Genomic DNA, 57,671 nt, shown 5'->3' with positions numbered 1-57,671 from the left:
ACACAGGTTTTGGTCTTTTAGCGAATACGCGTATTGCCCCAGAAGATCTCGAAGTGCTGCAAAAGAGTATTGTACTATCTCATGCTGCAGGTATCGGAACACTGATGCACGATGAAACCGTTCGCCTAATGATGGTTTTGAAAATCAACAGCCTGGCTCGTGGCTACTCTGGCATCCGACTGCAAGTCATTAATGCGCTGATCACGCTTGTTAATTCGCAAGTTTACCCGTGCGTTCCTCAAAAAGGGTCGGTTGGTGCGTCTGGCGACTTGGCACCACTGGCGCACATGAGCACCGTATTACTCGGTGAAGGTGAAGCGCGCCACAATGGCAAGATCATCTCCGGAATCGAAGCACTGAAAATTGCAGGTTTAGAGCCTATCACCCTTGCACCAAAAGAAGGGTTAGCGCTACTGAACGGTACACAAGCTTCAACCGCTTTTGCGTTGGAAGGCCTGTTTGCTGCTGAAGATTTATTTGCCTCAGCAACCGTGTGTGGTGCGATGTCGGTAGAAGCTGCGTTAGGTAGCCGTCGCCCATTCGACCCTCGTGTTCATCGAGTTCGTGGCCACCGCAGCCAAATGGATGCCGCGGCAGCGTACCGATATCTACTGGATAACAGCAGTGAGATCGGCGAATCCCATACCGACTGTGAAAAAGTTCAAGACCCATATTCGCTGCGCTGTCAGCCGCAAGTTATGGGAGCATGCTTACAGCAAATTCGTAATTCCGCAGAAACCTTGCAAGTTGAAGCTAACGCGGTTTCTGATAACCCATTAGTTTTTGCAGATGACGGCGACATCATTTCGGGAGGCAACTTCCACGCAGAACCTGTAGCGATGGCAGCCGATAACTTGGCACTAGCGATTGCAGAAATAGGCAGCCTATCTGAGCGTCGTATGGCGTTGCTGATCGACAGTGCACTAAGTAAGCTACCGCCCTTCCTTGTCGATAATGGCGGCGTAAACTCTGGCTTTATGATTGCTCAGGTAACGTCGGCGGCATTGGCGAGTGAAAACAAAACCCTAGCCCACCCAGCTTCAATTGATAGCCTTCCAACATCGGCAAACCAAGAAGATCACGTATCTATGGCGACGTTTGCAGGCAGACGCTTACGCGATATGGCAGAAAATACTCGTGGGATCCTTGCGGTTGAATACCTATCAGCAGCGCAAGGTTTGGACTTCCGAGCGCCACTGAAGTCTTCTCCACGTGTCGAAGAGGCTAAAAACATCTTAAGAGAGAAAGTGTCCTTCTATGATAAGGATCGCTACTTTGCTCCAGATATTGAACAAGCTAATGCGCTGTTAAAGCTTGCCGTTCACAACCATTTAATGCCAGAAAAGACGTTAGCTTCGATATAGAAACTGTCTAATCAGTTTTTGAACAAACTGTCTTTTTGCGCACATAACCATAAATTAACCTCCCTTTGGGGAGGTTAATTTTCACTGGATAGACCATTTACCCATAAATGTCGGATATAATCGCCGCAGTTTTTGTAATTGACCGTGAATTATGTTTCTAACACCTTATTTCTCAAGCCAAGACAACCAATTCCAGTTTACTCGCCAGCAAGCAAGTCATTTTGCTAAGAAAGTGGCGGGCGACTACAACCCAATCCATGATGAAGATAACAAGCGCTTCTGTGTTCCTGGAGATTTGCTGTTTGCCGTTCTCCTTAATCAGGAAGGCGTAAGCCAGAAAATGCGATTTGATTTCTCAGGAATGGTTTCGGAAGGCATTGCGTTGTCTGTTGAAGAAAAAGGAGAAACAGAAAGCGCGCTCGTCGATGCAAATGGCAAAGAATATTTGCACATGCACCACGAAGGTGATGTATCGACAGACGCTAAGTTCATTGAATGCCTAACGAAATCTTACGTTCAGTTTTCCGGCATGAACTTCCCTCATATCATGGTGCCTCTCATGGAGGACAAACAAATGATGATCAACTGTAAGCGCCCTCTCGTAATGTATGAAAGCATGGAAGTTGAGTTCAATCGTATCGATTTGACTGAACCTTCTGTCGAGTTTGCAGGTGCGACGTTTGATATTGAAGGAAAGCGCGGACAAGTAACGCTTAACTTTCGCTTTACGGAAAATGGTGAAGTGGTAGGAAAAGGCGTCAAACGCATGGTTGCGTCTGGTCTTAAACCTTACGAAAAAGAAGCCGTCGATGATTTAGTCGAACGTTTTAATGCTCGTAAAGACGCCTTCATCGCCGCACAAGTCGAAGCCGCTTAAGGTCAAATTCACACTCCATATCTTTAATCCCGAGTTTTGCTCGGGATTCTTATTTTTGCCTTCTATTACAAGTTTGTCGCCTAATTCACAATCCACTCAGTTTCTGTGCAATCCTTTGACTCCATTTACGATAGAGTTTGTTATACTTTTGTAAAGTAATATTGCTTTCCGGTACTTCAAACATAAGATTCAATGTTAGAAGTGCTGCCTCGACATGAGGTTTACGTATGCTGAGAAAAAGAACGCCAGAGTGGATGGCGTCAAATTACGGGCTACTGGAGCTAAACGAGCATCATAAAGTGCTCCGTTTTATTACCATTGTTTCATTGCTCACCTTTCTGCCATTTTCAATAAAGAATGTTGTTCTGGGAGAGTATGTCTATGCTGCACTACTGATCACTTTTGAGCTTTCGCTGTTACTCGAAGTGTATTGGTTTTACACCCGACAGCGTCCCATGATCAGTTATCTACTTCCTGTAACCTTATTAGTTGCATGTGGGATTTTTGCTATCCCAATACTAGGCATCAATGGGTCCTATTGGGCGTTTCCTATTGCGGTATGCGTTGTCTTTGTTATGCCCACCAGAATATCGCTGGTCTTTAACATTATTATGATCATCGGTGTTGCCATTACGGGTTATTACTACATTGACCACTACGCACTACTTCGCCTTGTTGGGGCACTCTCCATCACTGCATTCTCTTCTCTTTTTGTCACCACTTCGTTTCTTAATCTGCAAGACAGATTCAAAGAGCTTTCGATTACTGATTCAATGACGGGCGCTTACAACCGCGCTCAACTCGACGCATTTTTGGGAACGGCACTAGAGCTTCATCAGAAGACGGGGCTTTCTTCCACCATTGCGCTTATCGATATCGACAACTTCAAACAAGTGAATGATAGGTTTGGTCATGATGTTGGCGATCAAATGATTCAGTCGGTGGTGAGAGTTTTCAAAGAAACAGCTCGTCCCAATGATTTCATTTTCCGTTTGGGGGGCGATGAGTTTTTGATTTTATATAGAAAGTCTGGCTTGAAAGACAGTTATATCCGATTGGAAAAGTTGAGGCAGAAAGTGTCCGAGCTACGTGTACACAATAATCTTTCCGCGTCGATCAGTGCGGGGATAACCTCTTCTAACGCAGACATCAACATCAGCCAATGGATGAAGCATGCGGATCTCTCGCTGTACAGCGCGAAACACAACGGTCGAAACCGAATAGTACGCCACAAGGAAAAATGTGTCGGATAAAACGAACTACAGTACGTTAAGGTTTAGTCGGTATTCATAGCAGTCGATCATACAGCCGTTGATGCAGGTGAAATCGTTAACTGTGCCTGTATGTCGGAACTGATTATTAAGAAGCACTCTTTGCGAGGCGACATTTTGTGTTGCTGCGTACGCCCTAAGCGTTTTCAAACCTCTGTAGGTTTTTGCATAATGAATCAATTGCTGAGTCGCCAATGTCGCTAGACCTTGCCCACTTGAGCGTTCGGCAATTCGATACCCCACCCACGCTTCACCTTTTTTCAAATCAATACCATGCAGATTTGCACGTCCAAGGATCTCACCCCGACCATTCTTTATCAAAGTCGGCAGCATCGTCATGCTTTGATAATCCTTCAAGCATTCTCGAATGTGTAGGTTTACGCCTTTCATGCAATAAAAGCCTTCCGGTCTTTCATCGATAAACGTTTCAAACCATTGCCGATTAGCACGTTCAAAACGCAGCAAATCTTCGCAATCTAAATAGCTGAGTACCGGAAACGTGAACAAATTATCTTGCACCGCAACGACCTTTATTCAGATGAGCCAAATGAAAACAAATAGTGAACTCTATGCAGTAAAACCACAAATATTGAAGTGATAAATTTTTTAGATTGTTGAGATTGATAGCAAAACGGCTATGCATCGTTTTGCGCTCTTTCCTAGCAAAGTGACAAGGAGTGATGTTCATCACCCCACCAAAATGATACGTTATAACAAAACATAATCAGGAATGGATTTATGACTACGTCTGTTATACCAAGTAACTTTGCCGAATGGCGTCATTGTATTACCGTTGAATGCGGTATTTCATTAACACCGAGCTATATTGAAAAGCGAATTCAAGCTTTGCAATCCGAGAAAGACGAACACACAAGGCAGTTTGTAAGGCTTTATGGAGAGCAGTACAAGCAGCAGGTTGTTGCTTGGTTTGAGCGTGCAAAAGCGGAAGCAGCCTAAAAACGATTCGCTCACTACGAACAGAGCCAGAAAAAATGAAAAAGCGAAGCCTTAGCTTCGCTTTTTCTATTATCTTACAGATAAGTTTGGGCTTTAGACCAAGGTAAGTAGAGCCTGCAGTGGATGCTGTAATTTCTCGTTAGCAAATCGCTTCACTTGGCTTCGACAAGAGTAGCCCGTTACAAGGCAGCGGCTCTTATCAAGAGAATCCAACTTGGGTTCCCAGCTCAGACCATAGATATCTTTAGACATAGTAAGTTTATCGACTTCATGCCCAAAAGTACCAGCCATACCACAACACCCAACAGGAACAGTATTTAATCGAGCGCCAAAATGGGAGAAAATGGCACCCCACTCTTTTTCTGCGTTTGGCATTTTTGTTTTCTCGGTGCAGTGCGCAAACAAATACCAAGGCTTATCTTCATTGTCTTTAGAGAGATTCAGCTCGTTCAATCGAGGCAATAGCCATTCGTGAACGGTAAGTACATCAAAGTCCCCTCTCTTTGCACCCAATACTTCTTGGTACTCATCGCGGTAACAAAGCACTAACGCAGGATCTACTCCCACCATTGGAATACCTGTATCTGCAACCAGTGAAAGAAAATCTGCCGTGTTCTTAGCCGACGAGGCAAACTGAGAAAGAAAACCTTTTATATGCTGGGCCTTGCCGTTGGGTTTGAATGGCAATAACACAGGTTTTTTCCCTAGCTTTCTAGCCAGTAGAACAAAGTCTTCAACCACTTCCGCATCATAAAAGCTGGTGAATGGGTCCTGAACAATGAGTACATAGTCTTTCTTGTCACTCTCTGATAACCCATTCAGCAATTTCAAATCAAACTTCGTGCTGTCGTAAGGCTTTAAGCGCTGAACGAGCGTTGGCACACTCATTAGTGGTGCATCAACGTACCCTACGGTTTTCACCGTTAAGGACTGAATCCACTTTTGATTCAACGCTAAATTCACGGTTTTGGGGATTTTGGCCATCAATGGCAACATGGTTTCAATGTTGGCGACCAAATAATCTTTAGCCGGACGCTGGTATCGAGAGTAGTAAATATTGAGAAAGCGAGAGCGAAAGCTCGGCACATCCACTTTTATCGGACATTGACTTGCACAAGCCTTACAGGCTAAACACCCATTCATCGCTTCGTATACTTCATGAGAAAAGTCATACTCATGACGTTTGTTAATCGTATTTCTTACTCGGTTCAGAAGCGTCTTAATCGTAGCACTGCCTTTCAAAGTTTGCTGCTCTAAATCCAGAATATCAATCCCGTGCTCAGTCAGCTGCCTAAGCCATTCTCGCACCATCCCTGCCCGACCTTTAGGTGAATGGCGACGGTCGGCTGTTACCTTCATCGATGGGCACATTGGGGAGCTGGTATCGTAGTTAAAGCACAATCCGTTACCATTACACTCCATGGCCTGCTTAAAGCTATCACGCACTTCTACGGGGATTTGCCTGTCATACATTCCACGTTTGGCGTCGGTCACTCGAACCAATTCAGCATCACTGCCTAGCGGAGTACATATCTTGCCCGGGTTCATTTTATTGAGAGGATCAAACGCGGCTTTTACTCGGCGAAGTTCTAAAAATAGTGACTCTCCAAAAAACTCAGGACCGTACTCAGAACGATACCCTTTACCATGCTCACCCCACATCAATCCGCCATATTTGGCGACAAGCTTAACCACGTCATCAGAAATCTGATGCATCAACGCTTCTTGTTCTGGGTCGCATAAATCTAAGGCAGGGCGAACGTGGAGTACGCCAGCATCAACATGACCAAACATTCCGTAGTTTAAATTTTTAGCGTCTAACAACTCACGAAACTCCTGAATGAAGTCCGCTAAGTTTTCAGGTGGCACACAGGTATCTTCTGCAAATGCGACGGGTTTTGCTTTCCCTTTTGCTGCACCAAGTAAACCAACCGCTTTTTTACGCATGCCATAAATACGACCAATGCTCGCGAGATCGTTACATACCTGATACCCAATAATGCCGCCTTCTTCACTCTCCAACATTTGGTCAAGCTTGCTCGTCAGGCTTGAGACTTGATGCTCGACCAGTTCGCCATCTTGACCAGCAAATTCAACGATGTTGATACCTAGCATTTCTTTGCCAGGAACGTCCGTAAGCAACTCGCTCACGGTATGCCAAACAATATCCTGCTTCGCTAAATTCAATACACGAGAATCGATGGTTTCAACAGACAGAGCGTTTGCTTCAACCATAAAAGGGGCGTTTCTAAGCGCAGAATCAAACGTGTTGTATTTCACGTTTACAAGCGTTCTGGCTTTCGGAATCAAAGTGAGATTAAGTTTGGCTTCAGTAATAAAGGCAAGAGACCCTTCCGCTCCACACAATACACGAGTGAAATCAAATGAATCCTCTTCCTCATTTAAGGCGTTTTTTAAATCATAACCCGTTAAGAAGCGGTTGAGTGGAGGGAATTTGTCTACAATTTCTGCACGTTTTTGGCGACAGACTTGCTCAGTAACGGATAACGCTTGATGAGCAAAGGTCCCTTCTTCAGGGTCTGCATCGCTGAGATCACTTTCAATGAGTGAGCCATCAGTAAAAACAGCCTGAAGTGACAATACGTGATCCGAGGTTTTGCCGTACACGAGCGAACCTTGCCCAGAGGCATCGGTATTGATCATACCGCCTAGCGTCGCACGGTTACTGGTAGAAAGTTCCGGGGAAAAGAAATAACCGTACGGGCGAACGACATCGTTCAGCTTATCTTTTACGATCCCAGTTTGTACTCGAACCCAACCCTCTTTCTCGTTAATTTCCAACACCTTGTTCATATGACGAGAAAGGTCGACAACAATACCTTTTGTTAAAGATTGCCCGTTTGTCCCTGTTCCGGCACCTCTCGGTGAAAACGTCACTTTTTGATATTCCGGCTGATGTCCGATACGTCCAATCAGCTGTACATCTTCTGTCGTTTTGGGGTGAACAACGGCTTGAGGCAACTGCTGGTATACGCTGTTATCAGTAGCTACAGCCAAACGACTAGAGTACATAGACTCAATATCGCCTGTAAAACCAGCACTTTGAAGTTCTTCGAGGTATTGTTTAACTAAAGGATCAACATCCGATTGGTGTTGTAGTCTTGGTAACATTATGCTTCCTGCTCCCTATTGGCTGATCCGTTCAGCCGGGATAAAAATGGTTTAGACATTGCGATTTATTTTTTGATTTTCGTCACTTTACAACATTTCAGAGCTTGATAAAAACAGAAAGTACGCATGAAATTAAAACGTTTGCTTACTTTTTTGAATTTTTCGTCCACACTTCAATACAAGCAAACATTTTCTCCTATCGTTGTTAAGCGAATTCCATATGAAAAAAAATAAAATAGTTACAACAGAAGATATCCTTTTAAAGCTGTGTCAATCGGTTTCTGGTGTGCTTCAATCTGCTACGAATTCTAAAATCTCATACTCAGCTATGGTACAAAAGATCAATAAAACAAGTTTAAAACCTGATTTTGGATGTTTTGTACTGTTTGATGGTGGGTTTTCGGGGTTGGTAGTCATCAACTTTACGGCTCAGTCTGCGCTAGAGCTCTATCAAAACTACATGCGTAACATGGGTATGCCAGAAGAAGAGCTCGCCATCTTGCACACTTCTGATGAAGTCGGTGATGTTCTAGGTGAACTGATGAACCAACTTGTTGGTGACTTTACGAATAAAATCCGTAAAGAACTGCAAACCAACATTACGCAAAACCAACCTAAAATGCTGGCCATTAACAAGCAGGTTATGCTTTCGGTTGATACGAACTTAGATAGACCGCAAGCGCGACGTGTGTCTTTCTCTACAGAGAAAAACAACATCTTCTATTTAGAACTCGCAATGGACAAGACGGAATTTATCCAGCTTGAAGAGTTTGAAGCAGAAGATGAAGCTAGCGTTGATGATATTCTCGAGCAAGAGCAAGCAAAGTCAACGACAAAAGTGGAAGACATTCCACCTTCAGACGATATTGCGAGCGATTTGCTTGATGAGCTGGGCATCTAAACAGCACACGCACTCAAGTTAGTACAACAGGCTAATTTCAATGTGTTAAGTTGCTTGAACATTTAAACTTTCAAATGCCACGGTAAACCTACTGTGGCGTTTTCATCATCTATGGCGCATACCTCTTCCCCTCTCCTTTCTAACACGGTAAAATGGTCGACTTTTCAAATTGACTTGCTGTGGACATGGACAAAAAAAAAGCCCTAAAGAAAATTGCCAAATGTTTGGAGCTAGGTAACTCTGCTAACGTAAACGAAGCCGCTAACGCTATTAAAATGGCGCATAGCTTAATGCTCAAATACGGGCTTGATAAAGACGATATCGAATTTATCAAGATGGGAAAAACACAGTCCAGCCACCTGCTACCCGCTAGTGTTTCTTCTACTCTGCTTAGGATCATTAGAGGGATTAACACTAAGTTTGGTGTTGAAGCTGTTTTGCTTAACCACAAAGGTCTCAAGAAGTTAGAGTTTATAGGTGAAGCCGACAGAGCTATTTTTGCTGCGTTCGCCTTCGATATCATTTATCGCGAAATGAATGAACAAACCGGTCAATTTAGAAATGGCTTTGCTGGCTCTGGTACAAGCAGCGCCGAAGTTCAACGACGTGTTTCTTCTTTTCTTTCTGGTTGGATCGAAGGTGCTTTAGAGAAGCTGCCCGAAATTGCACCAGATGATGACTCTAACAATAAAATCAATAATTACATCGACAAAGAATTCCAAAACATTGATCGTGAAACCTTCAAACAACAATTAAAAGAAGCGATGAAGAACATTACTGCTGATTACGAAGTTGGTTTGAAAAAAGGTCGCCGCGTATCCGTTAACCGCCCCGTCGAAGGTGGACAGGCGCCCAAACTCCTCAAGTAACTTATTCGACAAATATCCAATTCAACACACAGAATTCCATAAACGCCCAGTCGGGCGTTTTTTGTATATAAACACAAACAGAACGACATATTGTATTATTAAAAATATAACGTATGAAGCACGATATACATAAGTGAGGCATCTATGAAATTTCTATCCTATCTTCTGATCGGCACTTTTGCTTTAACTGGTTGCCAAGCAACTCAGCGTCACAATGTGACAACTGGCCAGACTGAAACTAATTCCGCGACGAAAGGTGTCATCCTCGGAGCATTAGCTGGCGCAGCTGCTGGTGCCGTCACGGGTAACGACAGCAAAGACAGACAAAGGCGAGCGTTGTATGGCGCGCTGGGCGGTGCTGCTGTTGGCGGTGGGGTCGGCTATTATTTCGATAAACAAGAAGCTGAGCTCCGCAACACATTGGTCAATTCAGGCGTACAAGTCCAACGACTCGACGAAAACCAACTATTACTCATCATGGAAAACGGGATCGGTTTCCAATCTGGATCTTTTGCACTAGACAGTTCAATTCACCAAACACTAAACGGGGTTGCCGCTGTAATCGCACGCTACCCTGAGACTAAACTTGTCGTTAATGGTCATACTGACAGCTCCGGTAATGACACGACCAATCAAGTATTATCCGAGCAGCGTGCCATGCAGGTCGAATCCTATCTTGTTGGGCAATCAATCAAATCAGGAAGAATCGACGCAAAAGGATATGGCGAGCGCCATCCTATTTGCGACAATGCGACAATTCAAGGACGCGCTTGCAATAGACGTGTCGAGATTCAAATACTGCCCATGTAATCCAGCATATTGATAGAAGCTCAACTAAACTTAACGGTGTATTACGTTTATTGTTATGCCCTAGCATCTTGAGGTGATTTGGGTATAAAATCAGCCCCTCTGGGGCTGTTTTTATCTCTATCGAATTGGCTATATGAAACCTTTTTTATTTATTACCGCTGTCTTCTTTTCCATTGTGCTATCGAAAGCTAATGCTGCCTCTATTGAGGAATTGGAATCAAAAGCAAACAAACAAGACCCAGTTGCTCAGTACTCTTTGGCTCAGGCGTTCTTTCAAGGCAATGGGGTTCCCAAAGATCCTCAATCTGCCATTGTTTGGCTTAGGAATTCGGCTGAAAACGGATACCCTTTGGCTCAGCTCAAACTCGCTAATGCGTATGACTCAGGGCTCGCTATTGAAGAAAACCGAGATAAAGCAGTCTATTGGTACACCAAATCTGCCGTTCAAGGGCTTGCACGAGCTCAGTTAAAGCTTGGTGCCATTTATGAACGTTTATATCGTGATTCAAAGAACATTGGTGATTTAGAAACCGCAGAAGTGTGGTATCGAGTGGCGCTAGAAAACAACAGCCACCAAGCAGAAAACGCGTACAACCGCGTTCTGGAAAATCAATTCAATCACAGAAAAGCAGCGCAACTTGGTCAATTTGATCAATTAGACAAAGCGCACGAAGAGCGAGTCTCCTCCGAATCACAGAATGCACAAAACGCACCGCCTCCTCCCATTAAAAAAGACTTGGATTGGTATCTAACCAAATACGAAAAAGAGATCATATACGGCTCAGCAGGCTTCGCTCTATTCGTGCTAACGCTCGTTGCTATGATACTTGTCGGCAAGAGTCGAAGAAATAACAAAAATGCGGCATTAGAAAGCAAGGTTTCGGACCAATCACAGCAATCCAAGAAACTCAGAAGAGAGCTAGAGAAAGCACATAAACAAATTCTAAAACAAAACGGAATGCTGGAAGAACTCAAGTCTGCCACTAAAGATCAGAAGTTTCATATCGCATGTGCGGTGTTCGGATTTAACCCCAAACGTTTGCCTAAAAAAGATGTGATCAAGAACCGTTACAAAAAGCTCTGCCGCGTATATCATCCCGACGCGAATGGCAGTGATGAAGAGATGCGACGATTGAACACAGCGCTAAAGCTCATTTTGCAACAAAATGTTAATTAAATGTAACTTTTACTTAACATTTCAATTGTCGATATGTCATAATTTTCTGCTTATATGTACCCAGAGTCTTTACTCACTGAACACACAGCTCCATAAATGAATGTGTTTGACCAAGATTGAGCTCCTTCTTGTAATGTCGCCTTAGGTATTCTTTTGGAATTCTGATGAGCTCTTTTGAAACGCCATAGAGTGAATGAGTACCTCGCGGCGGAGTCAACACACTTAGAGAGTAAAGACCGAGATGTTTTGAATAGGGGGAAATGTGTTCGAAATTGAAGGAATTTGCGATTGGTGTAAAAGACCAAGCTATCTAACTCGCCATAATTATGTCGATGGTAAATATCATCATTCTTGCGAAAAATGCAACGATTTGGCAAAGCTTGATGTTCGTCAGTTTAATTTGGCTGAACAACAATTGAGAGACCAACGCGAAGAGTAATTCCATTAGCACACCAGTATAGCCAATATAGAAAGCGCCTTTATATGGCGCTTTTTTCATTTTTGCTTGCCGATGCTTCAAATCAAAAAATCATCACTACTGTACAACACTGTATAGAGCACAAAGGCACCACCACAGCCACCTCATAACCTGTTTATTTAAACAGTATCAGATCTTTCTAAATATTACTTATATATCAATAAGTTAAATTTATTTCGAAAAATAAAACCCAAAAAAAATTAAAAACATGCTTGCTAAATAACCAAAACAACATTACTGTTAATCCATACAGTATGTATAAGGAAACAGTAACCATGTATGACTTACAGCGTGCCAAACGAAATCAACACACTTCACTTAACCGTTTTAATGCGTCGACCTTTGACAAAAGTTCTACCGAATCCGGATCTAACGTTGATCGATGTGCTGAACTTGCAAAGCTCTCGCAAGGTTCAAAGTGGGTACTGTTAACGAACGAATGCCCAAAACCACAGGCATCGACATTAAAGCGCTATCAGATTAACGCTAAGCATTTGCTCCAAATGATGCCATCAAGAAAGATGACCGAGAAGGAAGTGGTATTAAAGGCCCTTCAATCAGGTAATGCCAGTGCTGTGATTGCAAGCAAGAGTATCTCTGCTATCGATCAGAAACACTTGCTACAACGTGCTGCTCAATTAAATTGCACCTTACTTTTTACGCACGATGCGTCGGAGCTTTTTCCTGTAGAAGGTTCATTAGTACACTAATTATCTAACAGGAGATGGGTCTACCTATCCTTCATGCCCATTTCTAGTAAAACTATCCATACTGTTCATATTCCACTGCTAGCCCCATTCTGGGGCTTTTCTTCTTTTTAAAACAGGTGGAACAAATCAGCTCCGAAGCCCAGCAGAACGATTCTGCGCTGCCAAAATAGGCATACAGGTCTTTTCGTTGGCAAACGTTTGCTTTTTGTCTGGAACAGTAAAAAAGTTCTGGTATCATGCGCAACATCTGCACTTTTCGGAGTTGGCATTACCGCTCTGAGGTCAGTTTGGTCTCTTCTCGTATAACAGCAACAGCGCACTCATCGCTGTCATTTATTCGGGCTTTCAAAACCTTTTAGAGCAAACCAAACTGACTCTTTGTGCCCTCTTTGACGTTTGAAATTAGATAGGAATGTCGCAATGAGCTTAGCTGATCAAGTACTTGCCGTTAATGATGATCTCCCAATTCGTACTAACAAACCCGTTCATAGCGGTAAAGTTCGTTCGGTTTACTGGCTAACAGAAGAAGACAGCCAAAGACTGATCAAAGAAAAAGGGTATGACGTTTCACCAGACGCACCTTTGGCAATTATGGTTATTAGCGACAGAATTTCAGCTTTTGACTGCATTTGGCATGGTGAAGGCGGATTAAAGGGCGTACCTGGAAAAGGTGCCGCATTAAATGCCATCTCCAATCATTGGTTCAAGTTATTCAAAGATAACGGCTTGGCCGACAGTCATATTCTCGATATTCCTCACCCATTTGTTTGGATCGTACAAAAAGCAAAACCCGTCATGATTGAGGCTATTTGTCGTAAATACATTACCGGCTCAATGTGGCGGGCCTATGCGAATGGCGAACGCGAGTTCTGTGGCATAGAGCTACCTGAGAACCTAGAAAAAGACAAAGCCCTTCCAGAACTGCTCATGACACCATCTACAAAAGGAATCTTAAAGGGTATCCCTGGTGTCCCTGAAGCCGACGATGTCAACATCACTCGAAAGAACATCGAAGATAACTACGAAGCTTTCAATTTTACAAAAGCAGAAGACATTCCCCATTACGAGAACCTGTTGAAAGAGGGATTTGAAGTAATCAGTAAAGCACTAGCGGGGGTTGATCAAATTTTTGTTGATACAAAATTTGAGTTTGGTTACGTCACCGATGCATCTGGTACAGAGAAACTGATTTACATGGACGAAGTGGGAACACCTGATTCGTCACGCATTTGGGATAAAGCGGAATACAATGAAGGTCGGATTGTCGAAAATTCAAAAGAAGGCTTCCGACAGTTCTTACTAAACTATTTCCCCGAACCCGACATCCTACTGAACAAAGAACGTATGGATGAGCGTTTTGCTCTTGCTGAGAACAACGACCTGCCAGAGTCTGCTCTTATGGATATCTCCAAAACCTATATCGGCATCGCTGAAAAAATCACTGGCAAAGAAATCGTCCTGAGCGATAACCCTAAACAAGAAATCATTAACGTTCTTCGTAGCCAGTACAACCTTATCGTCGATTAATACGACGGAACCCACCCGTTCATTTAGTTAAAGCCAGTTCATCATTGAACTGGCTTTTTTAATTTGCCCTTCTTACTCTCCACACCGCCTTAGAAAGTGTGACAATGATCCTTCATTTGAACCCAAACGCACTGTAAACGGAACTAACCTCTCTTTACTGTATCGACTTATTGCATATTTGCAGCTAAATTCATGACCTTCAGCTGGCACCGCTATGAGCAGAACTTTTCTGTCTAATCGGGGATACTTTGTCGTTACCATATAGGATTGCTTTGTAAATGATGTAGTTGTAGCAAGAATGGGCTCCCAAGTCGTAATCGCGCACTATGCTTAATTACACACCGGAGCTAAGGAAGACATTAGCGTTAGGGTCAGCAAAGCCTAGACATACTCCCCCTTAATGCATGGGAGACATATTGAGATCATATCATTATACGATTTTAAGTATATTTTCAGCCTTGAAATCTATTTCACTAACGCAGTATATCTGAGTAATACTCGAGCTTTATGTGGCGCTCGTGATCAACTGAAATTCAATTTATTTTTGAAGTACGTATTTATTGTACTTCAGAAAGGATAAAGCCTGTATAGCTGTAATTAGGCGAATAGACAATTCAAGTGCCCTATATTGATGCTCAAAATGGATTAGTAATCAGTATCAATATCATTTATTACATTTCACTATCAACCGCTTGCCTGCAATTTATAAATCAATAAGTAAATTATTTTTCACTTGTTTTGATCTAAATCTATTTTTTCACAACTTGTCTTATATTAAAAAATTAATCGTTATTTTTAATTAACCATTTAATCAATTTTAATATTTAAAAATAACAAAAAAATCAATAATGAAAGATCAAAAGGAAATAACCTTAATGATATAAAAATTATTTAAATTTATTATAAAAATGCGACGCAGTGCTAATTCTTTTTATCATTAGTAAAAGGAAGGGGTAGTCTCGCCTTGAATTTTCACTTTTAAATTATTGTTTTACAAGGCTTTTTTAATCATGTTAGAGTTTTAAAAGATGTCCAGACACACAGTAAAAAGGAAATACAATGTTATTTAATGAAGTAAGTGAAATTCTTGTAGAAGTATTAGGTGTTGAGCCTGAAGAAGTAACGGAACAGGCAAATCTTGTTGATGATCTCGCTGCAGAGTCAATAGATTTTGTTGATATTATTTATTCAATCGAACAAAAATATCAACTTAAAATATCGGCTGGAGATATATTCCCAGCATTTTTACAAGAAGAAAACTTTTTAAACTCAGAGGGAAAGGTTTCCGAAGAAGTAATTTCCAGATTGAGAAGTGACTACCCTCATTATTCCGATTCAGTTATAAATGAGTTTATAGATAGCCAGTCTGCGGATGTATTTTTCAAAGTCGATAGTTTAGTAAACTTCGTTTCTCACAAACAGGCAGCATAATATGAAACCTTCAGATGTCGTCATTACTGGAATGGGTTTATATACATCATTAGGAAACACAGTTCCGGACGTATGGAATCGAGTTTTAGATAACCAATCTGGGATTAAACTAATCAGCCATCAAGATTGGCTGTCTGGTCATGGTGTTCATCTGTTGGCTTCTTGCAATGACTCGTTTGATTTTTCTAACTTTTTTGGAAGTTGGAACATAAACAAAAAGAATTTGAGAAATATGGGCAGAATAAGCTCGATGTTCTGTCATTCTGTACTGAGCGCACTTGAAAATGCTGGTTTCGAGTCTCTTCAATCACTTCCTAGGCGCTCTTCTGGAATGATCGTAGGGACAGGCGTGTCTCTGTGTGATGAGCATCAGCCAACTCCTCCCGCTTCGCGAAATCCAAAGTGGTTTCTCGATACCTATCCAAACATTGTACTTGCTCAATCTTCGGTTGCGACTGGGATCACTGGCTATGGAAACACCATCGTCAATGCATGCACAAGCGCCAGCCTTGCTATCGGGCAAGCTTACAATATGATTCGCTCTGGCGAGGCAACAGTTATGGTGGCGGGTGGTGCTGACAGCCGGCTTTCTCCCTCGTTTCTTTCTGGTTTTAGCCAACTTAATATGCACTCAAAAAGCGATGACGCTGTTCGCGCCATGCGACCATTTGACAAGCTTAGAGGCGGGTTTGTACTTGGAGAAGGAGCAGGGGCATTAGTGCTTGAGAAGCGAGAACACGCAATTCAAAGAGGCGCGAAAATCCTAGCTAGCGTCGCGGGTTTTTCTTCATCAATGGACGCCTTTAGAATGACAGACCCCTGCCCGAAGGGGAAAGCGAAAGCAATGCGCGGTGCACTTGCTGATGCAAACCTACAACCACATCAAATTGATTACATCAACGCACATGGCACTTCGACGCTTTCTAACGATAGAGAAGAATCGACAGCGATTAACGATGTTTTTCAAGATCACAGCCCATTAGTAAACAGCAGTAAAGCAATGTTGGGGCATACATTAGCAGCGAGCGGCGCTATTGAGTCCATCATGTGTGTCCAAAGCCTTATCTCCCAGACATTGCACGCCAATCCAAATCTCGATCACCTCGATCCCTCATGTGATATCAATTTGGTTGGGAAGTCCCCGATTTCCCACCCTCTTCGTTACTGCATGAACAATTCAAGTGGGATAGGAGGATCCAACACCACTTTAATATTTGAACGCAATTCGATACCTGAGGCAGACACAGAACACGCTAATCCCTTTCAAATTTAGCCTTGGGTTCTGTTTCGTCTCAGAGCTAGTTAGTCTCGTAAAATAAGGAATACTCATGCCAACACCTGTTGCGGTTATTACCGGACTGGGCGGGTTTACTTCGCTCGGAATAACCCTAGAAGAACATTTAGCAGGCCATCAGCAAGCCGAAACTGGGATTCGATACAATGACAGTTACCCCTATCCGCTTGGCGCTGTGCCCAATTTCAATCCACGCGATTTCATTAAAGATAAAAAGTCCATTCGCATGATGACTCCGCAAGTTAAGCTTGGTGTATCAAGCGCGGCATTAGCTTTTAGCGATGCGCAGCTGGATGCCAACCAACTTGCACAATATGAAGAAACCAGTGGTGTCATTTACGGCTCTTTTTTCTGCCAAGGATTTCAAAACAGCACATCGCCTTATCTTGCCAGCTTGAACGATGATCTTTCCATCAACTACGAATCGTTAGGTCTGGAGCATTATCGACAATTCCCTCCCCTATGGATTTTACCTCGCCTACCAAATACGACTGGCGGGCAAGTGTCTATTCAATATGGGCTACGTGGAATGAGTTACAGCATTGTGAATGGTCCGGCTGGGGCCGTCATAGCGGTAGGTGAAGCGATGGAAGCCATTCAAGATGAACGTGCGAGCCGTATCCTTGCTGGAGCTTCAGAATCAGAAGCCTCACTCGACCATACTTTTAGACTTGAACAAAAACACCCTGTCGCTAAAACGTTAAACGATGAAGGCATTGTATCTGCTGAAGCTGGGGTTAGTTTTGTCATTGAAAACGGTGACATTACGAGTCAGCGTGGTCTCGGTCATTATGGCGAAGTTACCGCTTATCAAAACAATTACTTACCCAAGCTTTTTAAGCAACCAAAACAAAGCACTATTGCTGCCATTGAAGCGCACTTCAGAAAGCTGTTACACAAAGCCAATACCCATTCATCAAACATCGATGTCATCCAACTGACTCTTTCTGGAATTCCAGAGTTAGACGAATGTGAAGCACAAGCCGCGTTCAATGTTTTCGGTGGCGATACCCCGATTGTTTGCTCAAACGACTACACCGGATTTGCCTACGGTGCTGCTGGCGGTTGCTCGTTACTTTATGCCTGTTTGCAGTTAAAACACCAATACCTTGCTCCTGTTTTAAATATTGAACGTAAACCATTGAATAACCAATTGAATTACGTTTCTCATTTACGCAAGGATATATCGCTCAAACAGATCATTTGCCACCACATTGACTATCTCGGCAATGAAGTCAGCTTATTGATAAACAAGGAGTCAGAATCATGAAACGCGTGGTCGTAACCGGCATGGGAGCCGTCAGCGCATTTGGCGCAGGGTCGGAAAATTTATGGCAATCACTATTGGCTGGTGAGAATGGCGTCAGATCTATCAACCACCTGCCAGTGAGCGGTGACATTGTCTCTATTGCAGCTACGATGCCTTCAATGGAAGAACACATTCTTGCGAACAAGAAATTGGCATCCATCTCTACAGCGGATCCATCCATTAAAAAATTCTTCCTTGCTATTGAAGAAGCCGTCAATCAATCGGGCATTGATTTCTCAGATCCAAACTATCAAGACACAGCATGCATGATCGCTGACCGCCCCTATAGCTCGACAATGGATGTCGATATTTATTTGCCCACTTTTGCAAAAGCCACCAGCAACGGTGAAGTCGATCTTGAAGCTTGGCTAAGAGAGCTTAGGCAATGCCCTGCCCTTGCGGCTCGAACGCAAGTCGATGATACCGACAGCATTAATCATTTTACCTCACGCTATTACGACCTTACTGGCCCAAGCTTGAGTGTCGGGACTGCCTGCGCTTCAGGTAACAACGCCATTGGCGAAGCCTTTGAGAAAATTCGTCGTGGTCGAATGACATCAGCCATTGTTGGCGGAGCGTACGATTTCGACCTAAATGCCATGATCGGCTTTACCCGTATTGGCGCGCTCACGACCAATCCAGACATAGATACCGCTTGCCGGCCTTTCGACGCCGAACGAAGCGGTTTTGTTATGGGAAGTGGTTGTGGGGTGCTCATCCTAGAAGAACTAGAGTCAGCACAAAAACGAGGTGCGAACATTTTAGCGGAAGTAACGGGATATGGTTCTTATACAGACGGGTATCGAGCTACAGACCCAGACCCGGAAGGAAGAGCGGCGTGCCGCACTCTAGCAGGTGCATTGCACACTGCGGGGCTAAATCCCGAGCAAATTGACTACATCAACGCGCATGGCACTTCAACCAAGATGAACGACAAAACAGAAACCAATGCGATTAAGAAAGTGTTTGGTGAACACGCTTATAACGTTCCCGTTTCTTCAACTAAATCCATGATTGGACACGGAATAATGGCGGCAGGCGCATTAGAGGCGATAGCTTGTATAAACGCCATGCGCGATGGCGTGATACATGGCACTCGTAACTACCAAACGCCCGATCCAGAACTCGATCTGGATTATGTCGCGGAAGGTAAAAGAGAGTTGGAAGTTCACCACGCGATGTCGAATAACTTCGGCTTTGGTGGCCAAAATGCCACGGTCATATTTTCTAAGTTTGGAGAATCATAATGACCTCTAGCCTGATACAGAATAACCTTGAATCTCAAGACTTTGAGAATCAAACCCTACGCAGCATTCTAAACATCAATTTAACCGAACATCGCTATTTGTATTCGCATAAAATCAACGGTGAGGTAGTTATCCCAACGGTTTTCTTGCTGGAATACGCGGTTGCGCTGTTACAACAAAGCCCGTTTATAGAAGAATTAGAAAACGGGAAACTCGACATTCAAAGCTTCTCGCTGTGCAACATCAAATCTAGGCGTTTTATCCAAGTTCAGCAGAACATCGATAACAAACTGTACATCGAATGGAGCAAACAAGAAGACATTTACAATTTATCGATTGGGTGCGACAAACTCTCTAAAAGCGGAAGCGTCATTCGCGCAGACGTACTCGCCCTCACTGCGACACTAGAATTCAAGCGAGATAACGTTCCTACTCACAATAAACCGACTGATGTAGAGCCCATCGAGATATCGGTATTACATAACTTCCGTAAGAAGTCCGCCGCCATTATGGGTTCGCTGTTTGCCACAACGAATTTTTGCTACGAATGGTCGCCAACGGAATGTTGCTTAGACGGTTACTCCGACCTTAAAGACAGCCTGCATTACTACCTTGGCAGCAGTGCCGATATCACCTTTGCCACGCCGGCTCATGGTGCCATTTCCGGTGTGCAGTACCTCGTCTTTTATTCTTACCTGACCGATCGACCTGCCTGGCCAGCCGATATTGAATCGATGAGATTTTACGGTCCTGTAAAAGAATCACTCCTCATTACACAAGTCTCCCGAGGAAAGGATGACGGACACGTAAACGTAACTGTGTGGAATAGCTCAGACATGAGCCTAATTGTGGAATTCAAGAACTACCAATTGCAGGAGAAACGCAACTAATGACGACTTCAACGCCTTTTTTCATTCATTGGGCTGATTCCATCCAAAAGACGGAAGATCGAGTACAACTCAACGTCACCATTGACCCCAACAAAATGGTGGCTTTAAAACACCATGTGTTTAATCGCCTTTGCCTATTTCCATTTGCGTATACAACAGAGCTGCTGGTACAAACAGCCACGCACTGCGCCGATGTGGACAACCCTTTTCCGCTGTATATCGAAGAGGTCGAACAACTTCGCGGCATCGCGATTCCTTTTGGTCAAACTCAATCACTCTCTGTGGATTGTTTCAGAAACAGTGCGGGAAAATTCGAACTCAGCTTAACGATGGACTTAGCCAACAAAAACGGAAAAGTGATTCGTAAAGATTGTGTTGTTGCAACGGCTACCATCGATGTTCAAAGCCAGCATGTGAGCGCTCATCATAGCGAAAAACCAAAAGCACTAAACCCACTGAAACTACCTCAATCGCTTTACTACCAAACATTCCACCCAACTCATGGACCATTATTTCAAACGATTACGGGTGATATCTATCTAGACGATAAGCTGGAAGGTATTGCCGGAAAGTTCAATTTGGCACAATTGGAAAACTGGCAATCCATCCAACCCGGTCTGCGCTTCTGGCTGTCGCCTTTGGCTTTCGATTCTGTTTTACAGCTCTCCGTTCTTAATTGCATCCAAATTGAAAGCACAACCAAACCTCAATTCCACGCCAAACTCCCAGTACGAATGGAAGATGCGTATTTCCCTGAGCCTTTCTCTGCCGACACTGACTACACGATGCGTGGCTTTGTTAATCACATCGATGACAAAGACCAACAATCGCGATTTTGCGTAACAAAAGAGAATGGCGAACACGTTGCTTTGCTCTCTAGTGTGACACTGCGCCGTGCTCCTCATAAGCATTTTGAAGCGCGTAATCTCCTAGAAGATTTCAAGCAATACCGACATGAAGAGGTCATATTGTGAAGTACACCACCCCCGAATTTGAGCTTAGCTATGCAGTCAAAGGTAACCCGAGCGCAGACAAAACGCTGGTTTTCCTAAATGGTATTTTTCACGGGGAACCATCTTGGATCAAACAGAGTCGTTTTCCTTTTTTTAAGAAAGAACACAAGCAAGTGTTTATTGATTACCCTGGATGCGGCGAATCACGTGTATTTTCTACCTTCTCATACGATCAATTGTGCGATGCAATCGCAGAGTTACTTGGAGAATTACAACTGCCGAACATCACGTTAGTCGGGTATTCATTTGGCGGAATATTGTCACTGGAATTGGCGAAACGAAATCCACACTTTATTAGCCAATTGGTCATGGTGAACTCGGCAATCGACATATCGATGAAAGGTAAAAAAATGATGGCAAGCGTTAAGCATATGTTGGAAACCGATGTGCCGCTCGCCACTATATTCCAAGGGACATACTCTTGGTTTTTTAGCGACGATTACTTGGAACAATTAGAAGACTTTCAAACGCTAGTTGTCCAGCGATATGTCGAATACAACCACAACAGGCACTCGGTCATTGCTTTTTTAAACGCGATAGGTAATCGCTCGAATGTCGAGCCACTGCCACTAACAATACCCGCATTATTGGTAGGAACTGAGGGCGATTTTATTTGCCCACCCAAGCTACAAAAAGCGCTTATCGATTCGAACTCTACGTTCGAGTGGGCTTGCCTACCGCTAGACACGCATGCCGCGAACATCGAAGCGCACGCACTCGTAAACCAAACCATTCGCGCGTTTTTGGAGTCCCAATATGATTAACCCATTTTGTTTATACGTCACTAATGCTGAGCAGCAATTACAAAGGTTTCCTATCTCAGCCGAACAAGACCTACCCGATGAAATAGGTAAAACGCTGGCCGAATCAAAACAGCCGATTGTTTTGAGCCACCAAGGGAAAAGCGACGCATGTGCGTTGAATGAGTTGTTCCAAATTTTCCACAAGCTCTATCGCCCGTTAATGCGAAAACGCGGTTGCCAAGTATGGGTTCATTGGGAACAGAGCGAAAACACCATCATTCAAAAGGGTGCTCAAACGCTCTGCCAAATTGCAGCGATGGAGCTTGCGGGGAAGAAAGCTCGAATCAACTTCATCAGTAGCGATAAGGCAATGGATAAAAACACTTATTTTCAATTACTTGAACTTAAAGGCTGCGAATACCTAACCGCGCAGTCTGTGCAATGGAATGTTGCAAACAGCCAATTATTGTAGGATTAAGGACATAAAATGAAAACGGTATTAATTACAGGCGCGGGGCAAGGAATCGGAATGGCCATCGCGCAGCAGTTTTCTCAATGTGATTACGCGGTATACCTAAATGTCAGAACGCTGACACCAGAAATAGAATCGCGAATTGCTTCACTGCAAGCCGATGGCGCTGTTGTTCTTCCGATTATTTTCGATATCAATAACAAAGCGCAAACACTGAAGGCTCTAGGATCAATAGATAAACTCGATGTTCTGGTGAATAACGCTGGAATACTTCGGGATAACCTTATACCCCAAACATCAATGGAAGACTGGCAATCGGTACTTCAAACCAATTTCTATTCTGCTCAAGATATGTTTACGCGATGCATCCCATTACTAAAAAAATCGGATGCGCCTTGTGTTATCAATATGGCTAGCATCTCCGGTGTACGGCCAAGGGCCGGTCAAGGTGCTTACGCCGTTGCTAAGGCAATGTTGATAGAGTGGGCAAAACAACTTGCCAGTGCTCCACCCAATGATCTCAACGCTTTAACAACGTATGCGATTTCTCCAGGACCGGTCGCCACTGAGATGATAAAAAAGGCACCTTGGTATAAACAACCGGGCGCGTTTGATCGTATTCCTCTAAAGCGGTTTGCTCAACCAAATGAAGTCGCTGAGTTGGCCGTTAGTCTCGCAAAATACCAGCAACTGAGTAACGGTCAGAATATCGTCTTGGATGGTGGATTTACTCAGACGACCAAAACTGCATAGCCATGGAGTCAAACACTCATCCTATGGCAACACCACAACCAAACTCTGTCGACGTTTGGTTGTGGATTCCTTGCAAGAGTTGGACACTCTCAAAGCTTAATGACCTGTCGAAGTCTGAGCGCACGCAATTTCAATTGAAGCCAGAAATAACACGATGGCAATTCGCCGCCAGCAAATTGTTTCAGCGTCATGTTTTAAGTATGTATATCAATAGAGAGCCGAGCCAACATGTTGTCTTGAAAAAAACATTCGGAAAGCCTTACTTGGATAAGGAATCTCTACAATTTAATGCGTCGCACAGCCAAGGTGTAATGGTGGTTGCTGTTACGTCTAAAACTGAAATAGGTCTCGATATTGCTGTTCACAACCATGCATCTAAATGGAAACGAAGAGCCAAGAGTGTTTTGCACGAAAACGAATGTGTTGAGAATGCCACGCAGTTTTACCATTTGTGGGCACTAAAAGAATCGCTTCTAAAAGCGACTGGCGAAGGGCTAATTCATGGCTGTCGTCACTTGTGCCTTAACTCTGACGACCTAAATACAGATGGCTTAAGTACAGATGGCTTAAGTAAAAACTGTTTAAATACAGATAGTATTAGCAACAACTCACTCATTACCTATACCAAGCAGACTCAGCAATGGTGGAGTTATTTGATCCGGTCGCCTATTCGCCATGCGAGTTTAGCAGTATCGAGTAACGCGCAGTTAAATGATGTCAGAATCATGAGTTTCATCCCTCAAAAGTAAAATTGATTCATCACAAGGTTAGGGTCTGTTGATCTTTCGTGGTTAAATTTTGTTCGACTTCTATGCCTTTTAATCGCGGCGCAAGGTGTGACGCCTAGTTATTCTAAGCAAATACCTTGCAACAAAGAGTAAAAGGCATAGAAACGAACCCTTCGGGCAGAATTTGTGGCTTATTTCTACTGCGTTATCGCTCATTGATGTAGAGCGACTACACCGAATGAGCGTTGCCTTGTATAAATCACCCACAAATTGCTACAAAAATCATCTCGAAAGGTCAACAGACCCTAAACATTCTATTCCTATCGAGCTCTCCATTCATTTGGTGGAGCTCATTTTTCTTGCTCATCTAAAGGCATATTTGATAATGTTCATTACAACTTAGTAAGAGGAAACAAGAAGATATGGAAATCAAAATCGATAAATTAGACGGCAAAGAAATCGTCGCTCTTCTCAATGAACACTTGGATGATATGTACGCAACGTCTCCGCCAGAAAGTGTCCACGCCTTAGATCTAGTCGCATTAAAAAAGCCCGAGATTACGTTTTGGTCGGCATGGGAGAACGGCGAGCTTCTTGGCTGTGCAGCCTTAAAACAACTTGATTCATCTCATGCGGAATTGAAGTCTATGCGTACCACTAAAACAGCCCGAAATCGGGGTGTAGCCTCAAACTTATTACAACATTTGCTTTCTGTGGCAGAAGATCGAAAATACGAAAAGATCAGCTTGGAAACAGGCTCTATGGATTTTTTTAAACCCGCTCGCACCCTGTATGAGAAGAATGGATTTGTTTACTGCGCACCTTTTGCTGATTACCAACCGGACCCAAACAGCGAATTCATGACGAAAGATTTGCTGCAAAAACCCTCTTGAGAGCTTACCCCCCTATGGAATACTTATGAACAAGGTTGTGATCGTTACAGGAGGAAGCCGTGGTATCGGAAGAGCTACCTCTCTCCTATTGGCTTCAAAAGGCTATCGGGTATGTGTTAATTATCGAACGCGCCAAGATGAAGCCATCGAAACCGTTAAGCTGATTGAAAAGGAGGGAGGCAAGGCCATTGCTTGTGCCGCTGATGTCTCCGTTGAAGCCGACGTTATTCGCTTGTTTGATACTGCAGAAAAAGAGTTCGGAACGCTCACTCACTTAGTCAACAACGCTGGAATTCTATTCACCCAGTCCCGCCTAGTGGATATGGATCTTGAACGCTTTAACAAAGTTATGGCTGCCAACGCCACCAGCTGCTTCTTATGTTGTAGAGAAGCAGTGAAACGCATGGTTGAAGGTGGGGCTATTGTAAATGTCTCTTCCGCTGCATCAAGGCTGGGAGCGCCGTTTGAGTACGTGGATTACGCCGCCTCTAAGGGCGCGGTCGATTCGTTGACCAAAGGGCTTTCTTTAGAGGTTGCGGCTCAGAATATCCGCGTTAACGCCGTTCGTCCTGGGCTCATTCACACAGAGATTCATGCCGATGGTGGTGAACCCGGTCGCGTTGATCGTCTCGCTTCTTCTTTGCCTTTACAAAGAGGAGGTACGCCAGAAGAAGTGGCCAATGCAATTGTATGGTTACTGTCTGATGAGGCTTCTTATGTTACAGGCTCATTCACAGAAATTGCTGGTGGGCGATGACTTAACACACAGCAGTACGCCCATCCGTTTAGGTTTAACCAAAAATCACCTAAATGAATCACCCATTCTGTAAATAAAATGAGTAAGATTTCTGCTGCATTTTGTAATCTTAACGTGATAGGATTGCACGCTTTTATGATCAACCTCACAGTTATTTTCCGCTGTGAGGGAAACTCACAATCTGATATCAACCACTTATCTGGACTCGCCACATAACATATGTGCGAATTTCTAGAGCATTTACTGGCGAAGGAACTGACTTCCTTACGGTAAAAATGCTTGGTTTATCAGTTTCAAAAGCGAAAATTATATGTCTAAAACTATCCTGAGTCCTGAACAGCCCAGTATTGCAGAGGCTGACAGCTCAGCGATTCAATCTGCTCAACGTGCCAGTACAACCCTTCAAAAACTTGGATTCAACAACCCTGTATTTTGGCTGAGCGGAAGTTTCCTTTTAATGTTTGTCTTGCTTGCTCTCGTTAACACTTCACTACTGTCATCTATAATCAACTCTGGATTCACTTATGCCACTCAGTGGTTTGGCGCATTCTGGCAAATCTTATTGCTGGTAAATTTTGTAATTGGATTAGTGCTCGCGCTAGGTCAAACGGGTTATGTGCGCTTAGGTGGGCTTGCTCTGCCCGAAATCGACACATTCAAGTGGCTTTCTATTGTACTTTGTACGCTACTCGCTGGCGGTGGAGTATTCTGGGCTGCTGCTGAACCCATCGCACACTTCGTTTCTGCGCCACCTATATTTGATGAATCTTCAGCAAGAGATATGGCGATAAACGCCCTTTCTCAATCTTTCATGCATTGGGGGTTTCTTGCTTGGGCAATACTGGGCTGCTTATCGTCAGTTGTGTTGATGTACCTTCACTATGAGAAAGGATTGCCACTTAAACCACGTACGCTGCTCTACCCTATTTTTGGCAACAAAGCGATTCACGGTAAGCTAGGCAACGCTATTGATGCGGTATGTATTATCGCTGTAGCCGCTGGTACGATTGGACCAATTGGGTTCCTTGGCTTACAAGTAAGCTACGCGCTGAACGCGTTGTTTGGCATTCCAGACAGCTTTGCTACGCAAAGTATGGTTATTCTCTTTGCCATGGCTATGTATACCCTTTCAGCATTGAGCGGGCTCAGCCGAGGTATTCAATTAGTTAGCCGTTACAACATTATTCTTTCCGTTGCATTAGTCTTCTTTATTCTTATTGCGGGTCCAACAAGCTTTATCATCGATGGTTACATGCAAGGTATGGCAACCATGATCGATAATTTTGTGCCTATGGCTTTATTCCGAGGCGACACTGGCTGGTTGAGTTGGTGGACCGTTTTCTTCTGGGGATGGTTTATTGGTTATGGACCAATGATGGCGATCTTTATTGCTCGTATTTCCAGAGGCCGCACTATTCGACAGCTGATTCTTGCAGTAAGTGTCGCTGCGCCACTGATCACTTGTTTCTGGTTCAGTATTGTTGGCGGTAGCGGATTGGCGTTTGAGTTAGCTAACCCTGGTGTGATTAAAGCTGGGTTTGAAGGATTCAACTTACCGGGCGCATTACTTGCTATTACTGAGCAGTTACCTTACTCAACATTGATCGCTATTTTGTTCTTAGTTTTAACAACAACGTTCATTATCACAACAGGTGATTCAATGACTTACACAATCAGCGTTGTTATTACTGGCGACACAGAACCAAATGCAATGATGCGTGTATTTTGGGGCGTAGTAATGGGTTCAATGGCGATTGTCTTGATATCTCTAGGTCAAGGGGGAATATCTGCATTGCAGTCTTTCATCGTGATCACTGCGGTTCCGGCATCGTTCATCTTAGTGCCTTGTTTGTGGCAAGCGCCTAAAATCGCTCATAAGATGGCAAAAGACCAAGGCATTCTGTAATGTGCGAGTCCAACACACTCTAGAGTCTGTTTAGCCAAATAAAAACCCCTGAAATCGATTCAGGGGTTTTCTCTTTCTAATGAATGCAATTAAGCACTCAGGTGCCTGAAACTTACTCTTGTTCCAACACGATTAGAAACTGATCTTCATTCAGGTCCGTGATCACCGAGTGGCTCTTCTTACCTATATTGGCTTTCTGCTCTTGTTCTAGTTCATAAGGCATAATGAGAGTAATTTTCTCGATCCCTTCGGCTCTTGCCAGCTTCACCAGCCTAACAAGGTTTGTTTCATCACTATTTTGAGCAGACATTGCAGATAAAGCCTGATCCCAGATTCTATCTTGCGGAGTTTGCATTTGATTCAAGCTGTCTTTCCAAACCACGCCAAAGATCGGCGCGAAAGACTGAATCGCCTCCAAAAATGTCCATTTCCTGCGGCAAACTACACCTAAAAAAGTGGTGTAATCAAAAACAATGTCCGCCGTTTTAGTTTCATCCATAATGCCCCCCGACATTGAGAATAGCGAAATATCCGAAGACTATTTCTTAAAACACAACGCCTTTGCATCGTTGTTCATCACCTTTTGGTATGTATTACAAAAAGGTTTTGGCTGGGTCAAGCGAACCCTAACGCCATATTAGCAATACCACCTAAACCGTTACGGAATTGCATATAAACTCACTATTAACCACAATTTGCTATATAGCAATATGATATAAAACAATCGTCTGTTATGACCTTATTTCACAAGAAAAGGCTATAAAAAAGTAGGGTTATTTACACAATATGAACATAGTTGAAATGAATCAAAGGAAAAGATTTGGAATTCTGTCAGTTACTTGGCTGGTTAATCAACTCAGCCAACTAAATGAAGACAACTTATTGCCAATTAACCAGTTTAAGACCAATCCCAACTCGAGTGTGGCTGTGGTTGTATTCAATCAGCGTTTCTCCGTAGCCATGGTAAACTTGGGTATATAAGCCGACGAAGTCATTCATATAGAACGTATAACCAGCTTCAACACCACTTCGATCTGTATCAAAGTTATAAAATCCGCTTAAATCGAAGACACCAAAGGTCGAGTGAATCTTCATCCACGCATTCCATGGCGCGTAGTACTCTGCAATATCTGGGTTTTCACCAGTCCGACCGAACACAGACCAAGCATGAATGCCGTATTCAAAGGGGCCATCAAGCAGTTCAAGAGCGAGGTAAGCTCTGTCCCAACTGCGAGATAGTGACGCGGTTTGCCCATTAGATTGGTGTTTATAACCCAGCTCAATATTGTTGATGATGAATAGATCAGGACGATACATCACAAAAATTTGCGGCTTGTAGTTTGTTTCACGAAAAGGAGAAGAAATTTTATTGTTCGCTACTTGCCATAATGACGTTTGAGAATAAGAAGCTACCAAGGATGAATTTGACGTAAATTGCAGCAAAGGGAATGAAAAGGAAAACTTAAACTTCGCCTCAAGTGATTGTAGCTCTCCAGCGCCTTCAAACCCACCCGCTAAGTAGTCTGCTTTATTAATGTCGTTGGTATAACTTCCAATAACATACGTATCCTCATAGGAAGAAATGCTGCTTAGGCTTTTAGCCATCAACGGACAAGAAAAAGCGATTGATATTAAAATCCCAACAACGGCGAATAATGGTTTTTGCACAGGCGGCAACCTTTGTCTTTTTATTAGTGTTTTCAAATAGACAAGCAAAGATTACGCCAAAACCCCAAATAAAATAGCTCTTAGTTTTTAATATCAACTATTCGGCTGGCTTTGCGATACTGCACACGCCATCCGCTCCAACGTGGCAGCTCCCAGCGTTTCGGGTCACCTTTTCTTAGACCGCGAAGGTACAAAACATGGACAAGCTTTTTACTTGGGAAATACTCTACGGTCAGTTGCAAATCGCCGATATTGAGAAGAGTTGGAAATTTTTCATCAAAATCCTCTCTTTCCCAATATGGAATACCTTCAAATTGAATATCTTCCGGATCAAGTAATTCAAGATCCGCAAGTGTTTCAACACCGAGGTCTCGTAACTGTTGCTCTAGCCAGCACGCTGCACTTTCTACTCTGTCTTCGGAATTGTTTTTTTCCAATGCTTTGTACAAGTTCCAAGCCGCGATATCCGCTTTGAGTTTTTCTGCAAACCCTTTCCACGCTTTGCCTTGAATAAGGGCATTGGCAACCGATTCCACACCTTGTGGTTCACTCAAACGTTCGGCAATCACCCGACCAGCGTAGAGATATTGAGAGCGTGTAACCCACTCTTCTTCAATTTTTATCATGTCGCCATTTGCCCACTCTCCGATATCCAGTGCTTCTATTTGCTTCATCGCCATGGGCAACATTATGGTAGCGAGGTTTAGCGTTTGTTTGACCCCTCTTCCCGGTAAGCTGTGTTGATCCAGTACGACTGCCGCTTCTGCTGTATCGGGGAATCGAGAATCCCTTCCGACCGTCAACTCACTGTAGCCATTGCCTAGAGCTTGCTTACGTTTCTCTCTTCGAACAAAAACAAGCTCGGGATGAAGTCGCGCAATTTCATTTACAAATACGTTTGAATCGAACCGAGACGCAACCTCTAAATCGGGTAGCGATAGCGCATCCCGCATTTGCCTCGCTAGTGCTTGTGCTTCGCTCAGTACTTGCGCATCAACAAAAATGGCATCACATGATTCTCCACGTATAAGTTTGATCAGTGTGAGTGCGTCGCAACCTTTGGGTTCCCATTGGCTGAGTTTTTCTAACTTATCTTCACTTTCTGGTAGCTTGAAGAGGCGCGCTGGTGTACATAAGACAGCACTTAGATCCACCATCGCTTCGCGCAATGGTTTGGTGGGTAAACGAGTCAATAGGTCTGCATACAATGCATCAATAGGAAGTGGATAGAGAATTTCGCCATGGGTGGTAATTGCACCTTGATCATCAATTGCGCCCATTTGCGTGAGTCGCTCAATGGCTTGTGCTACCGATTTTTCAGGTAGTGGATCAAGAAAGGTTAATGTGTCTAAAGGATACCCACAACTGGCACTGGCTAACATCGCCTCGGTGAGCTCTTCGCGGTGCAATTCTGGTGGTGTTACGGCATCCAGTGGTGCGTGCTCCCCAAACATCCGGACACAAATACCGTCTTGAACGCGCCCCGCCCGCCCCGCTCGCTGCTTCGCACTTGCCTTTGAAATGTGCTTTAAGCTCAGAACCGTTCGACCATTTCTTTGCAAAGTACGCCTTTCCAACCCGCTATCTATCACCACCGAAATATTGGGAATGGTCAGTGAGGTTTCTGCTACGTTGGTTGCCAATACTACTTTCTGCTGATCCTGTTGCTTCAAAGCCAGTTCGCGTTGAGCATCCGATACAGAAGCATGAAGAGGCGTAACAAGCACATCACCTAGACTAGACAGAGCTTGTTGGCATTGTGTGATTTCTTTTCTACCCGGCAAAAAAACAAGAATGTCACCTTTGGTTTCCTGTAAACAGTGCTCGACCTCGGTTCGCACTTTTTGCTCGAGCCCCCTGATATCGGGTAAGTGCCTTGTATCCATTGCGCGATAACCGACACTCACAGAATACACCCGACCCTCAGCGTATATTCGTTTTCCGCCAATGTAATCAACCAATCTTTGGGACTCTAGTGTTGCGGAGGTAACAATCAGGCGATGCTGCTCTTCACGGCGTAATATAGAAACAAGAAGATCCGTATCCCAACGCCTTTCGTGAAATTCATCCACCATCACCGTATCAAAATTACTCAGTTTGTTTTCAGAGTACCAGCGCAGCGCCACACCAGGTGTGACAAACACTACTTGAGTGTTTTCGGAATAGAAGCTTTGCAGCTTGATTGCATAGCCGATCTTATCGCCAAGCTTTGTTCCGTCTCCCTTCGCCAAATATTCAGCCAGTGAGGTACACGCTATTCGCCTTGGTTCAACAACCAATACTCGACCAAATTTTGCAGCCCATAGCGGCAAGCGAGTCGATTTACCTGATCCGGTTTCAGCCTCAACAACTAAATGGTGCTGACCTATCAAAGAATCAAATTCAGGTTTTATCGCGTCGATTGGAAGCATGAGAAAAGGTCATCTAGAGAAATTTGAAAATGTGGCGCAGAGTATATACCCAAACCTAAGCGATATGCATTGAGAAAGCACGTTGCGCTGAAACAGAATATAAAGCTATGAATCCTGCTTCTTGCGGTAGTTTGAGTATAAATAGCAGTTTGAGGCACACAAACCTCAAACTATTACTAGGGTCTGTTGATCTTTCGAGATGATTTTTGCAGCAATTTGTGGGTAATTTATACAAGGCAGAGCTTATTCGGTGTAGTCACTCTACATCAATGAGCGATAACGCAGTAGAAATAAGCCACAAATGCTGCCCAAAGGGTTCGACTAGGCGTCCCCGTTCTATGCCTTTTACTCTTTGTTGCAAGGTATTTGCTTAGAATGACTAGGCTACACACCTTGCGCCGCGATTAAAAGGCATAGAACTCGAACAAAATTTAACCACGAAAGATCAGCAGACCCTAAATAATTAGCGAATTAGAGAAGTTCGGTTTACAAGAATGTAACCAAACCGCTATCATTTCAATCTACGCCCGATACATGTCTTACCGAGTCACTAATGAATAACGATAAACGCCCTTTATATATCCAATACGCGGGTCCAGCTCTTCTGAGTACGCCTCTTTTAAACAAAGGCAGTGCTTTTTCCGCAGAAGAACGCATTTCTTTTAACCTTGAAGGTTTGCTTCCGGAATCGACCGAAACAATACAAGAACAAGTTGATCGCGCATATCAACAGTATAAAAACTTTGAAAGTGATATGGATAAGCACATCTACCTGCGCAATATCCAAGACACGAATGAAACCCTTTTCTATCGCTTAGTTCAAAATCACATCAGCGAGATGATGCCAATCATCTATACGCCGACAGTTGGTGCGGCTTGTGAGAACTTTTCGAACATTTACCGCCGCGGTCGAGGTATTTTTATCTCCTACCCGAACCGTGATCGAATTGATGATTTGATCAACAATGCCACTAACCACAATGTAAAAGTGATTGTTGTAACAGATGGCGAGCGAATCCTTGGTCTGGGTGATCAGGGGATCGGTGGCATGGGTATCCCTATCGGTAAGCTAGCGCTTTATACGGCATGTGGTGGTATCAGCCCAGCCTATACGTTACCAATCGTATTGGATGTTGGTACTAACAACCCTCAACGCCTTGCCGATCCAATGTACATGGGCTGGCGTCACCCTCGTATCACTGGTGCTGAATACAACGCATTTGTTGAAGAATTTATGCAAGCCGTCCAACGCCGCTGGCCAGATGCATTGATTCAATTTGAAGATTTTGCCCAAAAGAATGCGATGCCTCTTCTAGAGCGCTATAAAGATCGCGTTTGCTGTTTTAACGATGATATTCAAGGCACAGCTGCCGTTACAGTAGGTTCTTTGATAGCGGCTTGCCATGCGGCTGGAAGCAAACTTTCTGAGCAACGCATTACGTTCTTAGGCGCAGGCTCCGCTGGCTGCGGGATTGCTGAAGCCATCATTGCTCAAATGGTCTCTGAAGGGCTGTCCGATGAGCAAGCGAGATCACAAGTTTACATGGTCGATCGTTGGGGCTTACTCCAAGAAGGCATGCAAAACTTGCTCGACTTCCAAAAGCGTTTGGTTCAGAAAGATGCCAATACTAAAGATTGGGAGTCTGACGACGCTGGGTTCTCTCTATTGGAAGTGGTTAAAAATGCCAAACCAACCGTATTAATTGGTGTTTCTGGTGCACCTGGCCTGTTCAGCAAAGAAGTTATTCAAGCCATGCATTCAGGTTGTGAGCGCCCAATTGTGTTCCCACTTTCGAACCCAACGAGCCGCGTTGAAGCGACACCAAACGATATCATTCGCTGGACGGACGGCGCTGCACTCGTGGCAACCGGAAGCCCGTTTGACCCTGTGATTCATGATGGTAAAACGTTTGAAATCGCTCAGTGCAACAACAGCTACATTTTCCCTGGCATTGGCTTGGGCGTTCTTGCGGTTTCTGCGTCACGCGTGACGGATGAAATGCTCATGGAGTCAAGCCGAGCGCTGGCAGAATGTTCACCTCTAGCCCAACAAGGAACAGGTGCTTTGCTTCCTCCACTTGAAGAAATCCATATGGTTTCTAAAAAGATTGCGTTCGCCGTTGGGAAAAAAGCCATTGAGCAAGGTGTTGCACTAGAAATTACTGACGAAGCCTTAGAGAAAGCCATTAACCAACATTTCTGGCAACCAGTGTACCGTAAGTACAAACGCACAGCGTTCTAACATAAGCTGATGAGTTTCTAGTCAATTTACACAAATTGTCGGCACAAATGCACGTTTCATTCAGAAAAGCCCTTTATGGGCTTTTCTTTTTAGCATGAAACCGTAAGATTAGTGGTTATGTTAGAGATACTTACCACTCTAGGAACGAAACTGGTTCCCTACCTATCTGAAATTTCCACAGCCGTTATCGCCTGTGGATTGGTCGTGTTTGGCTCGGATATTAACCGAGTTATGCGTCGCGTCCTTTCTGGCCATCACTTTATCGTACGAACTTTTGCTTTCATTGCTATCAATGCCTTTGGGTTTGGTTTTTTCATTGTGAAAATGTCTCCTCTTCTTTCACAATGGCTAACGCGGCTTGATCGTGATTGGCTAGTGATAGCCTTACTATTATGGTTTACTCTTGTGGGTATCTGGGCACAGCGAAATCGGCAGGTTTGATATTGGAACTAGCATGCTGAAACTCTCTCTACCATCGTCACTTATCTTATGGCTTCGCAGAGCAGCGTTGGTAATACTCCTATCTGGAATTACCTTACTCGGCACGCTCATTTTCATTGATCGCTGGATAAGTTGGCAAACCGAATCGCAAGTGTATTTTGAACCTGAAACGCTGCCAGATCACGACGTTGCACTGGTGCTAGGCACTAGCAAATATATCGGTAGAACCCTCAACGACTTTTACACCCACCGCATCAACACAGCTATTCAATTATTTTTGGATAAAAAGGTGTCGTCTTATTTGTTGAGTGGCGACAACGCCCACCGCTCTTATAATGAGCCATGGACCATGAAGCGGGATCTTTTAGAAGCAGGGATTCCTGAAGATGCCATTTACCTCGACTACGCTGGTTTTAGAACCCTCGACTCTGTAGTAAGAGCAAAAGCCATTTTTGATGCTGATGATTTTATAATTGTGACGCAAGCATTCCACTGCGAGCGTGCTTTGTATATTGCCAATTATCATGGAATAAAGGCAGTATGTTTGGCAGTGCCGGGGCCCACTGGATCGGGTGGCTGGTTTGTTCGTGTAAGAGAGGTGCTTGCGAGAGCAAACGCGCTAATCGATCTCTATATCATTGATAAGCAACCTAAGTTCATGGGACCTAAAGTTCCAATTGAAAACATCGAAGGTCCACACTTACCTATCCCACCTCTCGATAGTCACTCTTCAGAGCAAGTAGGCAACGCACAAGCATCAGAAGAGAATCTAGAAAAAGAAAACAAAAAAGAGGGCTCGCCTGAGCCCTCTAAATTCTAAGCTCTAAGCTCTAAGCTCTAAGCTCTAAGATACAATATTTACCAATATGAATCTGAGATCATTTTTGTTGCACTAACCGACCTGCTCTGATGCTATCTCACACCGTCGAAAATGAACTTCAACTCGATCACGTCCTAGGTGCTTGGCTTGGTATAACGCTTCATCGGCTCTGGCCATGGTTTCGGTCATTCTTTCATTTTCCATCTCTGCCACACCCGCACTGCACGTTAACGGTTCGCCGTGAAGCCACGCATGCTCTCTAACGTTGCACAGAATGCGCTCAGCAATTTCTTGAGCCTGTTCCAATCCGCTATCTCGACAGAATACAATGAACTCCTCTCCTCCCCATCTCACTAAGTGATCGCTAGGACGGATAACAGCACTGACCACAAGAACGAACTCCTTCAGTATGTCGTCGCCAATCTGATGACCAAAGGTATCGTTGATTCTCTTAAAATGGTCTATATCCAAGTAAATCATCGACAATGTATCTAAGCCGGCTTCCGTCTGCTTGGCAGCGTTATCCAACCAATTTCTGACTGAATGGCGATTCCTTGCCCCGGTAAGCGCATCAACTTGCGCCATTTCTGCAAAACGCGTGTTTTGTTGACGTAACCGGTCATTAACAGTTTTCAGATGGAGGTGTCGCGCATTCGCTTGGCTGATGGCTGTTAAGTTTCTACTGTGATCGAACCAAAAGAGTGCCACACCAAGTACCGTCCATATCAGTACCAAGGTAAGCATCAGCTTTTCTCCATCAACAAAATGCCCTTCGAATTCTATGCTATTTATTTTGATGTCATGCTCGCCAAGCTCTGTGTGTGAACCTGTCGCTATCTCAAATAAAACCACATTGCTGAATTCTGGAGCAGCGTGCTCGATATCAGTATCAAAATCCGCTAACCACCAAGTCATTACTTGGAAGTTCTCCATCGGAATAACAAGTGCGCCTTTCCCGACGCCAGGAGCGAACTCTAAACCATTATATTTAACGGAATACTCGTTATCTGCCCTTGAATAGGCTGAGTTATAGTTCCTTAAATACACTCTTAATCGGGCTTCTGGGTCGTTAGTATGGTAGTCGATATTCAGCCTAACTGTATGATAGTTAGATAAATCGATTCCCTTCGTTATATCATTAGAAAGCTGTATAGAAACCGAGCAATATGGCCATGCGTATTCACTCTGGTTTAACTGACATTGAAGACGCGCTTGATGCCCTTCCATCTGTAACCTAGATTCCGTAGAACCACCCATTTGCCTGTCATCGGTAGACAAAAAGGTAAAGTGTTCAGGCGAAATTGCTAGTCGCTGCGTATCTCCAAATTGGTAATAAAGTGTTATTACCGACAATGTACCAAACAACAACACCAAAAAAACCTTATGTATAAAGCTCAAATGATGTTTTCTATTCATGCTACACCTCATTTAAATGTGTAGTACCCCATAAAAAATGGAACTGGAATCACACAATAATGCATATGTGCAAGATACCATAATTAAGCTTATAAGCACGAAATTTATGACGAAAAGAAAGTCATAATTTAGTAAATAAAGATGTACATCAATAAAAATCAATAACAAAGGTCACTATTCTATATTTAGCTCAAAACACATTACCCCTTAATAACTAAAAATCTCATTCGGGGATAATTGATAACTTTGCTAAAATCTAGAAACAAACACACCTATTAAAGGTGTGAACAAAATAAGAGTAATGTCATGTCTATCAATACAAAAGGCACTCTGAAAAAGCTGAGTTCTCAGCTTTCAGAAGGTGTCGAATATTCCCTACCTGTCGGTGAAGATCGGGTTGGGCTAAATGCGTTTATTGGAAAACCCATTAAACTCACTCACACCGGAAACATTTTCTGTAGTTCTTGCGGTAAGAAAACCAAAAAAAGCTACTCTCAAGGTCACTGCTTTGTTTGCATGCGAAAGCTTGCAAGCTGCGATATGTGCATAATGAAGCCTGAAACTTGCCATTACGAGGAAGGAACTTGCCGAGAACCTCAGTGGGGCGAAGAGAATTGCATGGTTGACCATTACGTCTATCTATCAAACACCTCAAGTTTGAAGGTGGGAATTACGCGTCATACGCAAATTCCGACTCGATGGATTGATCAAGGTGCCACGCAAGGGCTGCCTATCTACAAAGTAAAGAATCGTCATATATCGGGTTTAATCGAAGTGGAACTTGCTAAACACGTCGCTGACAAAACGAACTGGCGGACGCTTCTGAAAGGCGATGCTGAACCACTGCCATTAGAAGAACTTGCTAAAGAACTGATGCCTCATGCGGATGAAGTCATCAAACAAGTTAAAGAGAAATATGGTGAAGACTCCGTAATACCTCTTGTTGATGCGCCCACCGAGATTACTTACCCAGTACTTGAGCACCCAACCAAGATCGTATCTCATAATTTCGACAAGAATCCTGAAGTGACGGGGATTCTGAAAGGCATTAAAGGTCAATACCTTATTATGGATACGGGCGTGATAAACGTTCGTAAATTCACATCATACGAAGTAACGTTTGAAGCCTAGTTGAACAAGAATGCTGGAGTGTTGCGCACTCCAGCTTTCTCGATTACATAGCCAGCTTGCCATCTGTCGCCGTTAAAACAAAGACGTCCATATGACCTTCGTTATCACGAATGATTGATCGAATTGGCTGAGCGTTATGCCACAACTTGTGATCATCAAGAATCGCAATTTCTCCATTCTCTAGAACTTTTCTAAAAAATGGGGCTTCATGGTTATCTTGATAAAGCATAATCTCACCACCCACTATGTTGTGCCTATCTATACCGACAATCGCAATATGATCAAACCCGTCTTGATGAACGCCTTCCGGAGCGACTGGCGTTTCGTCAAAGACCGTCGCGATGCGTATTTGGTGAATTTCGATTTCTTGCCCAACGGGCAAGGCATTGGCCTCAACAAACAACTGACACATTTCGTGCATGGCATCCCCACTTAAGATATCAGTCTCAATACCTTCAAACTGACGAATCACATCTCCCTGAAAGTGGTTGATATTTTCCGACTGCACAAAGTTATGCCGATTGACTTCTCTTAAGCTATTTGGCTGAAATTCAACAACAGAGTACCGCCGCAGCCGATATTTTCCATCAGCGTGTTTTGTATGAGGTAAGGAATCAAATGAAGGAGATAACTGAGCGATAGCATTATGGCTAAGTTGAGTGATTTGCAAGGTACTTTCATGCGAAAACATAGTGACGCTCCTAGAAGCTTTTTAGCTACACATCATTCACAAACTATTTACATCTAGAATCGACCACTTATTCTGCTAGATCAAATTTTTCATATCACATATATCGCCCCACTAGTAAATAAAGAATATAGAACTGCGTATACTGCAAATTCAAGATATATAAACCAGCAACTCACTTGGTAGTTTGTCAATAACAAAACTCTCCACTAGGCGTAGTTGTAACACTATGATTTAAATGGATATTAAGTCATCTCTGTGATTCAGTTCTTATCTATTTGACTTCTCTCTACTTTATTCGCACAACAGATTGTTATTTAGATCAATAAGTTCTATTCTCGGACGCTATATTTATAAAAGGAGTAGGCTAGTGAATAAGTTAGTCATCGCTGCAGGTATTGCTGCAGTGGGAGCTGGTGGATATCTTTACACCCAGCAGCAGGCATCTCAGTCCGTATCTGTCTTAGATCAAATCCCGTCAGATTCTGCATTTGTTTCAGCACAATTGACACCTCTGGAACTGGACAAATTTTTAGGTTCTATGGGCAGCGTCCCTTCAATGGATGACATTCTGGAACTAACAGAAACTGATCCACAACAGATGACGAATCGTGAGACTTTCTTTATCACGCTTGGCGATACTTACTTTAAAGCTATTCAAAGTGGCGAAGCGTACAAAGCAGCCTTTGGTGCGCCTGACACGCTAACAAGCTATGTATACCTTGTTGGTTTAGCGCCTGTATTCAAATTTGATGTTGCTGACGAGCAAGCCTTTTGGGCAACATTCGATAAAGTAGAAACAGACAGTAGTTTCAAGCATGTTGCTAAAAAAGTCGGCGATGTGGCTTATCGCTCGTACAGCATGGCTGAAGAAAACAATGAAACAAAACTTGAGTTTGTTGTCGCTGTTCATCAAGGCATTGCAACCATTACCCTAGACTCTGCAGACTTTGGGGCAGCAAGCCCTCTCAAAGTTGCTTTGGGTGTTGAAGCACCAGTACAGTCAGTGGCGCAAGCAGACACCATAAACAAGATGCTAGCAGCGCATCCTGAACTTGGTAAAGACTCTGTTGGTTACCTAGATCATCAACAGTTCGCAACTGGCTTCACCACAACTGATGGCAACTTGCTTGCTAAGCACATCGCCAAAATTAGTGAGCTAATCAAAGCAGAGAATCCGTCTTCGGAAAACCCATTGGCCGTTGTTCAAACGGAGCAATGTAAGACAGAAATCGCTGGTATTGCGGCAAACTGGCCAAGAACGGTATTCGGCGCAACCGTCAATGAAAATATGACGATGGACATGGATATCTTAGTTGAGAGCAAAAACTCAGTGATCCTAGATGCACTTAAGTCTATCCGTGGCTTTATCCCAGCATTGAATGACACTCAAAACAGTGCGCTATCATTTGGATTAGGTGTTGATGTAAACAAATTGGCACCGGCTCTGAATGCGATATGGCAAGATGGCCTAGCGACTCAATACAGCTGTGCTCCTCTAGCAGAAATGCAAGCTGGTCTTCGTCAAGCAAATCCTGCAATGGTCGGTATGGCAACAGGCTTTGTCAATGGCCTAAAAGGTGTAAGCTTCAACCTGTTTGATTATGGCTTTGGTGAGGGCGAATACGGTGAAGAGCTGAACATGCTGGATGCATCTGTTTCAATTTCAGCAGATAACCCAGTTGCACTGTTCCAAGCGGCTCAAATGATGGAACCTTCGCTATCGCAAATCCAGATTCCAGCAGATGGAACACCGGTTGAAGTTCCGCCACAACTGGCTGAGCAATTTGCAGACATTGGTACAGTCTATGTTGCGTCGAAAGGCAACCACCTGTCGTTCTATACTGGCGAATCGGCAACGAAAGCAGCGACGAACCTGTTCGGTCAAGCTCTTGAGTCCAATGGCTTATACAACACTTACATCAGCTACAGCAAACTATTTGGTCCGTTTGTTGAGATGATGAAGCGCAGTGGTGAACCAGTTCCTGCGGAACTAGAGCCGTTCATTCAAGATGATATCGAAGCGAACATGACGTTTGATGTGACAGACAAAGGCTTAGCTTTTGAAATGAGTAACATTCGCTACTAAGCCATTCTCTAAAAAGCAGTTCGCTATAGAGCAATTCGCTGTAGAGCAACTCGCTATAAAGAAAATGATGCTTTTGTGTCTTAGAAGCTTCGTTAATTGAACAAGAAACCACCAAGTTTTGGTGGTTTTTTTTTAGCTCGATAAAATCAACATACCCGACCAGTCAAAAACAAGAAATATACCCAAGTAACCTCAAAATGCATAGTTCAGCGAGAGTTAACTGGCTTTCAGGCAAGGCACCGATATGAAGATCTAGCCATTCTAAATCAAGAATCGGTAACGCTGTATGAAAGCCAGTTAAACTCGCCCGTGGGAGCCCATATTCTGCCTCACTTCCTCGTCAAAGAACTTGGAAAGGACTCGTCATTCCACTGCGTTCTTTTCCTTGAATTGAAACAGAATATGAGGCTCTGAATCCAGCATCTTGAGGTCACTTGGGTATACGTTCTAATCTATAACCATTTAATTGCCTTAACTGCGTTGCAATTGCTTTCTTTCGTCCCCACTATTTTTTACAATCTACCCAAAATAATTATTCAAATTTCGGAGTCCTAATGAGCGACGTAAAGCACTGTAGTCTTTTAATTCTTGGTTCTGGTCCTGCGGGTTATACCGCTGCCGTATACGCTGCGCGAGCAAATCTTAACCCTGTTCTTGTCACTGGTATGCAACAAGGCGGACAGTTAACCACCACTACAGAAGTAGAAAATTGGCCCGGCGACGCAGAAGGGCTAACTGGTCCAGATTTGATGGAACGAATGAAAGAGCATGCTGAACGTTTTGAAACTGAAATTTTGTTCGACCATGTCAATGAAGTTGATTTCAGCGAGCGCCCTTTCCGCCTGAAAGGCGATTCAGCTGAGTACACGTGTGATTCACTTATTATCTCTACTGGTGCTTCTGCAAAATACTTGGGCTTAGACTCAGAAGAAGCGTTTAAAGGACGTGGTGTATCGGCTTGTGCAACTTGTGATGGTTTCTTCTATCGCAACCAAAAAGTAGCGGTTATTGGTGGTGGTAACACTGCTGTAGAGGAAGCGCTTTACCTATCGAACATTGCTTCTGAAGTTCACCTTGTTCACCGCCGTGACACGTTCCGTGCAGAGAAAATTCTCGTTAAGCGCCTGATGGAAAAAGTAGAAAGCGGAAACATCGTTCTTCACACAGATCGCACCCTAGACGAAGTGCTTGGTGATGATATGGGTGTAACAGGTGTCCGTATCAAAGATACGCAGTCAGACGCTACTGAAGATTTAGATGTAATGGGCGTTTTCGTCGCGATTGGTCACCAACCAAATACGGCGATGTTTGAAGGCCAACTAGACATGAAAGACGGCTACATTGTGGTTAAGTCTGGTCTTGAAGGAAACGCAACGCAAACCAGCATTCCAGGTATTTTTGCTGCGGGTGATGTTATGGATCACAACTATCGCCAGGCAATCACTTCAGCTGGAACAGGTTGTATGGCTGCGTTAGATGCCGAAAAATTCTTAGACGGTCTAACTGACTAATTCTAAAGTCGACCGATTCTCTGAGTGACTCGCTATCTAATCGAGCTGCGGGTCACTTAGATTGATTAAAAATCCGGCTTCATTGCCGGATTTTTCGTTTTTATTTTCGACTCTTACGAAGCTTACCGCTGCATCTTTGGCACACTTAGGTATATAATCCCCCTTTCAAAAATAAATTCTGAATTTAAAGTCTCTTACATGGACAAACATAAGCAGCGCGCCTTAAATAAATGGCTCAAGCAACAAAGCAAACTCGCCAAACGCTGGTTAATGATTACCGTCGGTCTGGGCGTCGTATCTAGCCTCTTCCTTCTTGCCCAAGCAGCCCTGCTGGCCACCATTCTTCATCAGCTCATTATTGAAAACACTGACAAATACGACTTGCTTCCTCATTTTGCAGGTTTGATTGGTGCCGTTATCGGAAGAGCCATTTGCAGTTGGGGTCGAGAATTAGCTGGGTATCGCTGTGGCGAGCAGATCCGCATATACGTAAGACAACTTATCCTCGATCGGCTTCGCGAGCTCGGTCCTGCCTACATAAAAGGCAAACCTGCTGGTAGTTGGGCAACCTTACTGCTTGAACAAGTAGAAAACCTCCAAGACTTTTTTGCGCGTTATTTACCTCAGGTATCACTGTCTGTACTGGTTCCGTTTGTTATTTTAGTGGTGGTTTTCCCAACAAACTGGGCCGCGGGGCTTATCTTCTTAGTGACGGCTCCATTAGTCCCCTTATTTATGGCATTGGTCGGCATGAAAGCCGCCGATGCTAACCGTAAAAACTTTAAAGCGCTGCAACGCCTATCAGGGCACTTCTACGACCGATTGCAAGCAATGACCACAATTCGTTTGTTTGACCGAGCACAATCGGAAACCGAGGTGATGCGAGGCGCTTCTGAAGTCTTGCGCTCACGCACTATGGATGTCTTACGCGTCGCGTTTCTTTCTTCAGCCGTTTTAGAATTCTTCACGTCTATCTCTATCGCCATTACCGCGGTTTACTTCGGTTTTGCCTTTATCGGTGAATTGAACTTTGGCTACTATGGCGCTGCCATCACGCTGTTTTCAGGTTTGTTTATCTTGATTCTGGCTCCTGAGTTTTATCAGCCTTTGCGAGATCTCGGTACCTTCTATCACGCCAAAGCCCAGGCCATCGGTGCAGCGGAAAGCTTAGTCGAGTTTCTCGAAACAGACGTCGACAGCGTTACCTCAGGTACATCGGAAATAGCCAAATCCGCACCGATATCTTTAAAAGTGAAAGATTTAAAAGTATTCAGCCCAGAAGGCAGTCAATTACTTGGTCCTGTCTCGTTTGACTTAGATACCAACCAAACGACTGCAATTGTTGGTCCAAGTGGTGCTGGGAAAACCAGCCTTATTAACGCCATACTAGGCTTCTTGCCGTATGAAGGGCGCATAGAAATCAACGGCATTGATTTGAAAGAGGTCGATTTAATCAGTTGGCGTAAAAACATAAGCTGGGTGGGTCAAAACCCCCTACTCCTGAACGGTTCAATTTTAGAAAATGTTACGTTTGGTCGTGAAACATCTACAGACACTCTAAATCAAGTTTTGAAAGACAGTTATGCCAATGAATTTGTATCTCAGCATGGTTTGGATTACATGGTCAGTGATCGATCGGGTGGTCTTTCTGTCGGTCAGGCACAACGACTCGCACTCGCAAGAGCGATGCTACAAAATGGTGAATTTTGGATTCTCGATGAGCCCACAGCCAGTCTGGATGCAAGAAGTGAAAAATTGGTACTGGAAGGCTTAGCGAGCCAGATTAAATCCAAAACGACGCTGATGATTACCCACCAACTCTCACCATTGAAAGACGTCGACAATATTTTGGTTATGGCAGATGGACAAATCGTGGAACAAGGGCATTTTGACGCTCTCAATCAACAAAATGGCTTGTTTGCAGACATGCTGAAATCGAGTATGGATTCACACAACGATAAGGGGAATCTAGATGCGTGATTTATTGCCCTATCTGAAACTCTATAAGAAGCATTGGTTTGGTTTATCGCTAGGGATGCTACTCGCGTTCGCAACGTTATTCGCATCTATTGGGTTGCTGACGTTGTCTGGCTGGTTTATCGCAGCTTCTGCTGTGGCTGGTTTATCTATCGCTCGTGAAACCTTCAATTACATGCTGCCAGGAGCGTTTGTACGTGGTTTCGCAATGAGCCGAACAGCAGGTCGCTGGGGTGAACGCGTTGTGAGCCACAATGCGACATTCAAGCTTCTTACCGATTTACGTATTTTCTTTTTCGAAAAACTAACTCCGCTGATCCCAGGTAAAGTTGCCAACATTCGCGATGCTGATCTACTCAACAGATTGGTTGCAGACATTGATGCAATGGACCACGTGTACCTGAGGCTTATTAGCCCACTTGTAGTCAGCACGCTTGGTATCATTTCACTGACGGTTTTTCTTTGCTGGTTTGATCCAGTATTAGGGTTAACCTTGGGTGGCATTTTACTCTCTCTCGTCTTTATCTGGCCCATCATTTTTTATAAGTTAGGTAAGCTCAACGGTCAGCAACTGACGCTCAATAAATCGGACCTTCGGGTTGCAACGCTCGATTGGATTCAGGGTCATGCCGAACTGGTGCTGTTTGGGGTTGAAGAGCGCTACCGTCGTAACATCGCGGATAAGCAAACCGATTTAATGGTGAACCAAGCAAAACATGCCCGAATTACAGGGCTTGCTACTAGCCTTCTTATGCTTGCCAGTGGTTTGACATTAGTGCTAATGATTTGGCTAGCAGCAGATGGCGTCGGAGGACGAGCACCTGATCCTTATATTGCAATGATTGCATTCGCGACAATGGCGAGCTTCGAAGTACTGATGCCTATCGCTGGCGCGTTCCAATATTTGGGGCAAACCGTGACATCGGCTAGACGCCTTAACGAAATTATCCATGCCGACCCAGAAGTCACATTTGTGGAGCAAAGTACCGATCAGCAAACTCATTTCTCGATGGAATTGTCTGACGTTACCTTTGGCTATGACCCTTCTGTTCCCGTTGTTAAGAACATTAGTTTGTCGGTTGAGCAAGGGCAAAAAATAGCGATTGTAGGTCAAACAGGCTCGGGGAAATCGACCTTACTGCAATTGGCAACGCGAATTTGGGATCCACAATTTGGTTCTGTATCCATTGGTGGGAAAGATTTGACTCAATGGAATGAAAGTGCCCTAAGGCAATCCACTTCGGTGATTAGCCAACGTGTTGATATCTTAAATGGCACTTTACGAGATAACCTTACTATCGCCCTACCGGATGCTGAAGATACGCAGCTTATTGATGCACTTGTACAAGTTGGGCTGTCTAAACTGAATGAAGACAAAGGTTTGGATACTTGGCTTGGCGAAGGCGGCAGGCAGCTTTCTGGCGGTGAAAAAAGACGAATCGGCATCGCTCGCGCCATTTTACGCCGTTCCCCTATTGTCCTAATGGATGAACCAACCGAAGGTCTAGATAAGCAAACTGAACAGCAAATGGTTGCCTTATTTGAGAAACACTTTAGCGACAAGACCATGATATTCATTACCCACCGCTTAGTCGGTTTGGACACGATGGATAAAATTTGTCTCATGGAGCAAGGGGAGTTTATTGAAACAGGCAGCCACGCTGAACTCATAGAGAAGAAAGAGCGCTATTACCAGCTTTGCCAAACGCTATAACTCGCCTCTGCCCCATACCTTAATTGGTGTATGTAAAAATGTGAGATAAATTGAAGCCAGAGTCCAAGACTCTGGCTTTTGCTTAAGTGGTCTCAAAATACATATGCACTTTAACGAAGTTTGAAGACGTCACTTACCAACCGGAAAACGCCCTGTAATTTGATGCGTTAATAAATTCAGGCTGAATCAAGACTAGCTCTTTCTCTACCTTTCCACCGCCAATCAGTTCCAGCCCTATTTGCACAGCTTTGCTGCTCATTTGCGCCGGAAACTGTGCTGCCGTCCCCAGCCAGTTTTGGCGATTTTCCTTTAATGCCTCAATCACTAAAGGTGCACCATCAACGGAAGTTATCCAAACATGGGCACCAGATTGAAGTAATGCTTGCTCTGCACCTAACGCCGTTGGATCGTTAATCGCAAAAACTCCATCTATCTTTTCATAGGCATGAAGCGCATAGGCCATGGCTTCTAAGCCGCCATCATAGCTGCCCGTTCCGTTGAGGTTCGCATCCAGTAATTCAATGTCAGGGTAGTCATTAAGAACGGATTTACAACCCGCAACACGATCTAAACTGGCAGAAACAGGAGGGCCATTGATGATAAGAACTTTGCCTTTTTCATTGAGTTTATTCACTAGGTTCAAACACGATATTTCGCCCGCTTGAATATTATCCGTTGTAATAGTGACATCCGCGCCCGATGCTCTTACATCTACCGCTATTACGCGGATTCCGGCGCGTTGTGCACGGATCACCGCTGGTGCAATCGCTAATTCATCGGAAGCGACAAGCATGATTAAGTCCACTTTTTTATCAATAAAAGACTCAATCTGCTGGATTTGCCGATCTAAATCGTAAGCGCTAGAACGAACGATAACGTCGATACTTTTGTTCGGTAATTCCGCCACTTCCGACTTAATGCTTTTAATCATTTTGACAAAATAAGGGTTGGTAAGATCAGCAACTGACACGCCAATAGAATAGTCAGAACCTGCGTAAACTCTGGAAACCAAAGCAACACTCACCATCAACAAAAGTAAAAATTTACGCATACATGACACCTTTATTTTCCAACTTCCCCTTTGGGCAAGGGACCTTTGCGACTGACGTTCAAATAATGCCATCAAAGGGGGAAGTTGTTTTGTATTATTCAGGCAGCTGTGCCCGGTTCTACCGCTCCTGTCATAATAGCAACCGCGTCCGACATAGAGTGTGTTTTCGGTGTAATTATATCTGCACGTTTACCCAGTCTGTGAACATGAATGCGATCCGCGACTTCAAAAACGTGGGGCATATTGTGGCTTATCAACACCACTGGAAGCCCTCTATCCCTTACCTGACGAATCAAGTTGAGTACTTTTCTGGATTCTTTCACACCTAAAGCGGCTGTAGGCTCATCCATGATGACTACTTTACTGCCAAACAAAGCTGACCTTGCTACCGCAACGCCCTGTCGCTGGCCACCAGACAGCGTTTCTACCGTTTGAGTTATATTTTGAATGGTCATCAAACCAAGATCCGCCAATTGCTGTTTTGCCCTTTCATTCATGGTTTTCTTATCCAACATGCGAAAAACTGAACCCAGTATTCCGGGGCGGCGAATTTCTCGCCCTAAAAATAGGTTATCGGAAATATTCAGAGCGGGTGCGACCGCCAAGTTTTGGTACACTGTTTCTATGCCCATTTCTCTTGCGTTCATCGGGCTTTTAAATGAAACCGCCTGCCCATCTAACTTCACTTCACCTGCATCAGGAACAAGCGCTCCCGATAACGCTTTAATCAAGCTGGATTTCCCCGCACCGTTATCACCAATCACTGCCAGAATTTCACCCTTATAGAGGTCAAAATCCGCTCCATCTAAGGCCGTGACTCGACCGTAACGCTTCACTAACCCTCTTGCTTGCAATACGACATCACTCATACCGATACCTTTCTGATCCAATGGTCCACACCAACCGCGACAATAATCAACGCCCCAACGGTAAACTCTTGCCAAAGCACATCCACACCAAGCAGAGCCAAACCGTTTCGAAATACACCTACAATGAGCGCGCCAATCAGAGTACCGAATATAGAACCTCGCCCACCAAACAAGCTGGTTCCACCAATCACCACCGCGGTAATAGAATCGAGGTTGGCGGTGTAACCCGCTTGAGGGCTTATCGACCCAATGCGACCAATTAACACCCACGCTCCAATGGCACAAACGAACCCAGCAACCACATAAACCGACATCAATATCTTCTGAGTACGAATACCGGCTAGCCTCGCAGCATCTGGATCGTCGCCCGTGGCGTAGACATGTCGCCCCCATGCCGTCCAATTCAACGCATACCAAATCACTGCAAAGAGCACGATCATAAGCATGGATCCATAGGTTATCCGCGCACCAAACAATTCGACGGTTTCGCCCATCCATTGCAGCAATGGCGCATTCTTGGCAATGGCTTGAGAACGAATGGTTTGGCTGTTGGAATACCAAAGGTTCAATGCGAAAAAGATGTTCCATGTACCCAGTGTTGCAATGAATGGGGGAAGCTTAAAGCGCGAGACCAATAAACCATTAATCATGCCCGCCAATGTACCCACCAGCATGCCAATACCAAACGCCAAAACAGGGGGTAAACCAAAATCCATTGCCATGCGCCCCATAACGACGGAACACAAGACCATAATCGCGCCTACCGACAAATCGATCCCGGCTGTTAAAATGATGAGCGTTTGAGCAATACCAAGTACACCGATAATCGTAACTTGCTGCAGGATCAGTGACATGTTGAATGGGTGTAAAAATCGGTCACCAATCAGAAAACTAAAAATGGCAACCGCCAAAATAAGGACTAAAAATGGGGCTGCGGTCGGCTGATTATGTAAAAACCGCTGCACGTTTAAGCCAATCGAAGTTGGCTCTTTAAATTCAGCAAAGCTTTTGTCCGTGTTTTGCTCCGCTGTTTTTTCAAAATTGGGCTCTGATGACGAAGGGTGTGTCATAGCGTTTTCCTTAACTTTGTACATCTGACCTGATCGCACTCGACGCTTCGATCAGGTTTGTTCCTCATTCACCTCAATAAAATTTAGGTGAATGAGGATTACGCTTTCATTAGTGAACTCTGAGCACTACCCCCAACACTTACCTAACCCTTGTGCTGATGTTGAAGATGCAACGCCATCAACGGGTTCATCTGTAATCAGCTCCACACCGGTATCAAAGAAGCCCTTACCAGGGGTCGCTCCGGGTTTAACACCCGACTTCGCGTATTCCGCAATCGCCTCGACGCCCAGAGAGGCCATTTTCAATGGGAACTGCATCGACGTTGCACCGATCACTTTGTCTTTAATGTTTTCTACGCCCGGACAACCACCATCAACCGATACTAGGAGCACGTCTTTCTCTTTTCCAACCGCTTTTAGTGCCTCATATGCGCCCGCTGCTGCTGGCTCATTGATGGTGTACACCACGTTAATGCTCGGATCTTTTTGTAGAAGATTTTCCATTGCGCGGCGACCGCCCTCTTCAGAACCTTGGGTCACGTCATTACCGACAATACGAGAGTCATCTTCATCACGCATTTTATTTACGTCTTTGACGTCAACACCGAAACCTTTCAAAAATCCTTGGTTACGAGCGACATCGACAGTAATACCAGCAGTGCTTAAATCTAATAGCGCAATTTTGGCGTCTTTCGCTTTTGCACCCAGTTTAGCTTTTGCCCATTTACCAATCAGTTCACCTGCAAGGAAGTTGTCGGTAGCAAACGTTGCATCGGCGACATTGGCTGGAGAAAATGGCGTATCCAGTGCAATCACAACTATGCCGGCTTTACGAGCACGCTCGATAGAAGGTGTTAATGCGACAGGGTCACTTGCGACAATCAAAATGCCCTTCGCGCCCGATGAAATAAGATTTTCTACCGCTTGAATCTGTGAATCATTATCTCCATCGTATCGCCCAGCGAAAGAACGTAATTCCATTCCCAATTCATTCGCTTTGGCTTCCGCCCCCTCTTTCATCTTGACGAAAAAAGGATTGGTGTTGGTTTTGGTGATTAAACCCACAATGGTTTTGTCTGCAGAAAATGCATGAGGTGCGCTGAACATGGCAGCCGTTAACGCGGCGATGGTGACTAGCTTTTTCATGGTTTACTCCCTTACAAGTTATAAATCCAAGGTCAGTTCCTTCCTTGGTTTTACAAAAGTGACAGGGAAAAACTAATGAATGATTTCAAAGCGAAGAAAACTCGTTAATAATTGAAATAATTCATCTAATCTTTTGATTTTATGGGATTATTTAGATGCACACTTACGATATGTTGATCATCGCTTTTAATTGTTCGTACTGAAAAGGTTTGGCGATAAAGCGCCATTCAGGATTGAAATGATGGTGTTCGATTAGAGATTCAATCGGTAGCCCCGAAGTGAGTATAACGGGCAAACTAGGGCTATCAGAAGCAAGAATCTGACGTAGTTGCACACCGTCTTCAGTTGAGCCCAAATTCACATCGGAGATAACCAAGTCGCATGTATTTACCGCCAAATGTTCCAGCGCATGCTGCACTGAATGAACCACACTCACTTCGAACTCCATTAGTGCAAGCTGCTCTCGAATAACACCGGAAACTTCGATGTCATCTTCGACTAATAGAACCGATGCATTGCGCTTAACAGTAATAGCGGGGTCACTGAATTTTTGTTGTCCATTATCTAGTTTAGGCTGCCGACCAATTGGAAGAATGAGCTTAACGCTTGTGCCTTGTGAAAGAGACGATTGAATGTCGATCTCCCCTCCACTTTGTGTAACAAACCCATAAACCATACTGAGCCCTAAACCGCTCCCTTCACCAGTTTGCTTGGTCGTAAAAAATGGCTCTAACGCGCGCTGCATCGTTTCTTCACTCATTCCATCACCGGTATCAATAACTTCAAGAATAATGTGTTCACTTTGGGACGATTTGTATGTCGACAGCGTGAGTTCTCCACCATTGGGCATAGCCGAAGAACTATTCAAAATTAAGTTTAAGAGCGCATTCTCCAATTGAGAAGGGTCAACATAGATACATTGCTCTCCCAGTGCCAAATCGGTATTAACAGTGATATTCGGCGTTACGCAGTAGGCAGATATATCAAGAACGCTCGCAATCAGGTCATCCACGGGCACCCACTCCGGATACAGTTGCTGCTTGCGGCTAAATGCCAATAGCCGCTCCACCAACTGGCTGCCTTTTTCTGTCACTAAGAGCGCTCTGGAAAGATATTTTCCTTGGCTTTCACTGAGATTTGGCAACATTTCAAGCAGTTGTAAATTCCCCATGAGTGAGGCCAGTAAGTTATTAAAGTCGTGCGCGACTCCACCTGTAAGCTGCCCCAGCATTTCCATTTTTTGGGCTTGTTGTAGTTGTTGCTCTATCGCCTTTCTTTCTGAGAGATCACTGTAAAGTGTTACAAAGCCACCCTCTGGCATAGGCTGGCTCCGAAATTCAATAATTCTGCCATCATCGAAATAGCGCTCAAATACTGCTGAACGGTCTTTCCTTTCTTCATTTAACTCTTGTAGCTCTAGCGTTTCTTGCATTAAGTTGCGCGTGCGAAAAGGTGTTCTTGCCATAAGTGTTTGTAAGTCATTTAAAGGCATGCCAACCTTCACTTCATTAGGTCGGAGCTTAAATAACGTCAGGTAACGTCTATTCCACGCAACCAAGTTATCTTGATCGTCAAACACACTGAGCCCATCTTGGATATTGTTGAAGATGGCTTCGAGCAAATTCTTTTGAACTCGCAAATCTTCTGTCACTCGAACTTTTTCGATGGCTTCTTTTTGGAATGCTTCGAAGGTTCGAGCCAGCTCCCCTATTTCATCATTACGCTGAATATTCGCCACGGCGATATTGGTCTTACCTTGCGCCAAACTCGACATTTCTTCGGTCACTGTTTTGAGGTCACTCGTCAATACTGAGTTGAATCGGTGGAGATAAATACCACTCAGCAGCAACAGTAATATGATGATAGAAATGAATACGGTTGCCCGATCTATTGCTCGTTCAGATTGCTTTTGCTGAAACCTCAAATGTTGCTGCAAGGCAATCACAAACTCATGCACCGATGCGGTCATTTGGTCCGATTGCGCCCGAATGGAAGAAAGGACATACGCGTTGTTACGGCGAACTTCAGATACATTTTTCTGCTGGGCTTTGAGCTCCGATAAAATATTTGAGATTCCAGAAAGTGCTTGTTGATTCGCATATATCTCCATTTGTTCAATAAGAACATGAGGCACAGCCATTGGATTTCGAGTAAAGGCGTTAATGAATACCTTTCCTTGACTGTGAGCCATTAGAGGATGCAAATCGAATTGAAGTGAAAGAAGGTCTTCACGAGTGAAAAGCTCTTTCGTTACGTTGGCTAGCAAGGCTTGAATGGATGTATCCAGCGTTTCTACTTTTTTCAATAAGGTATCTTTGGCTTCTGGGTTGTTTAGGTGATCCGCAACGGACTTAAGATCCTTGATTTTTTCTTGTAGCCTTTGGCTTTCATTTTGAACATGGAATGGTCGCGCAAAGTCCGCGGCATAAGGTGCCATTGCCGCGACTTGAGCAACGCTTTCTGAAAGACTGAGCGCGGTATTGATATCTTCAAGGGTTTCTGAGGCAATATCGTCAATAAGAGCTTGGTTCTGCTGAGTGGTATAGACAAAAACACTGGCAAGAGAAAGGGTAAGCAGCAAAGTACCAACAACCGAAAATAGGAGCTTAGTGCGGATACTTTGCAACCGAATCATAGGTTAACCTACCCGAGTTACGTTGCTGCTAAACACGTAACCGACACCTCGTTCCGTTTGAATGAATTCGGGCAACCGTGGGTTGTTTTCAATTTTCCTTCGTAATCGGAGAATGAGAACGTCAACCGTTCTGTCACTCGAATCCGAGGCTAGACCATGGGTTTTATCCATCAGTTGATCCCGTGACAATACACAATTTGGTGAGGTAATTAACGCTTGAAGCAGTGCAAATTCTCCGTACGTTAAACTGACTTCTTTACCCGATTCGTGAAAAAGCTGTCTGGTCGACATATTTAGGCTCCAAGGTCCAAAGCAATATTGTTGGTGTTCTACTTGAATTGCCTTCGTTTGCGTTAAGTCTGACCGTCGAAGCAATGCATTGACACGAGCAATCAGTTCCCGAAGGTTAAACGGCTTCATCATATAATCATCAGCAGCGATTTCTAAGCCGATGATACGGTCGGTTTCATCGCCTTTACCGGTAAGCATCATGATTGGGACTGTGCTTTGTTCCCGAATTGCCTTTGCTAGCTGCAAACCATCCTCTTGTTTCAACCGCAAATCCAACAATATGACATCAGGATTGTCTTGTTTGAACGCAGACATAAGCTGATCGCCATTCTCAGCCAATATGACATTATGTCCTTGCTGAGATAAGGCATCTCCAAGTACATCTCGAATGTCTTGGTCGTCATCCACGACAACAACTGTGCGAATACTCTTTTCCTTGAGTTGCAAACTTCAGCTCCAAATTGTGAGAAATTTTATTGTGATAACACTCATTTAGTCAGTTTGGCGAACAAATGCTCAAAAATTGTGACTTGTGTAAAGTCTATACCTTATAAACACCCTTTGCTTTGAGCACGTAAGACAATCAAATAGCGCACGAAAAACGGAGACAAAAAAAAACCAGCACATGGCTGGGTTCTTAAAATTAAACTTTGCTAGCTGTTAGGCATATTCGATCTCGAACTGCTTCATAAATTCAACTAAAGCTTGCACACCTTCAAGTGGCATTGCGTTGTAAATAGAAGCACGCATACCGCCCACTGCTCGATGACCTTTTAACGCCTGTAAACCAGCTTCTTGTGCTAACTCTAAAAACTTACCGTCTAATTCAGGTTTCGCTAACTGGAAAGGTACGTTCATGCGCGAGCGGTTATTTGGGTGGACCTGATTACGATAAAAATCAGAAGCATCAATGTAATTGTACAGTAGATCCGCTTTTTCTTTGTTTACCTGCTCGATTGCTTCTACACCACCTTGCTCTTTCAACCATTCAAACACTAACCCAGATAAATACCATGCATAGGTAGGTGGTGTGTTGAACATGGAGTCTTTTTCAGCCAATACCTTGTAATTAAGAATGCTTGGAAGTGCATCTGATGCCAATTCAAGTAAATCTTCACGAACGATTACGATACAAATACCCGCTGCACCGATGTTTTTCTGAGCACCTGCGTAAATGACGCCATATTGAGAGACATCGATTTTACGAGACAGAATAGTGGATGAAAGATCCGCGACAATGGGTTTATCTGTAACAGGCAGTTCTGTAATCTCTACGCCATCAATAGTTTCATTCGGGCAAAAGTGTACATAAGCAGCGTTTTCGTCAATTTTCCACTCAGAAGGTGGAATAACCGCAACTTTGCCATCAACTTCCGTTTTCGCTTCGATAACACGAGGTTGGCAATATTTCTTTGCTTCCGTTACTGCACTTAGCGCCCAGTAACCTGCGTCAACATAGTCTGCTGTTGTTTTATCGCCGAGTAAATTCATTGGTACTGCCGCGAACTGAGCGCGAGCACCACCATGGCAAAACAACACTTTATAGTTGTTAGGGATGGACAGGAGATCTCTTAGATCTTGTTCTGCTTTTTCAGCAACAGCAATGAATTCTTTACTGCGATGGCTGATTTCCATTACCGACGTGCCAATACCATTCCAGTTGATGAATTCAGCTTGCGCTTTTTCCATTACCGCTTTAGGTAAACCTGCTGGGCCTGCACTGAAATTATAAATCGGTTCCATGATGAAGAATGCTCCTGCGTTAAAATACAAATCGAGATTTACATCAGTAATACCACTTTTTGAGATCGGGAAAAAGAAAAAAACGGAGAAAACACAAAAAAAGAAGTCTTATGACTTCTTTTTATATTCAATTCGCTATTTTCGGTAAAGAACTCTACTTACCACCAGCCATCAAAGGCATGAATAGTGCAAGAAGTGGTATTTGCTTCCCGCTAGAGAAGGTTACCTGACCGTTAATCAACTTTGCATTCAAACCAACGCCTTTGGCGTCTTCGCTAGCAAACTCCATAATCAAAAGCTCATCTATGTTTTCTCGCACAAATGGATAGGATTGAAGTAGCTCGTTAGAAATGAAAGCGTCCAGATTTCCCTCAACGACATTCAATAATACAGATGCATTTTGAGAAACATTTTTTTGCCCAGAGGGAACGGTTAACTGCCATGCTGATTGGAAGTCCCCTCCATCTAAATTGATTGCAAACTTGTTAAGCTGAACACCAAAGCCGGTTTCGATCAATTGATCCAGCAACGGCATACTTTCATTCATTCGCTCTTCTGTCAGGTTCTCGCCAGTACCATAAATCGAAATAAGTTGCTCTAGTGCTTGGCTGTTAATACCGTTAAAAGCAAAATCTAGCTCTAAATCTCTGGCGTGATTCTCTCCGGTTGATGCACTTTTAATGGAAAGTGTTTGCACGCTGTCAAATTTTTCACCTGATTCGTCTTTATTGGTTTTCAGCACATATTGCAGATCTTCAAGTTGAAAATCGTTTTCCCCAGAAGCTGATGAAAGCTGAAAACCTTTGACGCTGATGTTTTGCTGACCAACCCACAAGCTCCCTTCACGTTGCCCTGCCCCTTCACCAATAAAGCTGTTCAAAACCAAATTGTCGCCGTTAGAAAAGTTAACCGACGCTTTTGGCACAGTAACTGTCGCTTCTAGCGCACCAGCAACAGAGGCTACACCTTGTGCTGCATATTGACCGACAATAAGTTCGGCACCTTTAGAGTCGGTAAAATTAAATTTTCGTCCCACCAACTCAAAGTGAGTGTCTCCGTTCAATTTAGTTTGGGTCGCCAGCTCGAATTGAATGAGCAGTGAGTCTTTCACATAAGAATGTGCGTCGATACCAACCAAGCCATGGCTAATGTCATGTACAACTTCGATTGAAGCAGGCAAACCGTCGGCTTCTAGGCTTTTGACTAACTGCGGGTCGGTGATTGTGTAGCGAGTGATTGCAGTCGCAGAAAAGTAACCTCTGTCGTATTCGGCTATCTCTGCTTTAACAGAACTGCTATTTAAATTTTGTACACCATCTTCGATAACTTTTTGCGCTATCTGACCGACTGCAAGTGGCCAACATGCCACCAGAAGAATAGCACCGCCAATAGCGCCCATTTTTTTAAGAGAATGCATGCTGTCTTTAATATGAAGTTAAAAAACGCAGTCTACATCAATTCACGCAAGAAGTGGAAAGCGTATGTATACTCAAACCACCTCAAGATGCTAGGTTCAGCGAGAATTGCTTGGTTTTCAGGCAAGGTACCAATTTGCAGATCTAGTGGCTCTAAATCAAGAATTGGTTACGCAGCATGAAAACCAAGCAAACTCGCNNTGGAAAGGACTCGTCATTCCACTTCGTTCTTTTCCTTGAACTGAAACAGAAGATGGAGCTCTGAATCCTGCACCTTGAGGTGGTTTGAGTATATATCTAGAAACACTTCCATTTAACCGTGAAAATACGCGAGCAAGATGTCACCAAACACATTGAATTGCGTGACGAAGAGGGAATTTCAGTCAATATGGTTAGAAAACCTCCACAAAAATGGAAATTCTTTTAAATTTTTGATGAATCCTAGGTTGGATGCATTATCATATTCCCTAGTAATTCAAAGAACTTAAAGGCTTTGCTCTATCATGCACTGCCTGTACCAACTACATAAGGTTTGTCTAAATTATGCGTAAGACACTGTTAGCCATTGGTTTGATGGCCGTATCGGCTTCTTCATTTGCTGCCGACAAAGACGAAGTTACGTCTATGAGCAACTTTAACTACGACTATGCTGAAGCTCGAATTGGTGCAAGCCCAATGACTTTTGGTGGTGGTTTTAGCAAATCAGTTCACCCAAATGCACATATGGTTGCCACCATTGATTCTAGATTTAAAGGTGACTTCAACCTAGCTGCAGGTTTTGGATTTCATGCTCCAGTAAACAACTGGGCTGACCTTACAGGTGAAATGCTATTCCGCGCGGTTGATAACGATAGCCAAGATATCGATACCGGGATGCAAATCAACCTTGGTGTACGCCAGTGGCTTGGTCCACAATTTGAGGTGGGCGGTAAAGTGGGTTACGTATCCATTAAGCAAAAAGATGAGTGGACAGGCTCTATATACGGTCGCTTCCATTCAACCGAATTGTTCTCAATTGGTCTAGAAGGCTTACTAAATGACTTCTACGGCGACCAATTTATGATGACAGCAAGATTTAAGTTTTAATCTTATTTCCTAGTTAAATTTAAAAAGCCAGAGACTTGAAGTGACCCCATAAAGTTGGACATTTCTGTTAAGTGGCTTGTAAGGCCTGATTTCGATATTCCGTCGGAGTCAGGCCTTTTAGTTTCACCTTGATGCGTTTCGTATTGTAGTACTCGATGTATTCTTCAATATGTGCGATTAAGTCATCGGCATCTTCAAAGTGCTGATTATGGTACATTTCTGTTTTCAGCAAGGCAAAGAAGTTCTCTGCTACTGCATTATCCAAGCAGTTTCCTTTTCGTGACATACTTTGAGTTAATCCCCGCTCAGCGAGAGTTTTCTGATATTTCCTATGCCTATATTGCCACCCTTGATCGCTATGCACTATTGGCTTAGCGTCTTTCGTTAAGGTTGCAACCGCCTCTGTCAGCATGTCAGTGACCAGAGGTAAACACGCATTTTTCGCAACCTTGTAAGCCACAACTTCTTGCGTAAACAGATCAACGATGGGTGATAGGTACACCTTCTGCTGTTGAACTTTAAACTCAGTAACATCAGTGACCCATTTTTCATCAGGCTTCGTTGCATTGAAGTCCCGTTCAAGTACATTTGGTGCGGTTGTCCCAGCCTCTCCTTTGTAAGAGCTGTACCGCTTAGGTCTGACCGTAGATTTCAAGCCTAGCAACCCCATCAGACGTTGAACTGTCTTATGGTTAAGTATGACATCCTGTTTCCTTAACTCTAAGTGAATACGACGATCACTACATCT

At 43.9% G+C, this 57,671-nt stretch carries 49 protein-coding genes (1 of these 49 running past the window's edge); 32 read left to right on the top strand and 17 right to left on the bottom strand.

Going from position 1 to position 57,671, the window contains the following annotated elements; genetic code table 11:
* The 3 genes from hutH to CW749_RS06970 form a co-directional block, all read left to right on the top strand.
* On the top strand, window positions 1–1,364 hold the 3' portion of the coding sequence (gene hutH, locus CW749_RS06980) for a histidine ammonia-lyase (protein ID WP_180958339.1). The gene continues 184 nt to the left of window position 1, outside the view; the window shows 1,364 of its 1,548 coding nt (coding positions 185–1,548); its start codon lies off the left edge, out of view; the stop codon is at window positions 1,362–1,364.
* 151 nt (window positions 1,365–1,515) lie between these two features.
* A complete protein-coding gene (locus CW749_RS06975) occupies window positions 1,516–2,241 on the top strand; it encodes a DUF3581 domain-containing protein (RefSeq protein ID WP_101111310.1) in 726 nt (241 codons plus the stop codon).
* Window positions 2,242–2,468: 227 nt separating this feature from the next.
* A complete protein-coding gene (locus CW749_RS06970; protein ID WP_101111309.1) occupies window positions 2,469–3,494 on the top strand; it encodes a GGDEF domain-containing protein in 1,026 nt (341 codons plus the stop codon).
* Window positions 3,495–3,500: 6 nt separating this feature from the next.
* Here the strand turns inward: CW749_RS06970 and CW749_RS06965 are convergent, their stop codons facing one another.
* Window positions 3,501–4,031 (bottom strand): GNAT family protein, encoded by a 531-nt coding sequence (locus tag CW749_RS06965; protein ID WP_101111308.1) that lies wholly within the window; start codon window positions 4,029–4,031, stop codon window positions 3,501–3,503.
* A 219-nt stretch (window positions 4,032–4,250) separates the two neighbouring features.
* Between CW749_RS06965 and CW749_RS06960 the strand changes: the two genes are divergently transcribed.
* Complete coding sequence (locus CW749_RS06960) at window positions 4,251–4,469, top strand: hypothetical protein (RefSeq protein WP_101111307.1); 219 nt, start codon at window positions 4,251–4,253, stop codon at window positions 4,467–4,469.
* Window positions 4,470–4,562: 93 nt separating this feature from the next.
* Here the strand turns inward: CW749_RS06960 and CW749_RS06955 are convergent, their stop codons facing one another.
* Window positions 4,563–7,601 carry an FAD-binding and (Fe-S)-binding domain-containing protein gene (locus CW749_RS06955; protein WP_101111306.1) on the bottom strand — a complete coding sequence of 1,013 codons (3,039 nt, stop codon included), beginning with the start codon at window positions 7,599–7,601 and terminating at the stop codon, window positions 4,563–4,565.
* A gap of 220 nt (window positions 7,602–7,821) precedes the next feature.
* Here CW749_RS06955 and CW749_RS06950 point away from each other — a divergent pair, with 220 nt between their 5' ends.
* From CW749_RS06950 to CW749_RS06935, 4 genes are all read left to right on the top strand, one after another.
* Complete coding sequence (locus CW749_RS06950) at window positions 7,822–8,502, top strand: DUF3334 family protein (RefSeq protein WP_101111305.1); 681 nt, start codon at window positions 7,822–7,824, stop codon at window positions 8,500–8,502.
* A gap of 185 nt (window positions 8,503–8,687) precedes the next feature.
* Window positions 8,688–9,371: a DUF2786 domain-containing protein gene (locus CW749_RS06945; RefSeq protein WP_167404859.1), complete on the top strand. Its 684-nt coding sequence runs from the start codon at window positions 8,688–8,690 to the stop codon at window positions 9,369–9,371.
* 144 nt (window positions 9,372–9,515) lie between these two features.
* On the top strand, window positions 9,516–10,181 hold the full coding sequence (locus CW749_RS06940; protein WP_101111303.1) for an OmpA family protein: 666 nt from the start codon (window positions 9,516–9,518) through the stop codon (window positions 10,179–10,181).
* 133 nt (window positions 10,182–10,314) lie between these two features.
* A complete protein-coding gene (locus CW749_RS06935) occupies window positions 10,315–11,358 on the top strand; it encodes a tetratricopeptide repeat protein (RefSeq protein WP_101111302.1) in 1,044 nt (347 codons plus the stop codon).
* A 310-nt stretch (window positions 11,359–11,668) separates the two neighbouring features.
* On the opposite strand, the gene CW749_RS28175 is transcribed toward CW749_RS06935, so the two are convergent.
* Window positions 11,669–11,857, bottom strand: coding sequence for a hypothetical protein (locus CW749_RS28175; RefSeq protein WP_180958349.1), 189 nt, complete (start codon window positions 11,855–11,857; stop codon window positions 11,669–11,671).
* 254 nt (window positions 11,858–12,111) lie between these two features.
* Between CW749_RS28175 and CW749_RS06930 the strand changes: the two genes are divergently transcribed.
* The 15 genes from CW749_RS06930 (at window position 12,112) to CW749_RS06855 (ending at window position 27,509) form a co-directional block, all read left to right on the top strand.
* Window positions 12,112–12,546: a hypothetical protein gene (locus tag CW749_RS06930; protein WP_101111301.1), complete on the top strand. Its 435-nt coding sequence runs from the start codon at window positions 12,112–12,114 to the stop codon at window positions 12,544–12,546.
* 420 nt (window positions 12,547–12,966) lie between these two features.
* Entirely contained in the window at window positions 12,967–14,073 is a 1,107-nt protein-coding gene (locus CW749_RS06925; RefSeq protein WP_101111300.1) for a phosphoribosylaminoimidazolesuccinocarboxamide synthase, read from the top strand.
* Between the two features lie 1,059 nt (window positions 14,074–15,132).
* Window positions 15,133–15,504, top strand: coding sequence for an acyl carrier protein (locus CW749_RS06920; RefSeq protein WP_101111299.1), 372 nt, complete (start codon window positions 15,133–15,135; stop codon window positions 15,502–15,504).
* A 1-nt stretch (window position 15,505) separates the two neighbouring features.
* The gene (locus tag CW749_RS06915; protein WP_101111298.1) at window positions 15,506–16,777 is read left to right on the top strand and encodes a beta-ketoacyl-[acyl-carrier-protein] synthase family protein; all 1,272 of its coding nucleotides are present in this window, start codon (window positions 15,506–15,508) and stop codon (window positions 16,775–16,777) included.
* 55 nt (window positions 16,778–16,832) lie between these two features.
* Entirely contained in the window at window positions 16,833–18,068 is a 1,236-nt protein-coding gene (locus CW749_RS06910; RefSeq protein WP_101111297.1) for a beta-ketoacyl synthase N-terminal-like domain-containing protein, read from the top strand.
* Window positions 18,065–19,354 (top strand): beta-ketoacyl-[acyl-carrier-protein] synthase family protein, encoded by a 1,290-nt coding sequence (locus tag CW749_RS06905; RefSeq protein ID WP_101111296.1) that lies wholly within the window; start codon window positions 18,065–18,067, stop codon window positions 19,352–19,354. The genes CW749_RS06910 and CW749_RS06905 overlap by 4 nt, the downstream gene beginning before the upstream one ends.
* Window positions 19,354–20,244, top strand: a complete 891-nt coding sequence (locus tag CW749_RS06900) for a hypothetical protein (RefSeq protein ID WP_101111295.1) — start codon at window positions 19,354–19,356, stop codon at window positions 20,242–20,244. The genes CW749_RS06905 and CW749_RS06900 overlap by 1 nt, the downstream gene beginning before the upstream one ends.
* Entirely contained in the window at window positions 20,244–21,218 is a 975-nt protein-coding gene (locus tag CW749_RS06895; RefSeq protein WP_101111294.1) for a polyketide synthase dehydratase domain-containing protein, read from the top strand. The genes CW749_RS06900 and CW749_RS06895 overlap by 1 nt, the downstream gene beginning before the upstream one ends.
* Complete coding sequence (locus CW749_RS06890) at window positions 21,215–22,021, top strand: alpha/beta hydrolase (protein ID WP_180958338.1); 807 nt, start codon at window positions 21,215–21,217, stop codon at window positions 22,019–22,021. Before CW749_RS06895 ends, CW749_RS06890 begins: the two co-directional genes overlap by 4 nt.
* The gene (locus CW749_RS06885) at window positions 22,014–22,472 is read left to right on the top strand and encodes a hypothetical protein (protein ID WP_101111292.1); all 459 of its coding nucleotides are present in this window, start codon (window positions 22,014–22,016) and stop codon (window positions 22,470–22,472) included. Before CW749_RS06890 ends, CW749_RS06885 begins: the two co-directional genes overlap by 8 nt.
* A 15-nt stretch (window positions 22,473–22,487) precedes the next feature.
* The gene (locus CW749_RS06880) at window positions 22,488–23,225 is read left to right on the top strand and encodes an SDR family oxidoreductase (protein ID WP_101111291.1); all 738 of its coding nucleotides are present in this window, start codon (window positions 22,488–22,490) and stop codon (window positions 23,223–23,225) included.
* Between the two features lie 2 nt (window positions 23,226–23,227).
* A complete protein-coding gene (locus CW749_RS06875) occupies window positions 23,228–23,974 on the top strand; it encodes a 4'-phosphopantetheinyl transferase superfamily protein (RefSeq protein ID WP_101111290.1) in 747 nt (248 codons plus the stop codon).
* Window positions 23,975–24,375: 401 nt separating this feature from the next.
* The gene (locus tag CW749_RS06865; protein WP_101111289.1) at window positions 24,376–24,846 is read left to right on the top strand and encodes a GNAT family N-acetyltransferase; all 471 of its coding nucleotides are present in this window, start codon (window positions 24,376–24,378) and stop codon (window positions 24,844–24,846) included.
* A 25-nt stretch (window positions 24,847–24,871) separates the two neighbouring features.
* The gene (locus CW749_RS06860) at window positions 24,872–25,603 is read left to right on the top strand and encodes a glucose 1-dehydrogenase (RefSeq protein ID WP_101111288.1); all 732 of its coding nucleotides are present in this window, start codon (window positions 24,872–24,874) and stop codon (window positions 25,601–25,603) included.
* A 310-nt stretch (window positions 25,604–25,913) separates the two neighbouring features.
* A complete protein-coding gene (locus tag CW749_RS06855; RefSeq protein WP_101111287.1) occupies window positions 25,914–27,509 on the top strand; it encodes a BCCT family transporter in 1,596 nt (531 codons plus the stop codon).
* 112 nt (window positions 27,510–27,621) lie between these two features.
* Here the strand turns inward: CW749_RS06855 and CW749_RS06850 are convergent, their stop codons facing one another.
* From CW749_RS06850 to CW749_RS06840, 3 genes are all read right to left on the bottom strand, one after another.
* A complete protein-coding gene (locus CW749_RS06850) occupies window positions 27,622–28,008 on the bottom strand; it encodes a transporter (protein ID WP_180958337.1) in 387 nt (128 codons plus the stop codon).
* Between the two features lie 380 nt (window positions 28,009–28,388).
* Entirely contained in the window at window positions 28,389–29,114 is a 726-nt protein-coding gene (locus tag CW749_RS06845; protein ID WP_101111397.1) for a phospholipase A, read from the bottom strand.
* A 143-nt stretch (window positions 29,115–29,257) separates the two neighbouring features.
* Window positions 29,258–31,588 carry a helicase-related protein gene (locus tag CW749_RS06840; protein WP_101111285.1) on the bottom strand — a complete coding sequence of 777 codons (2,331 nt, stop codon included), beginning with the start codon at window positions 31,586–31,588 and terminating at the stop codon, window positions 29,258–29,260.
* A 553-nt stretch (window positions 31,589–32,141) separates the two neighbouring features.
* Here CW749_RS06840 and CW749_RS06830 point away from each other — a divergent pair.
* The 3 genes from CW749_RS06830 to CW749_RS06820 all read left to right on the top strand — a co-directional run bounded on the left by CW749_RS06830 (window position 32,142) and on the right by CW749_RS06820 (window position 35,091).
* Window positions 32,142–33,830, top strand: coding sequence for an NAD-dependent malic enzyme (locus CW749_RS06830; RefSeq protein WP_101111284.1), 1,689 nt, complete (start codon window positions 32,142–32,144; stop codon window positions 33,828–33,830).
* Between the two features lie 117 nt (window positions 33,831–33,947).
* Window positions 33,948–34,271 carry a DUF3392 domain-containing protein gene (locus CW749_RS06825; RefSeq protein ID WP_101111283.1) on the top strand — a complete coding sequence of 108 codons (324 nt, stop codon included), beginning with the start codon at window positions 33,948–33,950 and terminating at the stop codon, window positions 34,269–34,271.
* Between the two features lie 13 nt (window positions 34,272–34,284).
* The gene (locus CW749_RS06820; RefSeq protein ID WP_101111282.1) at window positions 34,285–35,091 is read left to right on the top strand and encodes an ElyC/SanA/YdcF family protein; all 807 of its coding nucleotides are present in this window, start codon (window positions 34,285–34,287) and stop codon (window positions 35,089–35,091) included.
* A gap of 72 nt (window positions 35,092–35,163) precedes the next feature.
* Here the strand turns inward: CW749_RS06820 and CW749_RS06815 are convergent, their stop codons facing one another.
* The gene (locus CW749_RS06815; protein WP_101111281.1) at window positions 35,164–36,507 is read right to left on the bottom strand and encodes a GGDEF domain-containing protein; all 1,344 of its coding nucleotides are present in this window, start codon (window positions 36,505–36,507) and stop codon (window positions 35,164–35,166) included.
* A 306-nt stretch (window positions 36,508–36,813) separates the two neighbouring features.
* Here CW749_RS06815 and CW749_RS06810 point away from each other — a divergent pair, with 306 nt between their 5' ends.
* Window positions 36,814–37,638, top strand: coding sequence for a DUF2797 domain-containing protein (locus CW749_RS06810; protein WP_101111280.1), 825 nt, complete (start codon window positions 36,814–36,816; stop codon window positions 37,636–37,638).
* Window positions 37,639–37,681: 43 nt separating this feature from the next.
* On the opposite strand, the gene CW749_RS06805 is transcribed toward CW749_RS06810, so the two are convergent.
* On the bottom strand, window positions 37,682–38,329 hold the full coding sequence (locus CW749_RS06805) for a 2OG-Fe dioxygenase family protein (RefSeq protein WP_101111279.1): 648 nt from the start codon (window positions 38,327–38,329) through the stop codon (window positions 37,682–37,684).
* 367 nt (window positions 38,330–38,696) lie between these two features.
* Between CW749_RS06805 and CW749_RS06800 the strand changes: the two genes are divergently transcribed.
* From CW749_RS06800 to cydC, 4 genes are all read left to right on the top strand, one after another.
* Window positions 38,697–40,415 carry a hypothetical protein gene (locus CW749_RS06800; protein WP_101111278.1) on the top strand — a complete coding sequence of 573 codons (1,719 nt, stop codon included), beginning with the start codon at window positions 38,697–38,699 and terminating at the stop codon, window positions 40,413–40,415.
* A gap of 554 nt (window positions 40,416–40,969) precedes the next feature.
* Window positions 40,970–41,926, top strand: a complete 957-nt coding sequence (trxB, locus tag CW749_RS06795; protein WP_101111277.1) for a thioredoxin-disulfide reductase — start codon at window positions 40,970–40,972, stop codon at window positions 41,924–41,926.
* Window positions 41,927–42,124: 198 nt separating this feature from the next.
* Window positions 42,125–43,906: a cysteine/glutathione ABC transporter permease/ATP-binding protein CydD gene (gene cydD / locus CW749_RS06790; RefSeq protein ID WP_101111276.1), complete on the top strand. Its 1,782-nt coding sequence runs from the start codon at window positions 42,125–42,127 to the stop codon at window positions 43,904–43,906.
* Window positions 43,899–45,617, top strand: a complete 1,719-nt coding sequence (gene cydC, locus CW749_RS06785; RefSeq protein WP_101111275.1) for a cysteine/glutathione ABC transporter ATP-binding protein/permease CydC — start codon at window positions 43,899–43,901, stop codon at window positions 45,615–45,617. Before cydD ends, cydC begins: the two co-directional genes overlap by 8 nt.
* A gap of 133 nt (window positions 45,618–45,750) precedes the next feature.
* Here the strand turns inward: cydC and CW749_RS06780 are convergent, their stop codons facing one another.
* From CW749_RS06780 to CW749_RS06745, 8 genes are all read right to left on the bottom strand, one after another.
* The gene (locus CW749_RS06780; RefSeq protein WP_101111274.1) at window positions 45,751–46,668 is read right to left on the bottom strand and encodes a substrate-binding domain-containing protein; all 918 of its coding nucleotides are present in this window, start codon (window positions 46,666–46,668) and stop codon (window positions 45,751–45,753) included.
* Between the two features lie 98 nt (window positions 46,669–46,766).
* Window positions 46,767–47,537: an ATP-binding cassette domain-containing protein gene (locus CW749_RS06775; protein WP_101111273.1), complete on the bottom strand. Its 771-nt coding sequence runs from the start codon at window positions 47,535–47,537 to the stop codon at window positions 46,767–46,769.
* Window positions 47,534–48,607, bottom strand: a complete 1,074-nt coding sequence (locus CW749_RS06770; protein WP_101111272.1) for an ABC transporter permease — start codon at window positions 48,605–48,607, stop codon at window positions 47,534–47,536. Before CW749_RS06770 ends, CW749_RS06775 begins: the two co-directional genes overlap by 4 nt.
* Before the next feature lie 126 nt (window positions 48,608–48,733).
* Window positions 48,734–49,714, bottom strand: a complete 981-nt coding sequence (locus CW749_RS06765; protein WP_343232557.1) for a sugar ABC transporter substrate-binding protein — start codon at window positions 49,712–49,714, stop codon at window positions 48,734–48,736.
* Between the two features lie 202 nt (window positions 49,715–49,916).
* Complete coding sequence (locus CW749_RS06760; RefSeq protein ID WP_101111270.1) at window positions 49,917–52,388, bottom strand: PAS-domain containing protein; 2,472 nt, start codon at window positions 52,386–52,388, stop codon at window positions 49,917–49,919.
* 3 nt (window positions 52,389–52,391) lie between these two features.
* Complete coding sequence (locus CW749_RS06755; RefSeq protein ID WP_180958336.1) at window positions 52,392–53,126, bottom strand: response regulator; 735 nt, start codon at window positions 53,124–53,126, stop codon at window positions 52,392–52,394.
* A gap of 213 nt (window positions 53,127–53,339) precedes the next feature.
* On the bottom strand, window positions 53,340–54,422 hold the full coding sequence (gene serC, locus CW749_RS06750; protein ID WP_101111269.1) for a 3-phosphoserine/phosphohydroxythreonine transaminase: 1,083 nt from the start codon (window positions 54,420–54,422) through the stop codon (window positions 53,340–53,342).
* A 154-nt stretch (window positions 54,423–54,576) separates the two neighbouring features.
* Window positions 54,577–55,839 carry a DUF945 family protein gene (locus CW749_RS06745; RefSeq protein WP_101111268.1) on the bottom strand — a complete coding sequence of 421 codons (1,263 nt, stop codon included), beginning with the start codon at window positions 55,837–55,839 and terminating at the stop codon, window positions 54,577–54,579.
* A 541-nt stretch (window positions 55,840–56,380) separates the two neighbouring features.
* On the opposite strand from CW749_RS06745, the gene CW749_RS06740 reads away from it, so the two are divergent.
* A complete protein-coding gene (locus tag CW749_RS06740) occupies window positions 56,381–56,923 on the top strand; it encodes a hypothetical protein (RefSeq protein WP_101111267.1) in 543 nt (180 codons plus the stop codon).
* Between the two features lie 67 nt (window positions 56,924–56,990).
* On the opposite strand, the gene CW749_RS06735 is transcribed toward CW749_RS06740, so the two are convergent.
* Window positions 56,991–57,671, bottom strand: a 681-nt coding sequence (locus CW749_RS06735; RefSeq protein WP_145997832.1) for an IS3 family transposase, incomplete at its 5' end; no start/stop codon positions are given.

Source organism: Vibrio sp. vnigr-6D03 (assembly GCF_002835515.1).
Classification (GTDB): Bacteria; Pseudomonadota; Gammaproteobacteria; order Enterobacterales; family Vibrionaceae; genus Vibrio; species Vibrio penaeicida.
Note: the sequence above shows the minus strand (reverse complement) of the source record. Positions and strands in the feature narration are given on the sequence as shown.

Coding starts and splice junctions, on each gene's coding strand:
- CW749_RS06810 (WP_101111280.1), top strand. CDS start 36,814: ATGTCTATCAATACAAAAGGCACTCTGAAAAAGCTGAGTTCTCAGCTT.
- CW749_RS06915 (WP_101111298.1), top strand. CDS start 15,506: ATGAAACCTTCAGATGTCGTCATTACTGGAATGGGTTTATATACATCA.
- CW749_RS06840 (WP_101111285.1), bottom strand. CDS start 31,588: ATGCTTCCAATCGACGCGATAAAACCTGAATTTGATTCTTTGATAGGT.
- CW749_RS06845 (WP_101111397.1), bottom strand. CDS start 29,114: ATGGCTAAAAGCCTAAGCAGCATTTCTTCCTATGAGGATACGTATGTT.
- CW749_RS06860 (WP_101111288.1), top strand. CDS start 24,872: ATGAACAAGGTTGTGATCGTTACAGGAGGAAGCCGTGGTATCGGAAGA.
- CW749_RS06770 (WP_101111272.1), bottom strand. CDS start 48,607: ATGACACACCCTTCGTCATCAGAGCCCAATTTTGAAAAAACAGCGGAG.
- CW749_RS06825 (WP_101111283.1), top strand. CDS start 33,948: ATGTTAGAGATACTTACCACTCTAGGAACGAAACTGGTTCCCTACCTA.
- CW749_RS06910 (WP_101111297.1), top strand. CDS start 16,833: ATGCCAACACCTGTTGCGGTTATTACCGGACTGGGCGGGTTTACTTCG.
- CW749_RS06900 (WP_101111295.1), top strand. CDS start 19,354: ATGACCTCTAGCCTGATACAGAATAACCTTGAATCTCAAGACTTTGAG.
- CW749_RS06940 (WP_101111303.1), top strand. CDS start 9,516: ATGAAATTTCTATCCTATCTTCTGATCGGCACTTTTGCTTTAACTGGT.
- CW749_RS06880 (WP_101111291.1), top strand. CDS start 22,488: ATGAAAACGGTATTAATTACAGGCGCGGGGCAAGGAATCGGAATGGCC.
- CW749_RS06970 (WP_101111309.1), top strand. CDS start 2,469: ATGCTGAGAAAAAGAACGCCAGAGTGGATGGCGTCAAATTACGGGCTA.
- CW749_RS06815 (WP_101111281.1), bottom strand. CDS start 36,507: ATGAATAGAAAACATCATTTGAGCTTTATACATAAGGTTTTTTTGGTG.
- CW749_RS06960 (WP_101111307.1), top strand. CDS start 4,251: ATGACTACGTCTGTTATACCAAGTAACTTTGCCGAATGGCGTCATTGT.
- CW749_RS06975 (WP_101111310.1), top strand. CDS start 1,516: ATGTTTCTAACACCTTATTTCTCAAGCCAAGACAACCAATTCCAGTTT.
- CW749_RS06950 (WP_101111305.1), top strand. CDS start 7,822: ATGAAAAAAAATAAAATAGTTACAACAGAAGATATCCTTTTAAAGCTG.
- CW749_RS06895 (WP_101111294.1), top strand. CDS start 20,244: ATGACGACTTCAACGCCTTTTTTCATTCATTGGGCTGATTCCATCCAA.
- CW749_RS06955 (WP_101111306.1), bottom strand. CDS start 7,601: ATGTTACCAAGACTACAACACCAATCGGATGTTGATCCTTTAGTTAAA.
- CW749_RS06920 (WP_101111299.1), top strand. CDS start 15,133: ATGTTATTTAATGAAGTAAGTGAAATTCTTGTAGAAGTATTAGGTGTT.
- CW749_RS06945 (WP_167404859.1), top strand. CDS start 8,688: ATGGACAAAAAAAAAGCCCTAAAGAAAATTGCCAAATGTTTGGAGCTA.
- CW749_RS06805 (WP_101111279.1), bottom strand. CDS start 38,329: ATGTTTTCGCATGAAAGTACCTTGCAAATCACTCAACTTAGCCATAAT.
- CW749_RS06775 (WP_101111273.1), bottom strand. CDS start 47,537: ATGAGTGATGTCGTATTGCAAGCAAGAGGGTTAGTGAAGCGTTACGGT.
- CW749_RS06875 (WP_101111290.1), top strand. CDS start 23,228: ATGGAGTCAAACACTCATCCTATGGCAACACCACAACCAAACTCTGTC.
- CW749_RS06855 (WP_101111287.1), top strand. CDS start 25,914: ATGTCTAAAACTATCCTGAGTCCTGAACAGCCCAGTATTGCAGAGGCT.
- CW749_RS06885 (WP_101111292.1), top strand. CDS start 22,014: ATGATTAACCCATTTTGTTTATACGTCACTAATGCTGAGCAGCAATTA.
- CW749_RS06830 (WP_101111284.1), top strand. CDS start 32,142: ATGAATAACGATAAACGCCCTTTATATATCCAATACGCGGGTCCAGCT.
- CW749_RS06935 (WP_101111302.1), top strand. CDS start 10,315: ATGAAACCTTTTTTATTTATTACCGCTGTCTTCTTTTCCATTGTGCTA.
- CW749_RS06865 (WP_101111289.1), top strand. CDS start 24,376: ATGGAAATCAAAATCGATAAATTAGACGGCAAAGAAATCGTCGCTCTT.
- CW749_RS06760 (WP_101111270.1), bottom strand. CDS start 52,388: ATGATTCGGTTGCAAAGTATCCGCACTAAGCTCCTATTTTCGGTTGTT.
- CW749_RS06925 (WP_101111300.1), top strand. CDS start 12,967: ATGAGCTTAGCTGATCAAGTACTTGCCGTTAATGATGATCTCCCAATT.
- cydD (WP_101111276.1), top strand. CDS start 42,125: ATGGACAAACATAAGCAGCGCGCCTTAAATAAATGGCTCAAGCAACAA.
- trxB (WP_101111277.1), top strand. CDS start 40,970: ATGAGCGACGTAAAGCACTGTAGTCTTTTAATTCTTGGTTCTGGTCCT.
- CW749_RS06930 (WP_101111301.1), top strand. CDS start 12,112: ATGTATGACTTACAGCGTGCCAAACGAAATCAACACACTTCACTTAAC.
- CW749_RS06820 (WP_101111282.1), top strand. CDS start 34,285: ATGCTGAAACTCTCTCTACCATCGTCACTTATCTTATGGCTTCGCAGA.
- serC (WP_101111269.1), bottom strand. CDS start 54,422: ATGGAACCGATTTATAATTTCAGTGCAGGCCCAGCAGGTTTACCTAAA.
- CW749_RS06740 (WP_101111267.1), top strand. CDS start 56,381: ATGCGTAAGACACTGTTAGCCATTGGTTTGATGGCCGTATCGGCTTCT.
- CW749_RS06765 (WP_343232557.1), bottom strand. CDS start 49,714: ATGTTCAGCGCACCTCATGCATTTTCTGCAGACAAAACCATTGTGGGT.
- cydC (WP_101111275.1), top strand. CDS start 43,899: ATGCGTGATTTATTGCCCTATCTGAAACTCTATAAGAAGCATTGGTTT.
- CW749_RS06905 (WP_101111296.1), top strand. CDS start 18,065: ATGAAACGCGTGGTCGTAACCGGCATGGGAGCCGTCAGCGCATTTGGC.
- CW749_RS28175 (WP_180958349.1), bottom strand. CDS start 11,857: ATGAAAAAAGCGCCATATAAAGGCGCTTTCTATATTGGCTATACTGGT.
- CW749_RS06745 (WP_101111268.1), bottom strand. CDS start 55,839: ATGCATTCTCTTAAAAAAATGGGCGCTATTGGCGGTGCTATTCTTCTG.
- CW749_RS06850 (WP_180958337.1), bottom strand. CDS start 28,008: ATGGATGAAACTAAAACGGCGGACATTGTTTTTGATTACACCACTTTT.
- CW749_RS06780 (WP_101111274.1), bottom strand. CDS start 46,668: ATGCGTAAATTTTTACTTTTGTTGATGGTGAGTGTTGCTTTGGTTTCC.